Origin of the sequence: Vibrio sp. CK2-1, assembly GCF_021726515.1 — a bacterium.
GTDB lineage: Bacteria > Pseudomonadota > Gammaproteobacteria > Enterobacterales > Vibrionaceae > Vibrio.
Genome location: NZ_JAKKCJ010000001.1, coordinates 807,400 through 865,070, shown reverse-complemented (window position 1 = coordinate 865,070; position 57,671 = coordinate 807,400). Strand labels below are relative to the sequence as shown.

Genomic DNA, 57,671 nt, shown 5'->3' with positions numbered 1-57,671 from the left:
AAAATCCAACGTATTAAAAACCAATAGGTTAGATCAAATATTAAGCAAGGAATTCTAGTGCAAACAGTTTACTTAACACTTTGTTAACTATTATTTATTTTGAATAAGTAAGAAATATTAATTTGCTATCCACTGAGTCTCAATCAGCAGTTGATCGTATTGCTTAATTCTTGCAGTGAAGATATCTCCTTCATGCACCACACCGACGCCGCTTGGGGTACCAGTCATGATCACATCGCCGTTATTTAGAGTGGTATAAGATTTCACTTCACTCAAAATATCATCTGGGGTATACATCATATTCATTACCCCACCCGCTTGTACTCGTAGTCCGTTGATCAAAAGTTCTAATGACAATCCTTGCCAATTACCGCTCTTTAACGAGACAAACTTACTTAACACAGCAGAACCATCGAATGCTTTCGCTCGCTCCCAAGGTAACTGCTTTGCTTTCAACTGAGATTGTAATTCGCGCTTAGTGAGATCAAGACCAAAACCAACCGCATGTATTTCACCATTTTTGATGCTAAAGCAAATCTCACCTTCGTAGTGCAATGGCTCTTGATGAAAGGAGTTTAATTGGTTAGTAATCGAAGTACTCGGCTTATTAAATACCACCATTTGGTCTGGCATTGCATTATTTAGCTCTTTGACGTGCTCAGCATAATTTCGGCCTACACACACTACCTTTGAGGGCTTCTGCTTTTTATTATCTACCAGTATTGTTGTCATTGTTGTCCCTTTTGATGTATTAGTCCGATCAAGCAGAAACACGGAAAGAAGAGTCTAATTCACTCATCCCAAGTCCGTTCCGTTTATGCACTTTAATTTGTACTGGAATACGCTCTTTCATGGCATCTATATGGCTGATCACACCAATCATTTTGCCGGATGCATTTAAGTTATCTAATGCGTTTAAAGCCATATCGAGCGTATCAGCATCCAATGTACCAAAACCTTCATCCAAGAATAAAGAATCAATACTGGTTTTGTGACTGACCAAATCCGACAATGCGAGCGCTAAAGCTAGACTCACTAAAAAGCTTTCACCACCAGACAAAGTCTTCGTATCTCTAACCGTATCGCCTTGCCAAGTGTCTATCACTGATAACGCCAATCCGTCCGTTGATACACTAGCAGTAGATACATCAGTATTCTGATCCATTGAAACACCAGAACGCTGCAATAAATAGCGACCATGTAGCCGTTCCAATTGTTTATTGGCTAAATACACCAGGTTGTCTAAAGTCAGTCCTTGAGCAAATTTTCGGAACTTATCACCGCTTTTAGACCCAATTAAGGCATGCAGATATTGCCAGTCATCATAATGGGATTGCTGTGATTCTATCTGTTTAAATAGCTCAACTTGCCCTTCTCGCCTACGTTTATCACTTAATAATTCGTGTTCAATTTGCCCAATGCGGTAGGTTTGGCTATCTAAGATTTCACTCACTTCTTGAAGGCTTTTCAACACCGTTTCGCAATCCGTCTTCATCCACTGAAGCGCCTTTTCATGCTGTTGAATGCTATCCCACTGTTTATTAGCATTTTCTACTAACGCCACTGCTCGTTCAGCTTGATTATTTATCTCTTGCTGCAACGTGATCAGTTTCTGTCTTTCATTGTCATCTAATAAGGCTGCTTCAAACATTGCTTGGTTTTCAAACGGACTTTTAGCAAGCGCTTGTTGCCAATCTTGCTGTGCCTTTTCATAAGTTTGAGTTTGTTGTTCAAACTGATTTTGGGTGCTGGTAATCTCACCAAATAATTTTTCTAACTGAACTTGCAGACTATGCCACTGTTGTTGAGCAGCTTGATAGGCTTGTTCGGTTTCATCTAATTGCTTTTGACTCGCTTGTTTTTCTTCTGCAATGTTTCGCTTACCAAATAATGCCAATCGTTCTTGTGTTTTCTGTGCGAGCAATTCAACTTGAGCCGCAAGAGCCTTATTCATTTCATCTGCAAGGTTCTGTTTTTCTTGCAGTGATTGATTCAAACGAACTTCATCTTGTTGTACTTGCGCCAGTTTGTGCGTCAGTTCGGTAGATTGCTGATTATATTGCTGCCATTGTTGCGATGCGTGACGCTTTTGCTCTAGCCAATGACTTAACGGCGAGACATCAGTTGGGCTGCCCTCTACCAATGAATAGTCAGGCAAGCTATAGCCTAAAGCCCGCCATTGCTCACTCAAGGTTTGATAGATTGTCGCTCTATCTTCTTGCAGGCTTTGTAATGATTGAAGCTTGGCATCATCTTGTTTTAGCAATGCTTGCTCTTGTTGCTTAAGCCCTTCAAGCGAAGCTTTGACTTTTTCTTGTTGAAAATTGCTTAATTGCAGCGCTTCTTTGCAAGTGTTCAATTGCTTTTCAGCCTGTTGAAGCTGAGATAACTTCATTTTAATGGCTTCGATTTGTCTAGGAACGTCAACCTCATACAGCTGCAGTTGCTTTGAATCTTCAATCGTAAACAGTGGTAGTGTTTGATTGCTAAAACTTTGCTGCCATTGTTGTTCAATGTCGCTCAACTCAGCTTTATATTGCTGCTGTTTTTGCGTTAATTCGGTTATATAGCGAGCGGTAGAATCTAGTTGCGAGCGAGCTTGCATACCTTGCGATTCAATCGTCTTTTTTTCCGTTTCGGCACGCTCTTTATCAAGACTGACTTGCGAGCGATTCAGTGTCGTCGAATGCTCTAAAGCCGGATGTTCCAATGAACCGCACAAAGGACACGCTTCACCCGCTTGTAACTTGGCACGATAATCGGCAAATTGCGTGTCTTGATCGATAAGTCTTATATAGCTTTGTATTTCAGCGTCTTTGGCTTTATAAGCCTGACGTAATGATGCGCAATTATCGGTGAGTTGTTGATGCTGTTTCTGTTGCTCAACTAATACCTGAGCTTCACGTAAAATGGTTTGCGATAACTTTGACCATTGATCATGCTTCATTCGTAGTTGATAAATAAATTGGCGATGTTGATCTTTTTCTTCTAACTCTTGAGACAATTGCTCCGCATTTTTTTGTTCATCAGTATTGAGAGATAACCAGGTTTGATTGGCGGCTTGAAATAGGGCCTCTTTACCATGAACATCCGCCTGGCATTGCTGAAAGTGTTTTTTTTCCGCTGCGATCGTATTAGCCAGCTTATCTTTTGCTTGTTGCTCAGCTTGAATAGTCTTATTTAGCTCGACTATTTCACGCCCCTTTTGGGCCATTTGTTCAACTTGCAACTGCCATGAATTTAGGTGTTGAGAGATCACCTCATCATTCGCATGCTTATCTAAATACTCTCGACAAGTCGTCTGCTGTTTTTGAGTTTGTTCTAAAGCAGACTTAACCTGGCTAAGTTCTTGTTGTACGGCATTAAGCTGCTTATTTTCATTTTGGTATTGGCTAGTTAAATCGGAAACTTTACTCTCTTTTTGCTGTATATCTTGATCCAGCGGTAGGACTTGTTCATCAATTAATTTGAATAGATCTCGTTGTGATTTTTTCTGCTGATCCAATGAAACCGCAGCCTGATCATGACTTTGTTGTTTCGATTGTTTCTGCTTTTCAAACTCTGAAAATTGTTGCTCCTTTTCATTTAATTGAGTGGTCACTGCATCAAGTTGTTGCTTAGCCTGTTGCCATTGTAGAAAGGGTTGTCTCAATTTTTCAGCCGGTTCGCTTTTCGCAAGTTTATCCAACTGCGGCTGCTCAGCTACTTTTTGCTGATTAACCTTATCTTGTAGCTGCTGCGCTTCTTGAACGGCTTGTTGAGCTGCCTGGTATTGTTGCCACCACTGGTGATGCTCATTCCAGGCTTGTAGTGTTTGCTTGTTTTTCTGTTGCTGTTGTTTAACGTCTTCAAGTTCATTATTCAGTACTGAAACTTGCTCTAAAGACAGAAGTTGAACGCCTTTTGCTTGCGATTCCAGTTCCGCTAACTTTTGCTTGGCATCGGTGAAGTACTCGTGCACTTTCTCTGAAATTTGGCCATAGATTTCTGTGCCCGTTAACTCTTCAAGTAGTTCTGCTCGCTCGGATTCTTTCGCGTTTAAAAAAGCGGCAAATTGTCCCTGAGACAACATCATTGATTTAGTAAAACGTGAAAAGTCGAGACCCGTAATGTCTTTTAATAAGATGTCTTTTCGTTTGATTTGAGTGGCAAGCATCTTACCGCTTACCACTTCCGCAAGTTCAACTACCGCAGATTGTAAATTTCCATCCACTTTGCCTCGAGAGCGACGCATGCTCCAAAATGCACGGTAAGATTTGCCTTTTACTTCAAACTCCACTTCCGCTAAACATTCTGCAGTACCACGAGTCATGATCTCATTGTTTGAAGTAGAGATAAGCCCCAAACGCGGTGTTTGGTGGTACAAAGCTAAACACATGGCATCGAGCAAGGTAGTTTTCCCAGCCCCTGTTGGCCCTGTGATTGCAAATAAGCCATTTTCAGCAAACGGAGATTGAGTGAAGTCGATTTTCCACTCGCCTTTTAAGGAATTTAAATTTTGAAAGCGAACCGTTAAAATTTTCATTATTTCACTTCCTTGTTACTGCTATCGCCATTGCCACTTTGTTGCTCTAAGACATCGGAAACGACTTGATCAAACTGCTGCATAATTCGTTGTTGTCTAACCTCTGCCTCTTCTCCTTCAAAGGATTCAAGGCTCATTCGCTTATGAAAAACATCTTGAGGCGTAAGCTCCGCCAGAGTTTCATTTTTCACTTGAGTAAGTGATTGAGCCTGTTGCGAGCGACTACGGCGCAGCTGCAATACTTCAACATTAAGATTTTCAGTCATAGCTTGGATTCTAGGCTGTAAATCTGACAAATAATCATCCACTTCCACATGGATACACAACCAGACCGTTTGCTCAATATCAACAAATTGCTGCAATTGTGACTCTATGCTTTCAAGCGATCCTTTCAATGTCATCATGGATTGAAAAAGCGGAATAGGAAGTGGTTCGATTCGTTTACCATCTTCGTTGAATTCGACTAACACCACTTGTTTATTCGATAACTTTGGCTGATTTTTTTCTGAGCTATCAGCTTCAATCGTTTTGGTTTTGATCTCATCGAAGCTTAACGGAATAGGCGATCCGCAATAGCGAATAGATTCAGATTTAGCAACAATTTGTGGCCTGTGTATGTGGCCAAGCGCAATATAATCAACCGGTGGAAAAGCTTTGGCATCAAAAGCTTCAAGTGAACCGATATAAATATCCCGCACAGATTCAGAAGTAGTAACACCTAACGCCGTTAAATGCCCCGTTGCGATGATTGGTAGCTTACGTTTGAGTTTCTGTTGTTGCTCACTTTGAATTTCTAACGCCTTGTCGTGCAAATCCTGGTAGTGCTGTTGAATGGCCTCACCCAGCGCTTGTTTCTTTTGAGTACTCGTTTCACCCGCGACACTTTGCAACACATCTCTCGGTCGGATAAAAGGAACCGCACACAAAATGGCACCTGCTTGCTTATGACGATCTTCCAGTAAGATTACTTGTTCACTAAGGTTTTCACTGGTATTCGCAATAACATGGGTATTTAAGCAAGCGAGCAGATCTTTAGATTCATTCAGCATTGAAACCGAATCATGGTTACCACCCAAAACGATTAATGTTGTACCTAGTTGACTCAATTTCACGACAAACCGATTGTACATTTCTCGAGCATAACTTGGTGGCGTACCAGTATCGAAGACATCTCCCGCGATAATAACTGCATCGACTTGCTGCGCTTTAACCAACTCAAGTAGCCAATCAATAAAAGCTTGATGTTCATTCTTGCGACTTTTTGTGAAGAAATTTTGACCAAGATGCCAATCTGAAGTGTGGATGATTTTCATAATAAATATTGAGCACGCCAACTTAAAAATATGAAAGAGATTGTGCCATAAACGATTGAATAAAAAAGGATGCGCGATAGGTTTTATTGCAAATAGTTACCGTAATAACTTTTTTGACAGACATAAAAAAAGCTCAGGAAATTTAACCTGAGCTTGTTACAAAAACCATCACAAAAGTAACGGCCAGCTATGCGTAACCACCAATGTGTGTTCTGGTGTTTAGCTGATCGGCGGCCAAACCAAAAGCTAAACGAACACCTGGTATGCGACTAATTTCGTCGCTTTACCAATACACTGCCTGTTAATAGTAGACAATCCATTAAGGATGCTTTTCTATACAACAAACAACATGTATTCAGTAAAAAGAACTAAACTGCTTATTTATCTATAGGTTATCGACTTTTCAGTGGCTTCGATAAAATTCCTTATCAAAAGTTTACAACCATTTCATGAGAAATTTGTGATGTAAAAACAACCACGAACTAAAAAAATCAATCTCTATATTTTAAACAGACCGCAATTCTAGCGTTTCTGCTGAAGTATGTCATCAAAAGTGTGAATCGCATCTCTAAAACTGTGAAATAAGTATTCATTGATACATTTTATCGTGACATAATTTTATTCAGTTTTAATATTCCTAAATATTATCAACAGATTAAGTCAATTTAATGACATATATACTCTGTAACTTCAGGGGACAGATTCCAGAGAGTTAAATAAGCTGTAGGCAATAAAAAATGCCCACCGAAGTGAGCATTTAAAAAGTGATCAGATTTTTAATTCTAACTAACAAGTTTTCACAATAGCCCCATTAAAGAACTTCAACCGTATCATCAACATAGCGTTGGAAAACTGGGTTCTTAAGCTCTTCTACACTGGCAGGATTCCATAAGTTATTTTTAATGCCTTTAACTACGGTATAGATAACCGCAGTATCAATAGCTGACATCAAAGCAATATTGACCGGTTCGTTATTGGTATAGCCCATCTCGACTTCCAATAGATCTTTATAGTCTATGTAACGAAATGCCCCAGCGCTCACTTCATAAGACAATATGGTTTTGGTCGTTGTGACACTAGATAAGATCTTACCCGTTCTAACATCAACAGATCGTAAGTTTACCGTGATTTGATCCGTTCGATATTCACCCGAGGCTCCAATACCTAAATAACGGGCACCTAGTCCACCAGTCTTAATGTTTGTATCATAAGCCACAATACCACCTTCAATTAATATGTTAGCTGATTGAAGCGAAGGTAGTTGATCTCCCTGATTAAAAGCTTCTCCTTTTGTCTGTGCTGCTCGGATAATTTTCCGCTCTGTCAGTAAGTTTTGTAGACCTTCCCTCTCAAGTGGAGCAAACCAACCAGAATCAATAAGAGACATGGTTAATAAAGATGTTGCACCTTGCGAGACAGCGGTTGAGAAATTACTGTTTGGTTGTGGTCGATACTGACCAGTTTGATCCCTAAAGTTGTACACCGAGACCATAATGATTCCTTGAGGTTTCGGCAAACTGATTAAATCTTTATAAGCCACACCGCGGTACATCAGTTGGGACTCTTCTTCAGCATCAGGAATGGTTATGGAGTTTGAACAAGCCGTTAGTACCATGACCATGGCAGCTACATAAATCTTTTTCATCATTTGATTCTCCATATTAATTACCTAAAGGGTCGCTAACTTGGATCACAGATGATTCTCCGCTCACTTTGTCATATATATTCAAAGTCAAGCCACCGTTGCCATCATCAATAACATTCAAAATAAAATCGTCGGTTTCCAATTGACCACCATCGGACTTACCTGAACTCACATCATCTAGCAAATTATTCAGAAGCCTGGATTGTAAAGTTGTTTGTAGCCGATCTGCCGCGGTTAAACCCAGCTCATCATCAGGCTTATATTGGTTGATAGCATTGGCGACATTTAACAAATGAGATCCGTTATAGGGATTTCCTCCAAAGCTCGGATTGGTTGGTTGATAAACTAGCTCTGTTGCTAAGGCATGAGAACCGGCCATGGCAGAGCTAATTAATATAAGAGTTTTGATCGTCCTTTTCATAGTTACACCTTAAAGCTCATCAGGAGCAAGATCGGTTTTATCTGAGAACTTCCTGTCTAATTTCCACCTTAATAAGTAGACGGAAATGTTATCAACGGCTTGTTCTGCCTTAGTTTCAGCTTGTTGTAAGCCTGGTGATAAGCTTGTTCTATATATGGGGGTGTTAAAGTGAAAGATGGTAATAATACTGCCCGACAATGCAGTTGGCCTTTCTTTAACACTCAGATTTATCGATAGGTTTTCATGTTTATCATTTAACTTTTGAGAGAAGTAAAAATAAAAATTTCGGCCAAGTACTGTCATCGTTTGATCAACAATCAAACCATTTATGCCACCTTCTGTATCAGGCAATATGTTGCTTTCTTCTACTCTCTTATTACTATCAATAGTGTCATTACCGTTAACTGTTTCGACTTCCGCATTAGCTGAAAAGGAAATAGAAATCAGTAAAGTACAAATAAATAAGACACTATTAATATTTTTCATACAGCCCCATTAAACTTGTATTTTTTTGCCCACATCAGTGCTTGCAATCTATTTCTTACTTTTATCTTCTTAAACACATGATGCAAATGTGTTTTTACTGTATTTTCGCTAACAAACAATTGTTCAGCAATCTGAATATTAGAAGCCCCTACTAATAGTAACTTTAATATTTCCTCTTCCCGGCAAGTTAAATCGGCAAATGCTCTCGATGAGAACAAATCATTTTCTCTATAATATTCAATTATTTTTTGAGATAATTCATTTGACAAACTAAATCGACCAGATAACACATCGGTCAACCCTTTAGTTATATTGTCCAGGCTGTCATCTTTAAAAAATACCGCCACCACATTAGGAAACTGCAAAACAAAAGACACACTAATGTCACGGTTATTATTGATTAGAATTTCTTTAGCTTTTCTTCCCTCTTCATGCATTTGATTCAAATAGACTTTAATCATATCACCTTGAATATATTCCATATCTAAAATGACATGCACAGGTTTTATATTGCATGTATCAATAAATTCAAGGAAATTATTAAATGTTACTGGTTCTATTTTCCTCTCTAGCTCTCGTTCTAGATTTTCCTTGAGCAAAGAAGACTGTAACGTCTTACTTGTTATCAAGTATAGTTTTTCATCCATGCTGCCCTCCATTCCCTTACCTACATAGACTTCCCTTTATATTCATACTAGACAAGTAACTTGAAACCTACTTCAACATCCACAACAAAAAAGGTCCCTTTTGATGAATTCTCATTTTTAAGAAAGCTATCGCAAAATGTGCAAATTTATTCAACAAAGGTTAGGGCAATGTCAAGCGAATGTAAACTTAGGTTCAATAAGTTTTTTATCTAAAAACTTTTGTTTTAGGTCGCCAATCAAAACACTAATACTTTAGTTTATTGATTATCTTTTATATTCAACAGTAAGTTTATAGCCACAACTAGAACTCAATACCATAATCCTTATTAAATAATACACAGGGATCGGGTATGAAAATCACAAATCTACATAGTTCATTTTTTTTATACTCCTCGAGTATCTTTCTTTATTTAGCATCTGGAAATATAGCTCTCGCTAATTTAGATCTTGCTAAGAGCGAACTATCCCCAAAAGATGAATTAATAACCGAAGCAACCCAAACAAAATATAACGTTTCTTATATAAACATTTCAGGCGAATCAAATATTGCCTATATAAAACAATCTAGCGATTTTGACGCTGGTAATACAGCATCAATAACTCAAAAAGGTAATGATAATAAATCATTTATAAATCAAGGAGGTGACGCCAATAGTGCAAGTATTGATCAATACGGAAATAGTAACTTAGCCATCATAATGCAGTCTGGATCTGGAAATACAGGTTCGATAATTCAGGATGGTAACGAAAATGAAGCCATCTTAAGCCAGTCTGGAGTTAGCCTAGAAGGCTCTATCTCTCAGTCAGGCAATGGCAACCTTGCTTACATCGTCGATAGAGGCAACGTAAGCATGTCTGGATACGATATCAATCAATCTGGGCAAAGCAGTTTAATAATAATTAATGGTATGAATAGAAATATCAACATGACACTAAAATAATAGAAGGAATTTATTATGAAAAAGTTAACAATTGCAATTTCAACCATTCTCGCTACCGGGTTTAGTTCTGTGGCCTTAGCAGCACAAGACAACACATCACAAGTTGTAGTCTCAGGTGTTTCTAGCACTTCAACTGTTCACCAAAACAGTTTAGGAGATTACTCTGGTAATAACGCTAACGTGAAAGTGGTAGATGGATTTCAGAACCATTCTTATGTAGTGCAAAATGGATCTGCCAGTGATGCCGATGTAGATATTTCAAACGGTGCGTTTAATGAAGCAAATGTCCATCAGACATCTATTTTTGCTAACAATAGTGCAAAAGTTAAAACTTCTGACTCGTTTGTGACCCAATCTAATATAAATCAATTTGGTCTGGTAAGCTCAAATGATGCCACAATTAAAACCTCAAACTCTGCTTTTGTAACTTCAACAATTAACCAAACAAGTGCTTTTGGGTTTGGTAATGCAAATGATGCAGTAATTAACGTTCAAGGTTCAGCTCTAGTTTCTTCAACAATTGACCAGTCAGGTGCATTAAACTCAGCTAAAATCATGGTTTCTGATTCGTTTATGGTTGGTTCAGATATTGATCAATTAGGATTAGATAATGACGCTACTATTAAGCTATCTAATGCTTATTTTTCAGAAGCTGATATTGAACAAAATGGCTATATGAACACGGCCAAAATCACAGGGTCTGGTTTAGGAAACTCAACACTCATTGACCAAGATGGTTCATTCAATACAGCTACATCTAAAACTGATGGATGGGCTAATACCTCTGTTACTTATCAAAATGGTGATATGAATACGGCGACAACGATAATGAGTGGTATTGGTAATTACTCATTAACTGTTCAAAATGGCTATGACGGTTCACATACTAATGTATCCGGTTGGAACAACTCATCAGTAGTTATCCAAAATTAATATGCGGATAGAATATCTATATATAGCGGCGCTCTGCGCCGCTCTTTTCTTACCAACAACTCTACTTCTAGCTGCTGAGAAAAGTATGCTTAAGCCGTTCCCCAATTCAGAACTTAGCTGTCAGTCAAGCACACAAGCTGCAAAGCTTGTATTAAAAACGACTAACGCCGATGTTATTCAAGTCAAGATATCGAGTAAAAGCGGGAACACAATGAGGTCGCAAGTCTCTGGTAGTTCATCCAATCAATTTCAATTTTCCACTTCAGATTTACCGCTCAATTTAGAGCTAACAAGTAATAGCACTACACTATCCTACCAAGTCGTCATGCCAGGCTCTGAATGCCATATCATCAAGCAGTAATAACTGCCCTTTTTTTCGTAGCATTCAAGTGTGGTTTATCGTGTTTAGTTGGACCCAAATAGAAAAACCCTCAATGTTAGACTAACTAATCACTGAGGGTTTAAAGAGTTTTTATAGATTTTGTCCGTTACGGCTACTTAGTCCAATCTAGTATCACTTTCCCAGAAAGCCCGCCACGCATAGTATCGAAGCCCTCTTGGAAGTCATCAACACTGAAATGGTGCGTGATAATTGGAGTAAGATCTAGACCTGATTGAATCAATGATGCCATCTTGTACCAAGTTTCGAACATTTCCCTTCCATAAATCCCTTTGATCACTAAGCCTTTGAAGATCACTTTAGTCCAGTCAATCGCCATGTCAGATGGTGGAATACCAAGAAGAGCCACACGGCCACCATGGTTCATGCCTTCTAGCATTGAGTTAAATGCAGCAGGGACACCTGACATCTCAAGACCCACATCAAAGCCTTCTGTCATGCCTAGCTCTGCCATTACGTCTTCAAGTTTTTCTTCAGCAACGTTAACCGCACGAGTTACGCCCATTTTACGCGCTAATTCTAAGCGGTATTCGTTCACATCAGTAATAACAACGTGACGAGCACCAACGTGTTTCGCAACCGCTGCCGCCATAATACCGATAGGGCCAGCGCCTGTGATTAGAACATCTTCACCCACTAAATCAAACGATAACGCTGTGTGAACGGCATTACCAAATGGATCAAAGATTGATGCCAAATCATCAGAAATTTCATCTGGAATTTTAAATGCGTTAAAAGCTGGGATCACTAAGTATTCAGAAAACGCACCGGTACGGTTTACACCAACGCCTGTAGTATTACGGCATAAGTGAGTACGACCGCCACGGCAGTTACGACAGTGACCACAAGTGATATGACCTTCACCTGAAACGCGGTCGCCAATTTCAAAGCCTTTTACTTCTTGGCCGATACCAACCACTTCACCCACGTATTCGTGACCAACAACCATTGGGTAAGGAATGGTATTTTGTGACCACTCATCCCAGTTATAGATATGGACGTCAGTTCCGCAAATAGCGGTTTTACGAATTTTGATTAAGATGTCGTTATGGCCCATTTCAGGCATATCAACTTCTGTCATCCAAATACCTTCTTCCGGCTTTAGCTTAGATAACGCTTTAATTTTACCCATTTTTTTAATATCACTAATAGATTGAACTGACATTTAGATGATCTCCATTTCTTTACCAACCGCGATGAATGCATCAATTGCGCGATCTAATTGCTCACGGCTATGTGCGGCTGACATTTGAGTACGGATACGCGCCTGGCCTTTTGGTACCACTGGGAATGAGAAGCCCACAACGTAAATGCCTTTCTCAAGTGCACGCTCTGCAAATTCAGCAGCCACTTTTGCATCACCTAACATAATAGGAATGATCGCGTGATCAGCACCGGCCATAGTAAAGCCTGCTGCTGTCATACGAGTACGGAAGTGATCGGCATTTTCCCAAAGCTTAGCACGTAGATCATTACTTTCCGCCAGTAGGTCAATTACGCGAATCGATGCAGAAACAATCGCAGGAGCTACTGAGTTTGAGAATAAGTAAGGACGAGAACGTTGACGCAACCAGTCAATCACTTCTTTTTTACCTGATGTGTAACCGCCTGAAGCGCCACCCATTGCTTTACCTAATGTGCCCGTGATCAAATCAATACGGCCCATTACATTATTGTATTCGTGAGTACCACGGCCATTTTCACCCATAAAACCAACTGCGTGAGAATCATCAACCATCACTAGCGCATTGTATTTATCCGCTAAATCACAGATAGCGGTTAAGTTTGCAACCACACCGTCCATTGAGAATACGCCGTCTGTCACAATCAGTTTATGACGTGCACCCGCTTCATCTGCTGCGATCAATTGTTGCTCTAGCTCAGCCATATTGTTATTGGCATAGCGGAAGCGTTTCGCTTTACATAAACGCACACCATCAATGATAGACGCGTGGTTTAGGGCATCAGAAATAATCGCATCTTCTGCGCCAAGAATGGTTTCGAATAAACCAGTGTTTGCATCAAAGCAAGATGTGTAAAGAATAGTATCTTCCATGCCTAAGAAATCAGACAACTTACGCTCAAGTTCTTTATGCGAATCTTGTGTACCACAAATAAAACGCACAGAAGCCATACCAAAACCGTGCTCATCCATGCCTTGCTTCGCCGCTTCAATCAGATCAGGATGATTGGCTAAACCTAGGTAGTTATTTGCACAGAAGTTCAATACTTCCTCGCCGGTTGAAATAGAAACCGCAGCAGCTTGCGCAGAAGTAATAATACGCTCAGATTTATACAAACCTTCAGACTTAACATCTTCAATTTGTTGGTTTATTTGGCTGTAGAATGCAGAAGACATGAAATTTCCTTTTTATATTTGTGATTTTTTCAATTAAAAACCTAACATCTATTCTAGTTTATGCCATAAAAGACTATTATCCCCTCGTATGGAAAAACATTAATGAACTGAATTCACAAATAGACTACTGCTTGGAGATAATGGCATGCTTAACTCTCGATTGATTGCTCTTTTGCCCGATTTAGCTAGCTTCATACTAGTCGTCAATAAAGGTAGTTTTACCGCGGCAGCAAAAGAATTAGGTGTCACGCCTTCTGCGTTAAGTAAGCTCATCACGCGGTTAGAAGCCTCGCTCTCGGTTAAGTTGTTTGACCGTACCACACGAACATTACAGATCACCCAATCAGGTCAAAAGATTTACCTACAATCGGTTGCCATGGTGAATGCAGCCCAGCAAGCTGTTGATATTTCCAATGCAGAGCATGAAGCGCCGGTCGGTACCATTACTATCGCAGCTCCTAAAGCCTTTTTGAGCATCGTATTGCAACCGATTGTGACGCCCTTTCTACAGCGCTATCCAGATATTGAACTCAAGCTTAAAGTGTCTGATGGGGATATCGATATGCTAGAGCAAGGTATCGACATCATGTTTCGCTTAACCGATCAGCCGTATGAGAATTTAATTTCACGGGAACTCGGCAAAGTGAATTTATCATTATGTGCCAGCCCCGATTATCTGGCTTTAAAAGGTATTCCCACTCACCCAACCGAACTTAAGTTTCATGACTGTCTATACCTGGGCGAAACTCGCACCGATCATATTTGGGATTTTGTAAAAGGTAATGAAACACATACGATCCCAGTGTCTGGTCGTTATGCCGTTAACCACTCACAAATGCGCTTAAATGGGGTAAAAGATGGGCTTGGAATTGGTATCTTCCCTGACTTTGTTATTCGAGAAGCATTGAGTAATGGAGAAGTCATTCAAGTGTTAGATGATTGGACGATCAAAGGAAACTATCACGGGGTAATTGCGATGCAATACGCGTCAAGCAAGTATATGCCGACGCGTTTGAAAGTGTTTATTGATTATGCAGTAAAACATTTGCCTATTTAATTTCATAGGCAGCAAAGATTAAACCCTAGGACTACAACTCCGCAAATTCCGCAATCGCTTGGCGGCCACGTTTGGCTAAGAATTCAAGAAACTGTTTCGGTGTGTGCGTGATCACCTGCTCTGCTGGCATTTCAATACGATCAAGTAATTCACTTACCTTTTCAAATTTACCGAGATCATGAGCAAAGTGAGCATCGGTACCTGTCGTGATATAACCCCCCGCTTCTTTTACTGCTAAGGCGATAGCTTCACAACGCTGTTCACTACCCGCGCGGCTACCGCCTTTTAATGATGAGTTATTCAACTCAATCGCCACATTGTATTGTTTAGCACACTCAGAAACCGCTTTAAAATCAAAATCGTATCTCGGATTTCCTAAGTGACCAAGCGCATCAATGCGACCACTTTTAATCACATTGATTAAGGTTGTGGTATGAACGTCTTTGGTAGAAGGCGCAAATACCGGCTCATGAAAACTCGCAATTACCCAATCTAAATGCTCATCGGTACTAGGGTGAATATCGACCTCACCAGATTCATTAATGATATTGCTCTCCATGCCGCGCAGAATCGCTACATCACTTAAAAATCGAGGAAGAATTCGCTGGTTATTGAAAAACCAGTAGTGTGGCGCGCCGGGCATAGTTGAAGCGTGATCAGTGGTGCAGAACATTTTCATACCGTGCTTATGAGCGCACTCAGCGTTCTCGATTAACGTACTATAAGCATGGCCACTCGCATAAGTGTGGGTATGAGTATCAACCTGTATCTGCATCATATTTCTCCTTCAACTGGGATATATACCATACCATTTTCATGTTGCGGCTGTATTAAAAAACAACTTAAGCCTCTAAAGAATTTCCACTGGATCAAAGCTCACCATTGTCTTAGGTAAGTTTAGTGTCAATTTTGCCATGTAAATTCAAATAATTAATACAAGGTAGCGAAAACAGGTGTAATTTATAATAATAAAGATTGTTTAATCTCTAGCCATTCAAATCGAAAAGGATATTCTTATGCTTAAGCTCAAACCTGCATCCTTGCTTACTATTGCCATTTTAGGTTTTTCACAGCTTGCCTTTGTACCAACCGCCTTAGCAAAAGAGAATCCAAGCCAGCAAACATCCGCTATTCAAGCCAGTCGTTATCAACAAGATGCCGAGCTTATTAAGCATACGTTTGAGGGCCAACTTTACACGTTGAATGCCAGCACTGCCGGACATTACGGACTAAGAATGTTCCGTCAAACGTTAGATCCTAAATACTCTGCGGCAGTTTGGTCAGATATGGCAAGAGTCGCTAGCACGCTTAATGAAATTGCTGCTGAAATACACACACCAAAACAAGCCAAAGCATACGGGCAGAAAAAATTACAGTACTACAAAACCAAAGGGACGGTTCGCACTCAAATGCGCTACCAGGTGACCAAAGATAAACCTGAATATCTATTCCTAGGTATCGACCTTCTTGGCGCTATGGCTCGAGCAGATGAATATGGCTTAAAGCATAAAGACGATAAGCACCTACATAACTTAATTCGTCAGTTTGATTTCAAACCTTATGCAACCGATCCTGAGATGATTAAAGCATGGGCGGCTCAATTAGCAAATCAAGTGTATTGGTTACGCCAGTTAGATGAGCAAGATGTGGTTGATGACTTTATTCTCGCTTTCCAAAAAAACTATCCAGATAGCCAAGATAAACAGCTTTCCGACCAACAATATGCGAATAAAATTTACGGCTTAACTCATATCATTTTTGCCGCTTCGGAATACTATCAGCAGCCTATCGACAACAAAGAGTTCGCATGGATTTATGATTACTTCGATAAAAACATTGAGCAAATCTTAACTCGAACTAAAGAAGATGTGGTGGCAGAAGTCGGTATCAGTTATCTACTTGCAGGGAAGTTAGACTCTCCTACTCTTGCCGATACACAAGCTACCATTGCTCATGCTATTGATATGAAAAAAGGGATGATTCCATCAACCGATGGTGATTTTGAATTAGGAAAAGGTGAACATAGAAACGTATTGGCGATCATGCTACTAAGCTGGCAAGGAACCAATACCGCGCCAACAATTTCAAAACAACCTGCGGTATTTAGCGATTTACCCTATGGCTTAGTGAAGAAGTAATACTAATATCATTTCGGCACCTCTTTACTTGCTTCCTTGCACGAGCATAAACTCAAGTAAAGAGGGGTTGCTATAGAACCCAAGCATTGAGAACAAAGAAGCAAAGCATACTTAAAACCGTTGTCGCAATAACATTCTTTGTTTTCCAAGCAATAAACGCCGCGAGAATAGCCGCAATCAAATATGGATTATGATAGGAAACAGATAAACGATCATCATGGACAAACACAATTGGTGCCCAAATAGCGGTTAACACTGCCGGACTAGAGTAACTGAGCAAACGCTGCGCATTACCATTTAACTTTAGTGGTAACTTAGGGGAAAGAAACAAATAGCGGCTTAAAAACACTACCGCGGTCATCGCCAAAATTGAAAGTAGAATCATGCCTCTCCCTCATCATTTTCCTGAGAATTAGCTTTATCTTTACCCTCAACCAAGTAACCCGCCACCATCGCCAGCAAACTGGAAATAATGAGACTACCTTCGACTTTCCAATAACTCAATAAAACGGATGCAACTAAGGCAACGATAACCGATGTTAAAACAGACCAAGTTTTAATCGTTGGGATGACAATAGCAATAAACGTCGCGGCGACTGCAAACTCAAGCCCCCACTGGTCTAAATTCGGAATCTGTTTCCCTGCCACAATGCCAATAAAGCTGGCAATATTCCAAGCTAGGTAGAAGCTAAAACCTGCGCCTAATGCATACCAACGATTAAACGCTTTTTGAGTTTGATGACCACAAACCGCGAATAATTCATCGGTAAGTAAAAAACCTAAGCCTAAACGCCATTTAAGCGGTAAAGGGCTGAGCTTTTCACGCATCGACATACTGTAAAGAAAGTGGCGAGAAGTGATAAACAGAGTCGTCAGCAACATTGTCCATAAGCCCACTTGAGCATCAAACATGCCTGTTGCCACGAGTTGAGCGGCTCCGGCAAATAAAATCGCCGATAAGGCTTGTGCTTCAAGTGGCGTTAAACCAATATCAATCGCATAAGAACCAGCCAACAAACCCCAAGGAATGACGGCTAAACTTAGAGGGGAAATCGCTAAAGTTCCCCGCCATATTTGTGATAAGCGGGAAACATCTGAAGAGGCGTTATTCATAAATATTAAGAATGCTCATTAGTATCAATAAGGGTTTCGAAACGAGGATTACCTCTTAGCATTTCAAAATCTGGCTCATCAGAGGCGAGTTCTCGAAGTGAAGCGCTCGATTCAATCGCTAGGACAAGATCATTAATCGCTTGCTCTTCCGCACCTAGTCGAGAGTAAGCACAAGCACGCTGGTATAAAGCATGCGCATTACTATCATCCACTTCGAGTACTCGATTACAAATGCTCAACGCCCAATGGTATTCATTGATTTCCATTGCTGAATCGGCTTTATGGGTTAATGCTTCTAGATCCCCCGGGCGAATTTTTAAAATCTCATCATAAGTTTCAATTTTTTGCTCTGGAGTCTGAGCACTCTGCGCACGAAGCCACAAGTTATGTACTTCATTGATAATTTCAATTTCGCGGTTGTTTTCTGTAATGATCCGCGTCTTACGTTTTAAGTCTCGCTCTAAGGCGCTAAACTTTTTCTCATAAGACATGGTGATTTCATTAAGGCGCTTATCGGCCATTTCTTTGGTGTTGTGCTTAATCTCTTTCAAAGACTGCCAACCGACTAGTGCCACCAAAGAAGCGACACCGGCGATGATGTAGAAAAAGTAAGTCACGGTAATATTGGAATAGTTGAGCGATTTATCTGCGACAGCCAATTCTCGGTCGGTAATTTGTACCGTCAAGCGACGCTCTAGATCTTGCTGCTCGGTCCGCAGTGATTTCAATTCATCGAGGATATAGCGTTCCATCAAAGGACGATCGAGCATCTCCGTTTCCGAGTATTTTTGCGGTTCATCTGCTAGCGTCTGAAATGACAATAACGATACCAGTACAATCCATAACCACTTCATAATTTCGTCCTATTATATTATCATTTTTCACCGTCAAACCTTAACATAATTACAACGAAATTATAGCTTTATCCCACACATAAATAAGGGATAGAGGCAAGATTCTAGTTATGAGCACTTTCTAAACACTGGTCGGCTATCAACTGTAGGAGAAAGGTTTCTCGTTCAATCGACATGCCTTTTTTATCACTTAATTCAATGGTTTTTAAGTTGTGCTCTATCGCTTGTTGAATGTTAATCCACACAGGCTTCATACCATTATTGATTTCATGTGATTCAAAACTGGTTTCACCTAACATTTCATCAACTTCGCAGGTATAACAATAAGACAGCATGTGCATCACATTGGCATCATCTTTGTACCATGGACGAAATTCTTCATAACAACCGAACGCTTCAATATTACGAATATTCTGCGCACCCGTTTCTTCTTGTAACTCGCGGATCATGCCCTCTACTTTGTCTTCACCAGAGTCCAATCCTCCACCAGGCAAGCTGTAGTCGTGGTAGCGCTCGGTATAAAGTAGAAGAATATTCTCACCTTTCATGGCAATCGCACGTGTTGCTAAGCGTTGAATAATCGATTTAGATTCTAACTTTTGCACATCTGGGTGCACGGTACTGCGTAGTAATTTCATTAACTCTTTATTCTCTTTAAAACGGTTATTCAATATTAAAATCGGCCACAGACTCAATACACAACGCATCATGACGCCAAAATTCAAACGCACAATCAAGCAATATTCCATCTTGGTTATAACGCATTTTTTCAACAAGCGTTGCTGGACTACCCGAAGTGGCACGTAAAGCCTGAGCAGTTTGCCCCATTAAAGAAGACGCGGTAATACGGTAGCGAATTGCTTGATACTCTTGATGGTAGTGCTGACGATATACATCAATAAGAGAAGCATTTAAGTCATGCTCAAGTAGATTAGGAAACAAATCAGGATGGGCATAAGTAGTCACAAAAGCCACAGGGCGATCATCTAAACAACGCACTCGATTAATGCAGTAAACATTGCTAAAAGGCTTAAGATCTAGTTGCTTCGAAGCTTGCTTGTTAGCCAGCATGGATTTCGCGGCAATCAGTTTTGTTTCCGGTTTACGTTGCTGGGCGAGTGCCATTTCAGTAAAGCCTGCCGATTGACTAGGGTCGTATATCAAGGGCTCTGGAGAGATAAACCAACCACGTCGGTCCTCTCGATACACTTTACCTTCTGACTCCAGTAAAGATAATGCCTCTCTTAATGTCACCCTAGTCGTATCAAAAGATTCGGCTAATTGGCGCTCTGATGGCAACTTTTGCTTGGGCATTAGTAAGCCAGATTCTATTTGCTCTACAACGGCATCTTTAATCTTCACATACTGCATCGACAACTCGGTATCCTAAATGGCATTTTTATTAACACAAATTCTATCATGTTCTGCTTAGATTGATGGAGAAAGGTTAATGGTGAAAGGTTGATAACGAAAACTAAAACGCCCCATACATAAGCATGAGGCGTTTGAATTACGACAAGAGAGTAAGTCTACTACTTAGTCACAAGCCATAAAGCGTGAATCATCGCAGGGAAGAAGAACAAGAAACACAATACTACGTTAATCAGTAGATCTTTACCTACACCACACTTTAAAAATACAGCTACAGGTGGAAGTAATACCGCTAAAATAATTGCAACTAATTTATTATCCATGACTCATCTCCAAAAAATCAATAAAGCATTATTATCAGATAGTTAAGTAAACTTATCTAGTAAAATCAACTAAATTAGAAAATTTTTACTGTTTCCAAACAAGGCTCTTAAATAAAAGCTCTTAAATAATTGACCAACTATGCGTCATCGTAACACCCGCCCCGAGCATTAAACAAACTGAACAATATTTCTCTAGCGATTCCGAAACGGCTTTTTCGACTAGTTCTTCATCTAATTGTTCACCGGTTAATTCAAAGTGAATGTTAATCTCGGTAAATACTTTCGGTGCAGTTTCTCGACGCTCGCCAGTTAACTTAGCAACACAGGTTTTAATATTTTGTCCTGCACTTTTTAGACTATCAACTACATCAACTGAGCTACAACCACCCGCCGCCATCAATACCATTTCCATTGGACTTGGTGCCGTTTTACCGCCATTACCATCCATCACAACAGAGTGACCAGACTGTGATTCACCAATAAACTGAAAACCATCAACCCATTTTACTTGTGCTTGCATATTGTTCTCTTTTAATAACTTTAGTATTTCTTAACGATCGTTTGGCCAATTGGTGCCAATGAAATAACCGCTAATTTGATGTGTTGAATACCAAACGGAATACCGATAATTGTTACGAAACAAGCTAATGCTGAAGCTAAGTGACCTAGTGCCAGCCAAATACCAGCAAAAACAAACCACACGACATTACCAAGCATTCCTAAAAAGCCAGTACCAATATCTTCTTTGAAGGTTAGTTCATTTCGCTTAACGGCTTCTTTACCAAATGGAAAGAAAGTAAAGGTTCCGATGATAAAGCACGATTTAGCCCAAGGAATGCAGATAATCGTTAAAATACAAATCAGGCCAGCTAACCACCAAAACAGACCCATGAATACGCCACCCAGTAGAAACCATAAAATATTACCAATCGTGCGCATGTAAACCTCGTTATTTATACGTTGAAGCGAGCATTCTATTGACTCGCTTTAACACATCATTTCAAATTAATTCCAAATCCTATAAGGAAGTGGTCTAAATATTCAATCCATTAGCCAGTAAGAACGTTATCTTCTGGATATTTCAATAAAGTTGGCTTCGGTTTCGCTAGCATATACGCCAAAGTCAAAGGGCCAATACGGCCAATAATCATGATCACTACCATGATATATTTGCCGGGCTCTGATAACTCGGCGGTTAATCCGGCCGAAACCCCTACCGTCGCAAATGCTGAAATAGTTTCAAACATCACTTTGTCAAAACTGGCTTTTTCCGTAAGCATTAACAGGAACATAGATCCCGTTAGTATAATGCCGCTGACTACGATGATCGCTAATGCGCGGGTCACTTTAGGCCAACTGACTGTTCTACGGAATAAAACCGCATGTTGCTTTTGCTTTAAAAACGCCCACGTCGCAACAATCGCCACCACGAACGTAGACACTTTAATACCACCACCAGTTGATGCTGAACCGGCACCAATCAGCATTAAAATAATCATGATAAGCAAAGCTGGCTCAGTTAACTGTGATATATCAATACTATTAAAGCCAGCAGTACGTGCGGTTGCCGATTGGAAAAAGGCGGCTAACCATTGGCCACCTTCTGTTAAATTCCCCATTGTTGCAAGGTTATTACGCTCCAACAGCCAAAACATAATGGTGCCAAATAGTAATAAAATAGGAGTAGCGGTTAACATGATTTTGGTATGTAGATTAAAACCACGAAACCCACGACGCCAATTGGCACTCACATCAGTAATAACGGTAAAACCAATACCACCAATGATAAATAAACCGGCAAGAGGAAAAGTGATCGCAGGGTCTGCTACGTAACCCATAATGCTGTCAGAAAATAGAGAGAAACCGGCATTATTAAAAGCTGAAACCGAATGGAACAAGGAATAATACAACCCTTTCCCCCAGCCCATCTCAGGTACCCAAGTAAAGGCTAGAATCACCATACCAATAAGTTCTGCAATACAAGCGAAGATAATAATCTTAGTGACCAACTTCTTCAGGTTAACATGTTTACTTTGACCTAAAGCTTCTTTCGCTACCGCTTGCTGTTTTAAGCTCAAACGAACACCAAAGATATAAAGAAGAACGGCCGATAACGTCATTTGACCGAGACCACCGATCTGCATCAGTAGCATCAATAATATTTGGCCTTCAATGGTAAAGTGCTGTCCGGTATCAACTACTCCAAGGCCTGTCACACTAATCGCAGACGTTGCCGTAAAGAGCGCATCGGTAAATGACAAACCAGACACAGAAAAAACAGGAAGAGTCAGTAATACTGCCGCAGGAATTAAGATAGAAAGAAAGCTACCTAATATTATTTTAGGTTCAGACCAACCTTTTTTCTCACCATCTTGTTTAATGGTAAAGACTGAACCTCTAGTTTCTAATAACTTCATGGTTAGCCTATTACATCGATTTCATTTTATGAGCCATGATATCTTGCGGCCCTACAATGAATAAAATATCGCCCATTTCAAGGGTGGTATCATATTCTGGTGAATCAATAATTTCAGGCCCGCGTTTAATCGCAAGCACCTTCATATCAGGGTCTTTGCATAAGGATAAATCACCCAATTTCTTACCCATATTTTTAAGCGCAATAACGATTTCACTGATAGCTAAGCCACTACCGATATCATGGAAATCAAACACACGGCGATCTAGCATTTTGCGAGCAACGCGGATCCCCATGTCTCTCTCAGGTAAAATCACATGATCAGCACCAATTTTCTGTAAGATTTTAGCGTGGAATTTATCGTTAGCTTTCACCCAGACATTTTTCGCACCTAATTCTTTAACCACTAGAGTCGTTAAGATACTGGCATTTACATCTGAACCAATCGCCACCATTACCATGTCATATTCTTCAAGCTTTAATTCTTGAGCGGTTTCTTCATTCGTACAGTTGGCCACAATCGCATTAGTCGCGATAGAGGAGACACCCTTCACTCTTTCTTCATTAACATCAATAGCAAGTACTTCCGCACCGGCACTACATAACTCTTCACATACTGAACGTCCAAAACGTCCTAATCCGATAACTGCAAACTGTTTAATTGAAGATTTCATACTCTGATATAGCCTTTCAAATCACTGAACGTTCTGTACAGTAGAGAAATAATGAAAAAGATCGACAAACCCTACCAACTATTTCTTTAAACACCAACTTATTATTAATCAAAAATCAAAACCTTGCTGCATCTTAACGGCTTTTTTAACTCTCCATCACTAAAATGTTTATAATTTGATCTAATTACTCAAACTAGCATAAACCAAGCATCATCATTCAAGAAAATCCATACGATAGCTTAATGATAAGAGTAGGAATAAACTGGGATTTTTGGTAGCGTAAGCATAGTGAAACACACTCGTTTGGCAGGGAATCCGTTTGAAAGCATTTTATGAACATTTTAATACCTTTCTAGCTAACCACTCATACAATTGGGCAACCGATCTACTGACTATTGCCGTTTTTAGCTTTTTTGTGTGGTTAATCTGGCGCTTTATCTACGCGCGCTTAATGAAAATAGCCGAAAAGACTTCCCTACAATGGGACGATGTCCTTATTCACTCTGTTCAAGCACCAATCAGTACGCTTATTTGGTGCTGGCCAATGTTAATGGGCATCAGTGTTTTACTTGAAGACCTATTTGATCGTTCTATTTCTTGGCTTTACACCATACAAGGGCTACTCGGAATCAGTTTAGTAGTCTGGACGCTATTCCGTCTCGTCCGCTATTCCGAAGATGTCATTTTAGAAAGCAACAAACGTGATGAAACGACGGTTCAAGCCTTATCCAAAGTAGTTCGTATTATCATCTTCATTATTGGTGCGATGACGATATTGCAAACCTTAGGCTTAAGTCTTTCTGGTTTGCTTACCTTTGGTGGTGTCGGTGGTTTAATCGCAGGTCTTGCTGCTAAAGATTTACTCTCTAATTTCTTTGGCGGCATGATGATCTACCTAGATAGACCATTCAAAGTTAATGATTGGATCCGTTCTCCAGACAGAAGTATTGAAGGCACGGTTGAAAAGATTGGTTGGAGAATGACAGTAATTCGCACTTTCGACCGACGTCCGCTTTATGTTCCTAATGCTATTTTTAGCAATATCGTGGTTGAAAACCCTTCTCGCATGCTCAATCGACAAATCTACGAAACGATTGGGTTACGTTACCAGGATGCCAATAAGGTAAATGAAATTATTGAAGAAGTTCGTGAGATGGTCACCAATCACCCTGGCATTGATGAACGCCAAACTGTCATTGTGAATTTTGATACTTTTGGAGATTCCTCACTCAACTTCTTTATCTACGCGCTAACCAAAACGGTTGCTTGGGTACGCTTCCATGAAGTGAAACAAGATGTGCTCTTAAAAGCTTTAGATATTGTCCATAAACACGGTGCTGATGTTGCTCTTCCTGCACAAGCGCTGCATATGCAAACTCATTTAAACTACCCTAGCCCAGAAGAGTCACAAAACAGCACAGAAAGTACTAATCATCCTGATCAAGAAAAACCTAAATTTTCGATTAAGATGAAGTAAGTTCTTGCCCACACATATAAAAATGAAAAAATAAAAGCATTTCTTCCCACACCCATTTATCCACATAACAAATGGGTGGAAAGAAATGCTTTATTTTCAACTGCGTTTTATCAATCTAGCCGCTCGGCACTAGTACCAAAGTTTCTGTTTAACCAGATTCTCCATCACCTGATTAACCGCTTGCTCAGTAATATCCACCATCTGGTCAATATCACTCTTGGTTGCTACTAGAGGGGGCGCAAACCCTAGGATATCCCCATGTGGCATGGCACGAGCAATTAAGCCTCTTTCCAAGCAAGCTGCCGCAACTTGTGGCCCGACTTTTAAGCTAGGATCAAATTGGGTGCGATGGTACTTATCTGACGAGAACTCAAGCCCATGTAACAAGCCTACTCCACGGGCATCACCAACCATAGGATGATCGACAAATTTCGCGTGCATTTGCTGTTGTAAGTATTGCCCGACGACTCGGCTATTTTCCACCAGCCCTTCACGTTCGATAATATCAAGATTACATAACGCAGCCGCCGCTCCCATCGGATGTCCAGAGTAGGTATAACCATGGCCAATCGCGCCCCATTGATCGGTACCGTCTTCTAATACAGACCACACTTTATCACCAATGATCACACCTGATAGAGGCAAATACGCAGAAGTTAACCCTTTCGCGACCGTCATAAGATCCGGCTTCATTTGATACAAATCTGAACCAAAGTTCACACCTAGTCGACCAAAGCCGCACACCACTTCATCAGCAATCAGTAAGATGTCGTATTTATCCAGCACCTTACGAATTGCCGGCCAATAACCGCTTGGTGGTGGCACAATGCCGCCCGTTCCGAGTACTGGTTCTGCAATCATTGCCGCGACGGTATCGGGATCTTCTTTTAAAATCTGCGCTTCCAGTTGATCGGCACAGAGTTGAGAGAATTCTTCTTCACTCATATTATCCACTTCACGGCGATAATAATAAGGCGACATTGTGTGCTTAATCCGTTCAAGTGGTAGATCAAAATGCGCATGGAAAATCGGCAAACCTGTCATGGAGCCAGACGCAATACTAGAGCCATGATAGCCACGCTCACGAGAGATGACTTTTTTCTTCTCAGGCTTTCCTCGAGCATTGTTGTAATACCACACCAGTTTGAGTTGAGTTTCATTGGCATCACTACCTGATAGACCGTAGTAAACTTTACTCATGCCATCTGGAGCCCATTTTAAAATTCGGTCAGAAAGCTCAATTAATGCCTCATTGGTATGGCCCACATAGGTATGGTAGTACGCTAGTTTCTTCGCTTGCTCATAAATAGCATCGGCCATTTCTTCACGCCCATAGCCAATGTTGACGCAATATAATCCGGCAAAGCCATCAAGGAGTTCAATGCCTTCCGAATCGGTAATTTTCAACCCTTTCGCGCCAGTAATAATACGGCCTGGCAACTCACCTGCGGCGTACTGCTTCAAATGAGTAGAAGAGTGAAAAATGCTCTCGCGGTCAGTTTTTAAAAGTTGCTCTGTTGATTTAGTCATATCTTTTCTCCTTTTAATTCACTCATCAATTCACTTTATTTACTCAAGATCCGCTCGCCGTTGGTAGTTGCCCTAAGCAGCAGTATTTAATCTCACTGAATTCATCAAAGCCATGGCAACTTCCCTCTCGCCCAAGACCCGACTGTTTAACGCCGCCAAATGGTATTGGCCCACCGGTCATCTTGACCGAATTGACACTCACCATGCCAAACTCTAACCCTCGCATGCAGCGCCAAATATCATGGATATTGTGACCATAGACATAAGCCGCTAAGCCATATTCAGTATCGTTACTCATTGCAATCACTTGCTCTAGATCGTCATAAGGGATCACACCTGCAACGGGGCAAAAGTTTTCTTCCCGATACACCGCCATATCCGGCGTGACATCTGCAAGTAAAGTAGGAGGGAAAAAGTTCGCTCCCGATAAATGGCCTTGATACTGAGAAATTAACCGCGCCCCTTTATCGATGGCATCACTGACTAAACGTGCCGCATTTTTGGCAGCATTCGCCGAAATAAGCGGCCCAAGTGTGACTTTCGGATCAAGCCCATTACCCACCACAATGTCATTCATTGACTTGGCAAACTTATCTAAGAACTTTTCATAGTGACGACGCGGTACAAAGATACGATTGGCCGCTAAACAATCTTGTCCTGATGTTTGAAACTTTGCATCGATAGCAGCATGAACCGCTTGTTCAATATCCATATCATCCAGCACAATAAATGGCGCATTACCGCCTAACTCCATGCTGCATTTTTTAACCGTATCTGCCGCTTGTTTTAGCAATAATTTGCCTACTGGTGTTGAACCAGTAAAAGACAGTGCTTTAACCACGGGAGAAGCACACAAGGTTTTTGAAATCATTGCCGCATCCCCCGTCACGACGTTAAAGACGCCAGCAGGAAAACCACAGCGATCGGCCAGTTCTGCTAAGGCAAGCGCTGAAAATGGCGTATCACTAGCAGGCTTAATCACCACGGTGCAACCAATGGCTAATGCCGCGGCCGCTTTCCGTGTGATCATCGCATTAGGGAAATTCCAAGGGGTAATTAAAGCCGCCACTCCAATAGGCTCACGCAACGTAGAAAGTTGCGCATTGTTGATGTGACTGGGAATGGTATGACCATAACTGCGACGCGCTTCTTCTGAAAACCAACGAATAAAGGACGCGCCATATTCCACTTCACCTATTGCTTCAGCGAGTGTTTTTCCTTGCTCAACCACCATTAAATAGGCCAAATCTTGCTTGGCTTCTAAAATGGCGTAATACCAATTCATTAGAAGATCTGCACGCTGATCGGCACTTAATTTTCGCCAAGGATGAAAAGCGTTATCTGCCGATTCGATGGCTTCTTCAATTTGTTGTTCTTTTAACATGCTGATGTAGCCAATAGTCTGGTTATTGGCTGGGTTTTCAACCGCATGAAAACTATCACCGCATTGCCACTTCCCATTGATATAAGCGTGATTTCTCACCAGACGAACATCATCCAGCAACGTCATCATTTCATGCGAAGCTTTATGCTCATTGTTATTAGCATAATGAACAGCGTGGTGGTTATTTGACTTATTGGTGGAATAAATATCTCGTTCAGCAAATCCCATGATGACCTCCCGTCCTATCAAAGTATGAGTAGAAGAATTAGCTCATAGTTAAAGGATAAAAAAAGCCGAGTGAGAATGTTTTTGAAGAAAGGAGGTTGAGGTAAGTTTTTTTCTGTTGAGTCACCAGAATTCAGAGGTTTTTTCTGGTGACCTTAACTGACTAGTACCATTTTAATAATGGCTTTCCACTGAAGTGGCATTTTGCTTGATGGTTTTGGTTACGATGTAAGTGAAATAGCGTTCAATCCCAAGGTCGGAATCAAGCCATAAGTCCATTAACCGTTGGTATTGATCAATATCTTGCGCCTGTACCTTGATGATGTAATCCACCCCACCGCCAGTAGCATAGCAATCTGTGACTTCTGGGGTTTCACACATTAATGATTCAAACCTTTTAAACGCTCTCGAATGATGTTCTTTTAAAGAAACTTCTACCAAAACCGAGGTGCGTTTTAATATCTGATTGATGTTTACACGGGCACCATAACCTTCAATAATGCCGGCTTTTTCCAGCTTTTTAACTCGCTCCCAACATGGGCTAACGGATAAATGAATTTCATCCGCTAATTGCGATTTAGTAATGCGCCCATTCTCCTGCAAAATTTGCAGTATTTTCATATCATATTGATCAAGCTGCATCACACCTCCAGCCTATTAAATACTTTCATTCCTAGTGCTCGATAAATTCTAGTGCTTAATAAATTCTAGTGCTTGATAAATAAGTGACGCGGATAGTCACACAAAGCTTGAGCACCAAATGATGTAATCACAATACTTTCGGTGGTTTCCAATCCCCAGCTATCAAACCAAAGGCCGGGCATCAAATGGAACGTCATGCCTTCTTGCAATACCGTGTCATCACCACTGCGTAAGCTCATGGTTCTCTCCCCCCAATCCGGCGGATAACTCAAGCCAATCGGATAACCACAACGAGCCCCCGCTCGATCAAATCCTGCTTTATCTAAAATGGTTTGCAGTACATTAGCCACATCGGCGCAAGTATTCCCGGGTTTCGCAACATCCATCGCTGCCTCTAACGCAATAGTTAATGCTTCATCGGCACGCTTAAATTCATCGTCTGGCTCACCTAAAAATATTGTTCGAGATAATGGGCAATGATAACGGCGATGTACTCCAGCCATCTCAATAAAGGTTCCTTCACCCTTATTAAAAGGTTGATCATCCCACGTTAAGTGTGGCGCGGAAGCATCTGCACCAGAAGGAAGCATAGGCACAATCGAAGCGTAGTCACCAAAGTGCCCTTCATAGCCCAGTACCGCCTGACGATTAATCTCTGCCACTAAATGATGCTTAGGCAAACCCGGTTCTATCATTTCAAAGGCCACTCGGTGCATATTCTCCACGATTCTCGCTGCGTGATACATATACAATAGCTCTTGCTCCGATTTCACCGCCCTGCACCAATTTACTAGACCTGTCGCATCTAATAACTGCGCGTTCGGTAAGCTATCTCTTAACCATTCGAATGCGGTTGCGCTGAAATAGTAATTATCTTTTTCGACGCCAATACGCCCACGATCCCATAATTTAGGCGCAAGAACGGCTTTAACCAGATATTCCATCGGGTGTAAATGAGGGTTCATTACATAGTAATCAGGATAATAAAAGACGTTTTCGGCTGCCATATAGACAGTACGAAATGCTCCGTTGGCATCTAAATAGCGACCAAACCAAATGGGCTCACCGCTGGTCGATATCACAACACACTGAGGCACATAGAAAGACCAACCATCATAGCCGGTTAACCATGCCATATTGGAAGGATCATGAATGATTAATAAATCCAGCTCATTCTCTTCCATTGACTGACGGACTTTAAGTAAGCGTTGCTGATATTCTTCCAACGAAAACTTAAATACAACTCGTTGCATATCCATTCCTCTTTGATAAAAGCAGCGTCTGATTTGCAATTAAAAAACCGCAATCCCATCATTTAACATCAGAGATCGATTACATTAGTACCAATCCAAATAAGTAGTTATTCGAAACTTACACAGTGAGAGTTAAGCAACTATCGAGCCATTTTTTTAAACTGATATAAAAGCGATTACTGATGGCTAGTAGTCTAACTTTAGATTTTGAAATTAAGCCTGATTACCACTTATTTCGATTGGCCTATCCCTGCCTGATGCAGATTAAAAAAGGTGAATAATAAAACCGTCATAATTTCAGTATGGTTCAGAGAATGGGATTTGCCTAAAAAATGTATTTCAAAAAAAAACAGACACGCGATGTGTCTGTTTTTAGGTAGTTTTCTATCAATTTTTATAATGCTGAAATTTAAAAATTAGTACTTAACTTGATAACTCAGCATATAAGTACGGCCTTGGCCTTTGTAATCAAATACTGATGCCGGTGCCGAGTTACCATAATAGATTTGAGCTCTCTGCCCCCAAACCGTAGTGTAATCTTCATTGAGTAAGTTCTGAATACCAAATCCTAAGCTACCTACTGGTAATTTAACTGACGTGGTTAAATCAACCGTCGTGTAGCCATCAAGCTCATTATCAGAATCATCACTTAAATCAAACATGGTGTTGCTTTGTAGACGCAAAGCGTAAATATCATCATACCAGCCGACCCAAGCTCCCATTTTTGATGCACTCGATGTCGTGACCGCAGATTTTACCCAATCACCATTGGCATCTTTTTCTTCACTACGGACAACATGACCTAGACCACCTATTTGTAGATTAGAAGTTAACCAATAATTAAGCTCCGTTTCTAAGCCATATACGCGTTTATCGAAATCGGAAACTAATACCGCAAGGGTACTTTTATCGTAAGAGGTCACCTTGTCTGATAGTGATATATAAGCAGCTGTTTGGATGCTTAGTTCACCCACTTGGTTTCGCATACCTACTTCGAAACTGTTAGTTTTCATTCCCTCTAACTTACTTTCAGACACATTAACACTATCGATTAGGCTCATGTGGCCATTTGCATCAGTTTGATAGTTACCATTTCCGTAATATTTAGCAGGGTCAGCTAAATCAAAGCCTTGGGAAAAGTTAGCCCATACTTGATTACGGTTATTAATGTGGTAAAGAGTACCTAGATTAAATAACCCTACCGCGTAGTCTGTGCTACCACCCTCAATACTATCTGCAGAGGTTGCACCACCTAAAGCAATCGTAGATTGAGCGTTGGCGCTAACAAAATCATCAATTTTATTATTTATATATTGATAACGATAGCCACCCTGCACTGTCCAATCATCGGTAATATTGTACTCACCCTGTATAAAACCTGCGATAGAAGAAACTTCAGTCCCTGGGTATCTGCCAATGGTGGCGTAGGTTTTATTAACTAAGCCGCCTGTTGCATAACTTGTTGCTCGGTCAAAAATATCCTGACTACTGTCTAAAGTATCGATGTAGCCATCTAGCCCATAGGTAAGATTAAAGCGACCAAAGTCTTTTAATAATGCCATACGCAGACTAACCACTTCGGTGTCCTGCTCTGACGCAGCCATATATGTACCGTAAATAAAAGGAATAAATGACAAACTTTCTTTACGATAAGAGGCTTGGATCATTAGCTGTTGGCTTAGAAAATCTGAATTTAAGTAATTCACATTCACCATGTAACGCTCTGTTCCACCTTGGCGATCTGATTCATAGCCTTTACTACGAACATTCAGTTGACTTTCATCTCTTAAGCCAGCAAAGTTTTGCCCAAAATCGATGCCATAAGGGCTATCTTGCTGGCTATCATAGTATTGCGCAAGAATGGATAAACTTTGACTATCAGTTAAGTTCAACTCACCGGTTGCCATTAAATCTAAAACTGTGTTGTATTGTAAAGACCCTTGCGTAATATCTGGCACAATGATGTCGCCATTGGCATCGTATTTAGCGCCAGTTTCATGGTAAACAGCAGAAAGTCGACCACGAGCCTTTTCATTACCGCCACTGATCGATTGAGCTATTTTTCCATCATAATCTTCACCGTTATTAAAACCGCTACCACCACCAACATAGGTTTCAGCGTGTAAGCCTTCATCGCGAGCTTTTTTGGTGACAATATTAATTACGCCACCGGTTGCCCCTGCGCCATAGACAGAGGTTGCACCTGAAAGCACTTCAATTCGTTCAATATTAAATGGGTCGATAGAATCAAATTGACGACTAATCGAACGAGATGAATTTAGTGATACACCATCAATCATTACCAAGGCAGAGCGACCACGTAGGTTTTGTGAAGTATTAGTTCTTCCTTGGCTACCAATATCTAATGAGGGGATAGTTGCGGCTAAAATATCCCCTAAACTTTTACCACTGCGCGCTTCTTCCTCGATACGCTCTTGGTCTACATACCAAACCGTACCCGGAATATCACTAATACTTTTTGGCGCAGTACTTGCCACAACTACCACGGTATCCAATGATGTGCTTTTCTCTTCGGCCTGAACGGAAAAGCTTGAAACACCTGCTACCGCTAATGCCAAGCTGACTGGTGCTAATTTTTTTGGTGGCAAGTTGAGTCCTTTTAACGTGTTGATTTCCATTTAACTTCGTCTCTCTATACTGTTTTTATTAATAAATGCCCATTCATTCTTCTTAGCGATTAACGCTATTGATTCTCCATTACCGTAATAAAAAGCCACCATTGATAATCGAAATATCAATAATAAGCATTCCTATGTTGAGTAATGAAAATCCCGCTATATTGACTCTATGGCCAACTTCATACGGTGTTGTAGCTATCCATTATTCAAGCTACAGATTTTGGTTGAATCTAAATGCTCAACCTTATTATTCCTACGATCTAATTCTGTTTTCTTAACAAGTAGATAAAGTAGCCACCACCAATCAATGATGCCAGCAACCCCGCGGGTACTTGCCAAGGAAACCAAATATTTCGCCCTAACCAATCCGCTAATAACATGATGTTACTGCCTATTACACAGGACAAGAGCATTTGATGTCGTGCGCTATATTGCCCCATGGATTTAGCCATATGCGGTGCCAATAAACCGACAAAACTCAGCGGCCCCACCACAATCACAGCCAACGCAGTAAGCATCGATGCAAACAACATCAAACATTGTCGAACTCGATAGGTATTCAGCCCTAAAGCACTCGCGGTAATGTTGCCTAGCGCCATCAAATCTAACCAGCGGTGACAAGCAAATAATCCAGCCGCTAACAACACAGTGCCAACGATCAAAAGTAAGGAATCTGACCACGCTACTAAATAAGTCGAGCCGGATAACCAAGCTAATAAGGCTTTCACTTGCTCGTTACCAGAGGCCAATGAGATTCGAATCAATGAATCTAATAAGGCGCTTAATGCCACACCCGTCAATAACATTTTCACTGGCGAAAGTTGGCTCTTACGGCTAAACCACCACACCATAAACATAATGAATAATGCCCCGCCACTACCAAGTAATAACTGTTCAAAACGCGTCACCGAACCAAACAACAACACGCCCAGCACTAAAGCAAAAGCAGCACCAGAACTGATACCAATCACTTCCGGGCTCGACATCGGATTGCCAGTAATTCGTTGAATAATACTACCTGCTAATGCCAATGCAGAACCGGCAAAAATCGCCACCAGTACTCTTGGCATTCTTAAATCTAAAACACTATGTGCAAAGCTCAGTTGCCAGCCGAATTGACTTTGTCCTAAAAACAAAGACATCAAAGTAAACGCCACTAACACCAATAGTGAAATCACAAATACTGGTAGAAATGTTTGTTCAGAAAATTGTGGGTCAGAATCTGGCTGAAACTTTTGCGAACTCGACCAGGTTTGTTTATTCAATAGCCACAGTAAACACGGCGCGCCAATCAAAGCTGTCACTGCGCCTGTTGGTAATAACTCCCCTGAAACGCCCGCAAAAGGCATGACTAACAGATCAGTTAATAGCAATAAAACCGCGCCCACTAACGTACTGAGCAATAATTGAGAAATCAGTCGTCTGGCCCCTAATAATTTGGCAAGACTTGGGGCAACCAAACCAATAAAGCTGATAATGCCCACTTCACTGACAATACTTGAAGTGACAAACACCGCGATCACCAAAGCTGCGATCCGCAATAAACCCACTTTGACGCCAATCGATGAAGCAACATCTTCACCTAGCTGCAAAATAGACAATGGACGCTGAATCACTAACAAGACTAGTAACGCAATCGCAACTTGTGGCAATAAATGCGCTACACCACTCCAATCATTTTGGTCTAATGCTCCGGCTCCCCAAATAAACAAGCCTGTTAATTGCTGTTCGTTAAATAGGATCAACACCATGTTGAGTGATCCTAAGAATAATGTGACAACCATACCGGCTAACACCATTTGTAGTGGTGCAAAGCCTTTGTGGGCGGTCAGTAAAAACACTAAACCTGTCGCCATTAATCCACCGATAAAAGCGAGCGTTTTCGGTGTCAGCCAAAACAGACCACTCAGCTCGGAATGCCATGCCGATAGAGGAAGTAATAATGCTATCGCAACCCCTAATTGAGCCCCCGAAGCCACACCCAGCGTGGTTGGTGAAGCCAATGGGTTTCTTAATACGGTTTGCATGACAGAGCCAGCAAGCGCCAATCCTGCACCACATAACAACGCCATCATCAATCTTGGAAAATAACTGTAATGCAAGATAACTTGCTGATAGCTTTCTTGATCAGGTGAGAATAAAGCTTGAACAAACTGATCAATAGGCAATGAATACGGCATACTAGCCTTAATCAATAAACTCAATAGCCCAATGATCAGCGCAACGAAGACACCATATTTAAGTACAGCAAATTTAAAAGAGATCGGGAGCGCAGCGTCCATCTACTTTGCCTTAACCTGTGATTCTATAGTTTTGGTTTTCGTTACTATTCGGGTGACTTCATCACTGAATTTTTGCGCAGCTAATAGTCCGCCAAATGTCCATACCGGTGGTAGTTCATGGGCTCGCTGTTCACGTACAAACTTCATGACTTTCCAAATAGGGTTACTATTGAGCAGTTTTCTTTCATCATCGGTTAATGGCCCATAATAGAAAACTTCAGAGCCTTGAAGTGGCGCTAATTGTTGAACAGTTGCAGAACTAAATCCCCAATTATTGCCTTGCTGTTGCCAAGCATTGGTTAATCCCATCAACTGAGCCGTTTCTCCAGATAAAGAAGAATTACCATGAATGCGGATATGTTTCTCACCGATAAAACGGATCAATAACAAAGGAGGAATGGTTGTTTGTGAGGTTTTTTCGAACTGTTCAATGTTCAGTTTATTGGCCTGGATCTTTTCATCAAAATCAGCAATCACTTGCTCTGCTTGCTCACTACGATGTAACACTTTGCCGAGATTACGAACTTGAGATTTGGCATTTTCTATTGGTTGATGTGAATCGGTATAAATACTTAACACCATGGTTGGCGCAATGGCATTCAACTTTTGATAAGCCGGACTCATTGCATCACTCATCAAAATAAGATCCGGTTTCATTTGTGCGAGAAGCTCTAGGTTTGGCTCTCTTCTTGAACCGACATTGACAACACTTTCGGGTAATTGTGGCGAGACAACCCAAGCTTGGTAGCCCTTAACATCCGCGATACCTGCTGGAGTCACACCGAGAGCGAGCAAATGTTCCGTCAACACCCAATCCAATGCCACTACCTTTTGCGGCACAGAATCCAATGACACTTCCCCCATCTCATGCTTAAAGCTTTCAGCGTGAGAACTAAACGATGTCCACAATAATAAGAATGAGACTAACCAGCTTTTCATACAAACTTCCTTTTAAATACAACTAACGGATATAGCTGATCGCATGACCAGATTCAGGATGAACAAATAAATCAAGTGGAATGCCGTAGATTTGATGCAGAACATCTTGCTGCATTAACTCATTAGGAGAGCCACTGGCTAACACTTTTCCTGAATGTAACGCCACCATATGATCGCTAAACCTTGCCGCCATATTGATGTCATGCAGCACCATGATCACGGTTAGCCCTAATTCCTGGTTTAACTCTCTCACTAAGGCTAATAATTCATATTGATGGGCAACATCTAATGCCGAGGTAGGTTCATCCAATAAAATACATTCACTTTTTTGCGCTAATAGCATTGCCATCCAAGCACGCTGTCTTTCGCCGCCAGACAATGTAGCCACAAAACGGTCTTGCATATGGGTGAGCCCCACTTGCTCAATGGCCTGATCGATATATTCTTCATCTTGGGAGGTATAGCGGCCAAACAATCCTTTCCATGGATAGCGACCAAAACGCACCAATTCGCGAACTTTTACGCCATCGGTTAATGGGGGGTGTTGTGGTAAATAGGCAACTTTAAGCGCAAATTCCTTGGACGATAATTCAGATAATGGCTGTTCATCCAATAAAATATTACCTTGGCTGGCTTGCTGCTGCCTTGCTAACATCTTAATCAGCGTAGATTTCCCACTACCATTATGACCAAGCAAACTGGTGACCTTGCCCTTTTCAAAGCTTAAAGACGTCGGACTTAAAATGGTTTTATTTTGAGTCTCAAACGTAACATCCTGTAATCGAAACATATCCTCAAGCTCACTAAGCAAATCAAACTGCGCAAATAGTAATGATTATCATAACCAGTATCAATACCGTTTTGAATTTATATGCATTTCAATGGCACTTTTGTGATGTTTTTCCGAATCATCACTTATCCTTTTTTATGAAGTAAGTAGCTAGATAAGTAGAGGGTTGGCGATAGGTTCAGCTAATTCTGGTAATGGCCTTTCACTGCTATCTCCTAATCCAATTTTAAAACGCACTTTATTAAGACAAATCTTATCTATATGGGTAGTTAATAGATCTAAAGCTTTAAAGCGTTCGCTCAATTCCGGATGTTGTACTTGGTAGTCTTGCAAAGTACTTTTTAGTAATCGATAAAACTCCAGCTCACTCACCCCGCTAGCTTCAAGCATTGGAGAAACAAAACGCAACACCGTCACAAAATGTCCGGTGAGTAAATCATGGATAAGATAATGAGCCGGCAAACGAACAAGATTAGCTTGAATATCATGATCAAGTGCTGAAAGCTCAGGATAATCTTGGTCGATTAATCGCAAGTCGCCGTGAAAATCTTTAATCAAGCAGCCAACTGGGAAGTGGTTTTCTAAAATTAAAGTGACGTTTTGTCCATGCGCTACGATTCCCACACCATATTTCGCCATTAAGTGATAAATAGGCACCACGACATGGGTAAACATCGCTTTCAACCAATCTTGCGGGGTTCGATTTGATATGTGAATTAACGCTTCAATGCACGGCACACCAGTTAAATCTTTTTGCATTAGGGTCGCCATTGAAAATGGTCTTTGGTGTTCACTCAGTAAGCTTTCAGCACGTTCTCGCCAAATACAACCCAGCATTTCTTGATAACGATATGGCCCGTCGATTTTAGATTGATAAGGATGAGGACAATATACGCCACCAATTTCTTGTTGAACTCGCAGGCCAAGCTCATTTAAAACCACATCTTGTTTTGCAATATCCGCCAACCAAGCTGAAATACGTGCGCCATGAGCAATATATTTGCCAGGGATCCCTCGATAACAAGAGGTATTTAAGATCGTTAATGCGGTTTTGACGTCTACATCTACACTCGGCATTTCTGCCGTTAATGTTCTGATTGATTGCTGGGCCAACCACTTCACTGTCGTTGTACCGAGATCGATCAATTTATTTTCAACGAAATACTGTAAAAATTGGCTTTGAAGATAACGCTGCAACTGCCAAGGATGCACAAGAATAATATCAAACTGATCTAGCCCACCTGCCGGCAATTTATCGAGTAGAGAATGCCATTCCTGCTCGGTGACAAAAGAAGCAAGTAAATCCTGAATATCTAAGCCAACTTTAAACCCAGACACAGAAATCGATTTATCCACCGCCAAGAAATGTAGTGCAAATGCTTGACCTGATTCAGGAGAATAACGCTCAAGATCGTGCTCCCCCCATCCTAAACGACCTTTATTGGCGATTAATTTAGGATGAGCATTTAAATATTTTTGTCTCGTGATTTCATCACACTGAACAATATCAAAAGCGGTAAACCCTTGTTGAACTTCCAAGCTACGCAACTCACTTCTTAGCGTCTGTTGAACTTCTTCAAAAAAGCCAGCTAAATTCATATCGGAAATATTGAGTACAGGTTGTAAATCGATCAATAAGTCATTTAATAAAGGGGCTTCACCATGGCTAGATTGAATTGAAGCATTATCAATGTTGAGCATTCCCCATACCGTTTCTTGTGCTTCAAATCTCCATTGATGATCCCCACAATCGAGTACATAGTTTTCCTTGCTCGATGTTTGAGTATTAGATGCTTGAGTGCTCAATGATGCATATTCAATTAACTGCTCAAAATGAATTTCACTTAATGTTTTACCAATCAAATTACGGTTTGCTTGTTCCCAAAATTTATACGACACGCAGCCTCCTACCACCCAATAACCACAAATAAGTCATTGATACTTATTCGTATAACAAATTTATGTAGCACGAAATAATCACCAAAAATCCCCCTTAATGTATTGACATCCACACCAAAGATCAACAATCATAATGATAATTATTTGCATTATCGTTTAGGTTTGTATTTTATGTGGTTATTTGGGTCACTATTTACTTTAGGAATTAATCAGACATTACTGATCGCACTCCTACCACAAATAGCCGTGCTTTTTAACGTCGATGCACAAAGCCATCAATTAGGACTGATCGCAATGGCGATTAATGTCAATTTAATCAGTTATTGGATTGGTTCAGGGTTATGGGGAAAGTACCTTAATCGTATAAGTTTGACACAAGCCTACTGGCTCGCAGGGATTGGATATATTACGTGTCACATTCTTTTCATTGCCGCCCTGTTCCACTTATCAGGTCCGCAACTTTGGTTAGCCGCATTAAGTCGGTTTGGCCTTGGTTTATTCAGCAGTGCATTTATGCCAATAGGACAAACCTATCTCACTCACAAGCACCCTGCCGAATTAAATAACATATCAAAACTCAGTGGTGTCGCCACCCTCGGTCGATTACTCGGCCCGACTCTGGTTTTTTTACCTATAGGGTTATCAAATATTCTGTTACTCACACTACTCCCCATCGGCGTGAGTTTATTGTTCATAAAATGGTTAGCTAAAAACAGTTTAAACCTGAATTTCATCCCCCATCAGACCAAAGCGGTTTCTTCAATAAAGCTAGCTCAGACCTATAAATTGACCTTTTTGACTGCATGTTTAACTACCATGCTGGTCGCTGTATACCAATTAATGCTAGTGCCTTATTTAAGTAAGTTAGGATTAAACTCCGAACAAATATCCAACTACCTTGCGGGTATTATGTTGGCAATTAGCAGTTTAATGGCCATCAATCAAATGTGGCTCACCCCTAAGTTATTAGCTCGACCAAAGCTGATTTGGCACTTCATCAGTTGGCCTCTTGCTTTTTGTGGCTACATTCTCGCCGCTTTTGAGCATAGCTTGATAACGTTAATCATATTTAGCACCGCACTGACCATTGCGTTATCCAATCTACCAGCCTGGTATTCCAAGCAGCTTTTATCTGTTAATCGAGATTCTTTCCATACCAGTCAACTCAGCGGCCTATTAGCGCAATCTCATTCTAGTGGTCACCTGATTGGCACCGCATTGGCCTCATTAGCGGTCTACTTAAGTATCAACGCTGAATACCTACTGATCATGTTTATTTCAATATTATTTCTGAGTGCAGTGTTGCTTAAACGTCAACACCTCACCCAACCCTCAATCGTCAATTAACCCGTCCAATTTATGGACCGTCACTGCTTCATATAAAGGAAAAAATATGTCTATCGACCCATTAGCTATTCCAGATAGCGCAGTACAACACACCTCAAATTTAGGATTACAAAGCTTTTTCAATAGCTTTTTGATGGAAACAAAAGGTTGTCGAGTCGCTCAGCAACACCTTTATATTCCACTGGGTGAACAACAATTAGTCTTACCATTGAGTTATATATCGACCCTCGGCCGTCATCGTTATCAAGGCGATATCTACTTAATTAATCATGCAGAAACTCACGACGATCACCAAGTAGATTCGAATATAAATAATGCGAATAAAATCGATTTTTCACATGCCGTATCGTTATTAGTCTCTCACTACTACCCCCATATCGATGCTAAAACGCATGATCGTTTCTTTAACCGAGTCGGAGAGTCAACTCGCTATATCAATCGTGCAGGGTTAGCACTAGAACAACGCTCTCAACTCGATGTTTCGGTAGATAGTTTTATTCAATCGGAACAATCTTTAGTTGGTGGACATAGCATGCACCCAGCACCGAAAAGCAGCGAGCCTTTAACCGAAGAACAGCAACATGAGTACCTTCCTGAATACGCTCAAAGTTTTGCCATTGAATGGTTCGCTATCCACCCTAATTACATCGCCTCGCAAACAGAAATATCGCAACTTCTCCATACTTTTAAAGCACTATTGCAAAGCAATTTATCTTTGGATGGAAAGACGACCAATCATATACCAAGGCTAATTCAGCAAGGTTGGCTTGCACTACCCATGCATCCATTACAAGCCAAAGCGTGGCGAGAAAACATTGAAAAGCACGGCCTGTCTGAATATGTTGTCGATTGCCAATTGAGTACACATGGTTGGACTGCCACCTCATCCACTAGAGCAATTTATCATCCTCAATTGGCTTGGATGCTCAAAGTATCTCTGCCAGTTAAGTTAACCAATTCTTTGCGCCTACTCAGTGAAAAAGAAGCCAAACGAGGTGTTCAATTTAGTCAAATATTACAGACTGCTGCTGGTCAAGAGATGCAGCAAAGAATGCCTAACACTGAATTTATCCAAGAGCCAATTTGGGCTTCAGTAAAAGGCTCAAACGGTCTGTGCCTAGACTTACCTTTAGTTTGCTTAAGAGAAAATGTCTTTTACCACTTTCAAGATCCTCTCACCGCTCAGCCACAACCTAATACTCATCTTCTTGCCACTGCGAATCAAAATATCAATGGTGAAAGTCAAATAGGACAATGGGTCAAAAGCTACGCACAAGAAAATCAACTGTCATTAGCGATAGCAGCGCGTCAGTGGCTAAATCAATTCATGAATAATGTTATCCATCCTCTGTGTATCGCACGCAGTGATTACGGCATTATTTTTCTAGCACACCAACAAAACATCTTATTAAGTATTGAAAATAATCTGCCAGTAGGTATGAAATATCGAGACTGCCAGGGTATTGGGTTAACGGATGTTGCCCTTCAACAGTTTTCCGATCTTTTCGATACTCAAGAGCCCGAGTATTTTGTGTCGCAAGATAAAGTCGACCCTTACCTTTCTTATTATTTGGTTGGCAATACATTGCTCAATACCATTGCAGCGATCGGTGCAGATACGCAAATTGAGGAGCATGAACTATGGTCTGTTTGCCAACATGCATTCACTCAATGGCGTCAAGCTCGACCGAAAGACTCAGGCTTCTATGATTACTTACTCAACTCGCCAACATTCAGATGGAAGCGTAATTTCTTCTGTTTCTTATCTGACTTTAACGAAGCAACCTTACCGGATCCTAGTCAGATTTATTGCGAAATTGGAAATCCATTTTATGACACTCAACCAAAGGCCAGACTATATAAACCTTTACCTTCCAATGGCCAACAGCCTCGACGCATTTGTATTGAGTCGTTACAGGTTCTGACAGAAAACGATCATTCTCATCAACGATTCGCAATATATGAGTTGGGATTATTACAAGGAGAATTCGATTTAATCTTGTCTCAAGATGAGATCTATATTGATACTGAATTAACCGAACCGATGTTGTGGTGGAGCGCAGCAGAGCACGCATTTTATACCAGTGATAAAACTGAGCTACATTGTGGGCATTGGCCTGACTTTGTACTCCCTCACCTAACGGATGGAAAGCTATTACATAAAACCTTTCTGCAAGTGGCTCCAATATGGCACCAACCAGCACAAATCCCAGAGTCAAAACAAAGACAAACAGCGGCCAACGGCATTTCACATCCTACCCGCCCGTCCAAACCCGTGGGCACCGTCTTTCAACGCTATTGTTACCACCTAAAGCGTACAGTGTCGTTTCGAATGATCGAGATCAACCGTGATCTAGACATTTTCCACCGTTGGCATAATCACCCATTAACGTCACCGATTTGGGAACTAGAAGGCAGCTTAGAGATGCATTCTCAATACTTGCAAAAATTAGAACAAGACCCACATCAATTCGCCATTATCGGAGAATTTGATGGTGTCGCCTTTGGATATTTTGAAGTGTATTGGGCAGCAGAAGATCGATTAGGTCCTCATTATGAATGCCAAGACCATGATCGAGGCGTACATATCTTAGTCGGGAATTTAGACTACCGTGGCGGCACCTTCTTTGATGCTTGGGGGAGATCAATATTGCATTACTGTTTTTTAGTCGAGCCACAAACTAACAGCATTGTCGGTGAACCAAATGCTAAAAATCATCGAGTCGTCAAAATCACCGAACGGATTGGCATGAAAAAACAATTCGAATTTGATTTTCCGCATAAACGTGCCGCATTGCTGCAATGTCAACGTCAGGATTTTTTTGAAAACGTCATTTTTTAATTTCGACAGTGTCAGTGATGGTATCACCATCATCACTGGCATTGCTTAAACCTGTAGGGAAAACATCATGAATAATCCACAAGATTTTGATTGCCTTGGAATTGGACTTGGCCCATTTAATTTAAGCATTGCAGCGTTAATTGAAGAGTCAAAAACGCAGTTGCGAACGCGATTCTTAGAAAGAAAGCCTTCATTCAGTTGGCATCCAGGCTTATTACTCAGCGATGCAAAAATGCAGACTTCGTTTTTAAAAGACTTAGTCAGTGCCGTCGACCCCACAAGCCCATACAGCTTCTTAAATTATTTGGTAAAACAGCGCAAATTCTATCCATTTTGTGCCTCTGGTCAGTCGGTCATTTCACGATTAGAGTTCTCGGACTACCTCGCTTGGACTGCGCATCAATTACCCAACACCCAGTTTGACTGTAACATTCAACACGTCGATTACGTCGACGATCAATTTATTGTTCATTCGGAAACAGAGCGTTACACCAGCAAAGATTTAATCATAGGAACAGGAATGCAACCGCATATACCTGAATGTATCCGTGAGTTGGTATCCGATCATTGTTTTCATGCAAGTGAGTTGGCTTTACGATCACCAGACTTAACAGGAAAACGAATTGCAATAATAGGTGGAGGACAAACTGGCGCAGATATATTTCAGCACACCTTCGATCAGCAGTTCGGCAAACCTGAGCATATTGAGTGGATTTCTCGACGCCCGAATATCGAACAATTAGATGAAGGTTGCTTTACTGATCAATATTTCATGCCCGATTACGTCAATCAGTTTTACCACCTAGACCAAAAGAATAAGCATCGTGAAGTTTCCCACCAGAAACTAGCAAGTGACGGCGTCACGTCAGATTGCCTGAATGGATTATATCAACGCCTCTATCACGACAAATATGTATTACGAAATCCAAAATGGTGGTCAATTAAGCCTCATCAAAGCTTAATATCAAGTCAATATAGAAATGGAGAATATCAATTAGACATTCATCATGGTCTGACCCAGCAAATTGAAGTGGTAAAAGCAGATGTTGTCATTCTCTGTACTGGTTTTACCCATAATCTACCAGCATGTTTAGAGCATTTAAAACCACTTATGATCACCGACCAACACAACCGACTGGTGCTCAGTCCTGATTATTGTTTGCAGTGGAAGGGAATGCAGAGCAATCGTATTTACATTGTAAATTCCGGTACCCATAACCATGGTATTGCCGAGCCTCAACTAAGTTTAGCAGCATGGCGAGCCGCTAAAATTGTCAATAGCTTAAGCCAGAAAACTATTTATGAGCTAACCGAGGAGCAAAATATTCTCGATTGGGGATTGGATATTGAACCGCAGCATAATTTTGCCAGTGTAATCTCTATGTAATTGAAATAAATAAAGATCTAGTCTGAGGCTAGATCTTTATTTTTGAATTATTAATTTAATCAAAACCATTTCCTTACCCTCTTCAACTAGCTGAACTAAATCTTGCTGATATTAGAGTCTGTTAATCTTTGGATACAAAGCAGAAACAAATCTTTTTAAATATCATATTTAAGGACGCGCCGATCTTCTATCAAAGCATTTTGTTTTAAACGCAATTTTTACAATCTCCTCCAAAGCTATACTCCTCAAGCATCAAACGTTCATAAATCAACCTATTTAAGAGCCTTTTTATGATTACCTCCACACTTTATAGATCCACAGTGTGACGGTGCTAACAACTCCTACCTATAACATAATTTTAGTATTTGTCTTACAATATACTAAGCATAGTGAATCAAGGAGAGAGTCTATGTTAGATGCAAAATCTATTGTTAAAGATGCAATAGACGTCGTAACCCCATCTATTGAAAAGCTTTTCGAAAGAACCAATCGAAAAGAGCTTCATATCGTAGTAATGAATCCTGAGCTAAAGCCTTGGGAAAGTTCATTTGAAGATGCCATTTTGTATGAGAAGTCATTAGGTGAACCAGAGGCTTGGACAATTCCTTTTGATCAACTTGCCCGCCAAAAAGCCAAACAAGCATGGCGAGATTCTGTGGCAAATATTAATACTCAAACTCAACACCCTGCTTCAATTAGAGAAGGCGACATCTTGTTCTACGGCTCATTTGTTTACGGCAATATTGTTGTGGCATGTAGTGGCGTAGAGCAATGGTATGACATGTTAATTAGTGGTTGGATTGCCGTGGCAATTGAACAGATCACTATGAGTGAATATCAGAACAATAAAATTTCTAACCCTACACAACCTGTAAGATAAGGAAAGGACTGCCATGAATAACTTATTAAAAAAATTGCTTGTAACCGCTGGAATTATTTTTTCAACAACGGCGATAGCTGCTGACTATCCAAGTAAAAATATTCGTCTTATTGTTCCATTTGGTGCCGGGGGTGGTACGGATGCAGTAGGTCGAACACTGGCTAACTCTGCGAAAGATGTTTTAGGACAAAACATTACCGTAATGAACCGTACTGGTGGTGCCGGCGCGGTTGGTATGAGCTTTGGTGCGCAACAACGCCCAGACGGCTATACCCTCACCGTAGTAACTCGTGAGATTGCCTCTCTACCTCAAATGGGGTTAATGCAACACGACGCGGGTGATTTTAAATTAATTCGCATGGTAAACCTTGATCCAGCAGTTGTGCTTGTATCAAAAGATAGTCCATACAACACCATTAATGACCTTATTGCAGAAGCGAAAAAAGAGCCAGGATCACTAAAATTTGCGTCAACTGCCGCTCCAAACTTTTACCTAATGGCGCTTGAGAAGAAAGAAGGCATCAAACTGAATGCGATTCCTTACAACGGTGCTTCAGAAGCGATTCCTGCGGTACTAGGTAAGCACACTGATGTGACTATGGTAACGCCAGGTGAAGCGATTGCTCAATTACGTTCAGGCCAACTAAAAGCATTAGGCGTAATGTCTGCAGAGCGTATCGATTACCTTCCTGAAGTACCTACTCTAAAAGAGCAAGGTGTCGATGTAGTAACAGGTACATGGCGTGGTATCGGTGCACCGAAAGGCACACCTGATGAAGTAATTGAAACTCTAGGTAAAGCGTTTGACCAAGCGATGGCGAGCGATGAGTTCAAAGGCTTCATGGAAAAAGGTGCAATGACTATTCATAACCTAAATGCTGAAGAATTCACTCAGTTTGTTGCTGAAGATACTAAAGCACTAGGCGCACTCATTAACGACAAATAGTAACAACAAAAAATATGGGGCCTGCGGGCTCCATTTTTGATCAATTAACTAATTAAGTTGTAGAGTTTATTATGAAAGATCGAAACCTTATCTTCCCCTTTTTAATGATCTTGATGAGTATTGGCGCATTAATCGTGATCAGCCAATTTGATAAGCCAATGTTCCAAGACGCTAGCGTTGATGCCAAATTTTTCCCTAGCGTCATTTCTATCGGAATTATCATTCTCTCTTCTGTGCTGATTATTCAAAGCATTATGAAGAAAAGTAATGAGGCTTTACCGCCAATCTTTTCCAAATTGTCTTTATTTGGAATTGGGTTTCTCGCGATATATACCGCTCTCATTTATTTCATCGGTTATTTAGCTGCGTCTTTCATTGCCTTTACTGGCTACTTAATTGTCTTAAAAATCAAAAAGCCAATGTATTACGTTTTTTCGACCATTTTTGTCTTCTTTGTTTATTACCTATTCAGCGAAATCTTTTTTATCTCTTTGCCTCAAGGCGTACTATTTTAGGAGGCAGTTATGTTAGAGCACTTATTTAACGGCTTAGCAGTTACATTCAGTTTTGAAGTTCTTCCGGTTCTTATTTTTGGCGTTTTAGGTGGCATTATCTTAGGCGCACTACCGGGATTAACCGCCACCATGGGGGTTGCGATTCTTCTACCTTTTACTTTCGGTATGGAACCTACCGCAGCATTAGTGATGCTCATTGGGGTGTATATCGGTGGTATTTATGGCGGTTCGATTGCGGCTATTTTACTTAAAACACCGGGAACGCCAGCTTCCGCAGCCAGTGTACTTGATGGCTATACCATGTCTTCTAATGGACAGGCGGCGCGAGCATTAAGTATCTCGGCGGTGGCTTCATTTACTGGCGGGTTAATTAGTACCATCGTACTGATCGCCATCTCCCCTCTTTTAGCTACATTTGCTTTAAAATTTAATGCCCCTGAGTACTTTGCTCTGGCGTTATTTGGTTTAACGATTATTGCCAGCGTGTCTTCGCAAAACATCCTAAAAGGCTTATTGGCAGGCGCGATTGGTTTATTAATCTCGACTATCGGCTTAGATCCTATTAGTAGCGTGCCTCGCTTTACATTTGGCATGATGGATTTATACAGTGGCGTGAATGTAATTCCAGTTCTGATTGGTTTATTTGCGCTATCTGAAGCACTAAATCAAATCGAGAAGATCTTGTCTGAAAAACAAATCAAACCACCTAAGTTTGATCGTAAGTTGCTCAGCAAGAAAGACTTAAAAGAAATGATGCCGACGGCAATTAAAAGCGGATTAATGGGAACGACCATAGGTTCAGTGCCGGGTGCCGGTGCGGATATTTCAGCTTTTGTTTGTTACAACGAAGCAAAACGGTCGTCAAAGAATCCTGAAGAGTTTGGTAAAGGGTCGGTTAAAGGCTTAGCGGCGGCAGAAGCAGGTAACAATGGCGTAACTGGCGGTTCATTAGTGCCACTACTTACTCTAGGTGTGCCTGGGGATGCGGTAGCAGCTGTACTACTTGGTGCATTAATCATTCAAGGTTTAACACCAGGACCATTACTCTTCGCTCAAAGCCCAGAAGTGGTTTACGGCGTGTTCAGTTCTATGCTGGTTGCCAACGTAGTGATGTTGATTGTCGGCCTACTGGGTATTCGCTTCTTCTGCCGAATTATTGAAGTTCCTAAGATTTTAATGATCCCGATTATTATCTTCTTATCGATTGTCGGCGCATATGCCATCAACAACTCAATGTTTGATATTGGTATCGCAATTGGTTTCGGTGTTTTAGGCTTTATTCTCGGTAAATTAGATATTCCATCTTCACCGATATTACTGGCCATCATCTTAGGACCAATGGCAGAAACCAATTTGCGTAAATCATTGTTAATGTATGATAGCTCTTGGTCTTTCTTATACGATAGACCGATTGCCCTAGCCTTTATTGTGCTGGCTGTTTTATCGGTTTACTCTACGATGAAGATAAAAAAACGCGCCAATAAAGACGCTTAATTTCATCAACTTAAATCATAAGTAAAACAAAAAGTGCCGAAATCTTAATCAAGGTTTCGGCACTTTTCTTTGAATAACGATCACCAGTCTTTTGGCTCTACCTGCCCATCACCTTTTTATGCACAAGCCCAGCGATTAAACCCCAAAGTGTCGCTCCGATACCGAACAAGGTAATGCCCGACAAAGTCACTAAAAAAGTATATAAAGAGGATTCACGTAAGCTTTCATCTGAAAACGCGCTTTGCATGCACATTAACAGCGTTCCAAGTAAGGCAAGACCAGCCAGAATATTTGAAACCTCTTTTGGTAGAGCAAGGAAAATCGTGACCACTGCGGTCGCCCATAAGCCGGCAATTACATAAAACACGCCCGCCCACATCGCTGAACGGTAACGTTGAGTTTTATCTTCATCCACTTCTTCATTCATACAAATCGCGGCTGAAATCGCAGCGAGGTTTAAACTAAAACCACCAAACGGAGCGAGGAGCATATTCAGAATGCCAGTGCCAATAAATACAGGCTTAGCTGGAACTTGATATTGATAACTGCGCATCATGGCAAAGCCGGGTAAGTTTTGCGACAGCATGGTAATAATGTAAAGCGGTACGCTCAGGTTAAGCATCGCCATCAAATTAAACTCAGGCGTTACCCACACGGGTTTCGCGATATCTAACGAAATACTTTGCCCATCAAATGCACCAGAGAAAATGGCAATCGCCACACCAACAATAAGCAACAGCATCATGGCATAACGAGGTAGATAACGTTTCGCCACAAAAAAGGTCACCACCATTAATCCAAATGTCGCAGGGCTACTCATCACAGGAGTAAACGCTTTAAGGCAAAATGGAATTAAAATAGCTGCCAGCATAGCGGTTGCGAGTTGAGATGGGATCTTTTCAATCAGGCGACTAAGGGGATAAATTAAGCCAGTAAGCACAATCAACAAACCTGAAATGATGAAAGCGCCAATCACTTCAGATAAAGCGTATTGCCCAACGACTGCCACCAGCATTGCCGCGCCAGGAGTTGACCAAGACATCAGTACCGGCATCTTGTAATACCAAGAATAAGCAATCGAACTTATTCCAACCATTAACCCTAATACCAATAACCAACTGGCTATTTGTAAAGGGCTTGCTCCAGCTGCGGTGGCGGCTTGAATGATGATAACAATCGAACTGGTGTAGCCAATTAACACTGCGGTAAAGCCTGCGGAAATATGGCTAATATTTCCCCACGACTTTAAGTGATCTAACTTTGCATAATCCATCATGTGCGCCGACTCTTCCTTGTCATCCGTGACTCAATTCAAGCCATCATATCCAAATCTATCTAATCAAGTAACTTTATATAGTAACTCTACCTAACCAAGCAACTAAGCAAGCCAAACGTTAAAGCTGAATACTTTTAAGCTGAGCAATCAATTCTTGAGTAGCCTTACCCTGTGGATGCTGAGTTGACCAAATAAGATCAATTCCTTGCTTCCATGGCTGAGATTCAAAAGACAACTCTAGTCGTTTCAATTGGTTCGAAGAAACAAAATCGTTGACGACTTGAGCCGGTAATGAAGCCCAACCTAGTCCTTGTTGTAACATAGGAATTGTCGAATGTGCACTTTCCGTCCGCCATACTTGATCGGACACTCGCCATCTTGGTGTATCTTGATTGTATCGACCAGTGATCAAAAACTGACGATAACTTTCTAGCATTTGCCATGTCACTTTTTCTTCCTTGGCCAGAGGATGCTCAACACCGGTCACACACCAAAACTCCAAAGAGCCTAATCCATAGACTTCAATTTCTCCGGGGTACATCAATTCTAACTGCTGTAAAACGGCCAATTGTGCTCGACCATCACGAATGAATTCCAGCACCTCACTTTCATTCACATGCAGAATTTCTATTTCGACTAATGGGTATTGCTGTTCAAAATGAAACAGCGCCTCAGCCACCGCTTGTGTCATCGCCATTGATTCCACCACTAGTGTGATTTTTTCTTCAACACCCATTTGATAAGCATCGGCGGCCGATAAAAATACCCCACACTCATTCAATATTCGCTTAGCGCGTAGTAATAATGCTTCTCCGTGTGACGTCAATTTTGGCGAGCGAGTTGAGCGATCAAACAAACTTAAATTCAAATCATCTTCAAGATTGGCAATTGCGGTGCTGACTACCGATTGCGCTTTACCTAAATGCCGTGCGGCGGCTGAAAACGATCCTTGCTCCGCAGCAACAACGAACGCTTGTAATTGGTCTATTGAAAAACGCATCTATCATTCCCATTCAATCTATTTATTCAGACCTCAACCTATCCAAAAAAGCGATAGTTATTAACTATAATATATCTTATTTTACATTAATAATAGCAACCGTTTCATTGTTAGATTAACAATTGAGTTGAGGAAAAAATGCGTACAACGTTTGACAGATTAAGACACACCATCTGCTTTGAATTAATTGGTCTGGTGATTTTGACCCTAGGTGTGGCAAAACTGATTAATATGGATATGACCAAGATAGGTATTTTGGCGGTTGCGTTCTCAATCATCGCAACGGTATGGAATTACTTCTACAACATCTTATTTGATAAAGCGATGCTAAAGCGTACCGGACAACTGAATAAAACGGTCGCAATACGAGTATTTCACGCAGGGTTATTTGAATTAGGATTACTGGTGATCACACTACCTATTATGGCGTGGTGGTTAGAAATAGGCTTAGTAGAGGCATTAATTTTAGATCTAGGAATGGCGTTATTTTATCTTATCTACGCTTTCATCTATAACTTGGCTTACGACCGAATTTTCCCGATTCCGCAAACCAAGCAAGTAAGCTCTAACGCTTAAGCAGTAAAAAAGCTCCAAATAAGGTTTAACGCAATAAAGGTTAATGCAAATTTCAGCACAACATGGAAGTGCTGATTTGATACCTTATCCAGTACCTTTTTACCTACAAACGTACCGAAAAAGCCAACTAGGATCATCAGCCCTATCACGCCAATCCATTGCTGATAGGCAAAACCCAACATTCCAAAAATAACTGCCTTGATAATATGTTGAATCGACATAAAACAAGACATAGTTGCGCCGAGTTCACGACGATCAGGCAAAATATTCTTAACCGTGGCAATCAAAAATGGCCCCGTTGCGCCAACAAACATAGTCAAGAAGGCGGTAAACGCTCCAATGCCAAGTAGTCCTTTTTTTCCTTGCAAACTCAACTTGATAGGCACCCAACTGCTGATCAATATGAATACCGCCAAAATGAGTTCTAAATACTTGGTAGGCAGGTTTAAAGCAAGGTTACCGCCAATCACAGCCCCGACGACACTACCAACAAAAAACCAACCTAAATATTGCTTTTGAATATGGCGACGCATCAACACCGCACGCCCCGCATTCGAACCGAGTTGCACGATGGCGTGAACCGGAATCACCGCTGCCGCTGGCATCATAGTGATCATAAATGCAATTAACGTCGCCCCACCGCCTACTCCAATAATGACATTGAGCATAGACGTCATACCGCTTAAACCAATTAAGGAAAAAAACTGGATTGTGCTGAGATCATCGGGTTTTAAATGAAGGACTAAATCAGTAAGAGCTTGCATAAAATCGATTCGGGAAAAGGAACAAGCCGCGATTATATACCTAAGTCGTCATTAAATGCGATTTGGATGTGGGTGTTAATTTTTCAGTTTTGTAGAATAAACAACAACTGAAGCATCTTGCAGCATTTGTAGCGAGTTACTACAATAAACCAATATATAAACCAAATAAGGAAACACCACATGGCGACTACAAGCGTACGTATTGACCAAGAACTTTTCGATAAAGCGGCCATCATGGCTAAAGCGCTAAACCGCACCACACCAAAGCAAATTGAGCATTGGGCTAAAATTGGTGAAATGATGGAAGATAACCCTGACTTACCTTACGAATTTGTAAAACAAGCCATTATTGCAAAAGCAGAGAAAGAAGCGGGTAAGTTAGAGGCTTATACTTTTGACTAAAATCACCAACATTCTTCAAACTCCAGCGTTTAAAAAAGCGGTCAAAAAACTACATAAAAACCAAAAAGTGGACTTAGATAATGCCATTCGTGAGCTTCTTAAAGATCCATATTTAGGCGAACAGAAAAAAGGTGACCTATCATTCCTGCGAGTATATAAATTCAAGATGGTTAAACAACTAACTTTACTCGGTTATAGCTATGAAGATGGAACGGTAACTCTTGAACTCATGGCACTAGGGGCTCATGAAAACTTTTATCGCGATGTCAAAAAGGGTTATTAATAAGAGTATATCCTCAAGTGACCTCAAGATGCAGGATCCAGAACTATCACTAAATCCTTTAGACAAGGAAGATTATTTAGTAAACCTGGATGATAGCTTTTTATAGACCGCATCCTTATCTCGCTTACCAATCGCTAAAACATAAACAACGATTTCATCATCAATGACTTCATAAGCTAAACGGTAGCCTGCTGTACGTAATTTGATCTTATAAACATAATCATAACCTCGTAGTTTAGCAGAAGGAACATGTGGATTTTCCAAGCGTTCTTTTAACTTTTTTTTGAATTGAGCTTGGATCGGTGCAGCAAGCTTTTTCCACTCTTTTTGGGCGACAGGTAAAAACTTTAACTTATAAGTCATCAATATCGACTTCCACTGCCTCTGATAAATCACCTCGGCGACTTTCAACTAATTTCGATAGTTCATAGTCATCAAGCATATCCATTAAAAACTCATACGTTTCTGCAGGGACAAGATAAGCAGTAGGCTTATTATGATTTAAAATAGCAATAGCAGAGCCGTCCGCTTCGTTCAGCAATGCAGTGGGATTTTTCTTTAGTTCAGAAATACTTGCCGAACAATCAGCTAAAACCTGTCTCATACACACTCCAATTTAGCACTTAAATAAGTATTAATTTTAGAGCTTATTTTAGGCTATTACTAGTTGTATTTTTTGATTCCTATAAGTTATAGAAAGTACGAGGCATGCCTAAATTACAAGCAGCAACCCTTCCCTTAGCTGTCAGCTCTTCTATCACGTAGGTATCACAGGTAAAGGGAAGGAGCTGTTTTTACGGAGGTAATTAGATAAACGACAACCTCACCTAATCTGAACTAACTCATCCCCACATAACCTTCCATGCTCGCGATAGCATCAATCCAACGCTCGATATTTGGGTAACTGGCTAACTCAAAACCACCTTCATGAGCGACATGGGTGTATGCATACAAAGCAATATCGGCGATCGAGATGCTGTTCCCAACCAAGAAAGAAGATTGAGATAATTGCTGTTCCATAATTTGTAGGGCTTTGTGACCACCAGATTGCAATGATTGATATTCTTCAAGCCTGTGCTCTGGCATGCCTTGGTACTTTTGAATAAACCGTGCAACAGCGATATAAGGTTCATGTGAATATTGTTCAAAGAAAAGCCACTCATAAACTTTGGCTTTCTGGTATCTATCGGTTGGTAAGTACGGTGTTCCTTCAGAAAAATAGCTTAATATGGCGTTAGACTCACACAACACCTGGCCATTATCAAAAACGACGGTTGGAATTTTTCCATTTGGATTGAGTGACAAAAACTCACTTGTTTGAGTCTCTTTATTGAGGATATTAATATGCTGCCAATCGTGTTGAATATTTAAAAATGACAGTAATAGTTTTACTTTCAAGCAGTTTCCCGACTGCAAATCGCCATATACGAGCATTCCATTCTCCGAATTTATTAAAATTTAAACCAACGGCTTTTCCATATAGAAAAACCGATCGTCTTCTTTTACCACAACAAAGCCACTACGCCGATATAAATGAAACGCAGGGCTCACCTTAAACACTCTCAATTTCACTTTTTGAATATCAGATTGCAGCGTTAATCGTTCTACTTCTTTCAAAACCGCTGAACCTACCCCTTTATTTTGGTAGGAAGAACTGACTTGTAGATCTCTTAAATAACAACTATCTGCTTCAAAAGCTAAGCGAAATGTTCCAATAATTTTACCTTCTGCGACTATGTCCCAATTATCTAAACTTTTAACTTGCTCAACTATCTGCTGTTGCTGCCATTCAACGCCATACTTCTCGTAATACGGCAACATATTTTGATAAGTGATCTCGGCTGAGAAGGCTAAATCGTCCGTTGGTTGAAATAAAATATTCATCATAATCCCTACCCTAATTACCACATCGAGCGCTTCAAGCCACTCAATTCCAATAAACGTGTCGAGATTTCTTCGACCGATAAGGTAGTGGTATTGAGATAAGGAATAGCTTCACGGCGAAATAAAGATTCCACACGTTTCAATTCTTTTTCACATTGCTGCTGACTGGCGTAATCACTATTGGCGTAGCGTTCGTGGCGAATTGCCATTAGGCGTTCAGTATCAATTGTTAGTCCAAAAGTTTTGAAGCGATAAGGTTCGATTTCTTTGGGTAATTTAATTGAAGCCATGTCATCTTCAATAAACGGATAATTGACCGCACGAATGCCAAATTGCATCGCCAGGTACAAGCTGGTCGGGGTTTTTCCGCAGCGAGAAACGCCTAATAAAATGATATCTGCTTGATCGAGGTTATTCAGCGATACGCCATCATCATGCGCCAACGTGTATTCCACGGCAGCAATGCGGTTTTGATAGCTGGCTGCATCTTTTTCAATACTGTGAGAACGGTGTAATTGTGGACTAGGCTCTAAACCTAAATCTTGCTTTAACGGCTCGACTAAGACGCTTAGCACATCATAAAAATGCGCATTCGCTTGTTCGATAATCGCTTTCACTTCAGGAATGACAATTGAGAAGAACACCAAAGGCTTTTGCCCCGTTGCTTGATATTTTTCTTCAATCAAGCCTTTTACGTATTCAGCACGCTCAATAGTTTCCACAAAAGGTAAGGTAGTCTGTGAAATTTGCAGTGGGAACTGCCCTAATACTGCATGCCCTAAAGTTTCGGATGTGATCGCAGTCCCATCTGAAACATAAAAAACATATCTGAAATCTGCTTCATTATCCATAACCAATTGATTCCTAAGTTTAAGTTTTTACGTTACTTGCAAAATTAAGTTTTTGTGAATTTTTACAACTACAATTACACAAAATATTTTCATAAGGTATAGCAAAGCAAGGTTCATTGTGAAGTGGTCTCTCCATTTACGCTTAACTTAGGTTCAAAACTGAGAGATGAGTAATCATTCGTAGTGACATGCACAATATGCTGAACGATAAAAATAACAGGCATAAGAGTAACTTTTTCCAGTCAAGGTAAGTTACCAACATAGCTTACTGAGACTGTTTTATAACAATCCAAAACAAACAGTCTAGGAGATACGCCGTGGGTCAAAACGTGGTTTGGTACGATGCTTTATCAATGAATGATGTTGATAAAGTCGGGGGTAAAAATGCATCTCTAGGTGAGATGGTAGCCAACTTGTCTAATGCTGGGGTAAAAGTGCCGAATGGATTTGCCACTACCTCTTTTGCTTTTAATCAATTTCTAGAAACCAACCAACTCAATGATCGAATCTATCAACTGTTAGATGCTCTCGATGTTGAAGATGTCAATGCCCTTAAATTGGCCGGTGAAACCATCCGCAACTGGGTACTTGAAGCGCCACTTCCCCCTCAACTTGAAAACGATATTCGTGACTACTACCAAGAGCTCAGTAATGGCGATGACATGCTTTCTGTCGCAGTACGCTCTTCCGCCACCGCCGAAGATTTACCTGATGCCTCTTTTGCTGGCCAACAAGAAACATTCTTAAACGTTCGTGGCATTGAGGCGATTATCGAAGCCACCAAACATGTTTTTGCTTCCCTATTTAATGACCGGGCTATCTCCTATCGTGTACACCAAGGCTTTGACCATAAAGGCGTTGCACTATCAGCAGGTATTCAACGCATGGTGCGTTCAGATAAAGCGGCCTCTGGCGTCATGTTTACCCTAGATACAGAATCGGGCTTTGATCAGGTAGTCTTCATTACTTCATCTTGGGGCTTAGGTGAAATGGTCGTACAAGGCGCGGTTAACCCTGACGAATTCTACGTTCACAAACCCACTCTACAAGCAGGCAACCCTGCCGTTGTACGTCGTACGATTGGTTCAAAACTGATCAAGATGATTTACGCCGAAGGTAAAGAGCTCGGCACCCAAGTTGAAATCATTGATACCGATGCAGCAGAGCGCAGCCAATACTCATTAACCGATGATGAAATTCAAGAGCTGGCCAAACAAGCCTTAATCATTGAAAAACACTACGGTCGCCCGATGGATATCGAGTGGGCGAAAGATGGCATTACCGGTGAGTTATTGATCGTTCAAGCACGCCCTGAAACGGTTCGATCTCGTGATAATCAACAAGTCATGGAGCGTTTTCAATTAAACGAAAATAGCCAAAACTTGATTGAAGGTCGTGCAATTGGGCAACGCATTGGCGCAGGTGTCGTACGCGTAGTGCAAAGCCTAGATCAAATGGATCAAGTACAAACTGGCGATGTATTAGTGGCCGATATGACCGATCCTGATTGGGAGCCGGTGATGAAGAAAGCGTCTGCCATTGTCACTAACCGTGGCGGTCGAACTTGTCATGCGGCGATCATTGCACGTGAACTCGGTATTCCTGCGGTTGTCGGTTGTGGGGATGCCACCAGCAAACTAAAAGATGGTCAGACGGTAACCGTTTCATGTGCCCAAGGTGAAACTGGTTATGTGTTTGAAGGCGAACTCGATTACGAAATCAAACGTTCTTCAGTGAGTGACCTACCCGACCTACCACTCAAAGTAATGATGAACGTCGGTAACCCAGATCGCGCCTTCGATTTTGCGTGTATTCCAAACGAAGGGGTTGGCCTTGCTCGACTCGAATTCATCATTAATAAAATGATCGGTATTCACCCGAAAGCACTACTGAATTACGATGAGCAATCGGCGGAACTTAAAGCTGAAATTAACCAACGTATTATTGGTTACGCCAACCCTGTTGAGTTTTACATTGAGAAGCTCACCGAAGGTATTTCTACCCTCGCCGCCGCATTCTGGCCTAAGCGCGTGATTGTGCGTATGTCCGATTTCAAATCCAATGAATATCGTAACCTAGTGGGCGGCATTAACTTTGAACCGACCGAAGAAAACCCAATGCTTGGTTTCCGTGGCGCTTCTCGTTATATCTCACCGAAATTCCAAGACTGCTTTGCTTTGGAATGTGAGGCGATTAAACGAGTTCGCAATAAAATGGGACTCAAGAACGTCGAAATCATGATCCCATTTGTGCGCACGACCAACGAAGCGGCCTCGGTGATTGATTTACTGGCTAAGTTCGATCTACGTCGTGGTGAAGATGGCTTAAAAGTCATCATGATGTGTGAGCTTCCATCCAATGCAATTTTAGCGGAAGACTTCCTAAAATACTTTGATGGATTTTCCATTGGTTCGAACGACATGACCCAATTGACACTAGGGTTAGACAGAGATTCTGGCGAAATCGCTCACATGTTTGATGAGCGAAATGCCGCAGTAAAAGCCATGTTATCAATGGCGATTAAAGCGGCCAATAAGGCAGGAAAATA

General features: G+C 41.0%; 53 protein-coding genes (1 of these 53 running past the window's edge). 16 read left to right on the top strand and 37 right to left on the bottom strand.

Annotated elements, in window-relative coordinates; genetic code table 11:
* Nucleotides 1-117: 117 nt before the first annotated feature.
* The 7 genes from L3V25_RS03770 to L3V25_RS03740 form a co-directional block, all read right to left on the bottom strand.
* The gene (locus L3V25_RS03770) at nucleotides 118-732 is read right to left on the bottom strand and encodes a fumarylacetoacetate hydrolase family protein (protein WP_237294135.1); all 615 of its coding nucleotides are present in this window, start codon (nucleotides 730-732) and stop codon (nucleotides 118-120) included.
* A 28-nt stretch (nucleotides 733-760) separates the two neighbouring features.
* Complete coding sequence (locus L3V25_RS03765; protein WP_237294134.1) at nucleotides 761-4,525, bottom strand: AAA family ATPase; 3,765 nt, start codon at nucleotides 4,523-4,525, stop codon at nucleotides 761-763.
* Nucleotides 4,525-5,838: an exonuclease subunit SbcD gene (gene sbcD / locus L3V25_RS03760; protein ID WP_237294133.1), complete on the bottom strand. Its 1,314-nt coding sequence runs from the start codon at nucleotides 5,836-5,838 to the stop codon at nucleotides 4,525-4,527. The genes L3V25_RS03765 and sbcD overlap by 1 nt, the downstream gene beginning before the upstream one ends.
* An 811-nt stretch (nucleotides 5,839-6,649) precedes the next feature.
* A complete protein-coding gene (locus L3V25_RS03755) occupies nucleotides 6,650-7,483 on the bottom strand; it encodes a CsgG/HfaB family protein (protein ID WP_237294357.1) in 834 nt (277 codons plus the stop codon).
* Between the two features lie 16 nt (nucleotides 7,484-7,499).
* Nucleotides 7,500-7,904: a curli assembly protein CsgF gene (locus L3V25_RS03750; protein WP_237294132.1), complete on the bottom strand. Its 405-nt coding sequence runs from the start codon at nucleotides 7,902-7,904 to the stop codon at nucleotides 7,500-7,502.
* Nucleotides 7,905-7,913: 9 nt separating this feature from the next.
* Complete coding sequence (locus L3V25_RS03745) at nucleotides 7,914-8,390, bottom strand: curli production assembly/transport protein CsgE (RefSeq protein WP_237294131.1); 477 nt, start codon at nucleotides 8,388-8,390, stop codon at nucleotides 7,914-7,916.
* Nucleotides 8,387-9,037, bottom strand: a complete 651-nt coding sequence (locus tag L3V25_RS03740) for a LuxR C-terminal-related transcriptional regulator (RefSeq protein ID WP_237294130.1) — start codon at nucleotides 9,035-9,037, stop codon at nucleotides 8,387-8,389. Before L3V25_RS03740 ends, L3V25_RS03745 begins: the two co-directional genes overlap by 4 nt.
* 350 nt (nucleotides 9,038-9,387) lie before the next feature.
* Between L3V25_RS03740 and L3V25_RS03735 the strand changes: the two genes are divergently transcribed.
* Together L3V25_RS03735 and L3V25_RS03730 are read left to right on the top strand one after the other, a co-directional pair.
* Complete coding sequence (locus L3V25_RS03735; RefSeq protein ID WP_237294129.1) at nucleotides 9,388-9,978, top strand: hypothetical protein; 591 nt, start codon at nucleotides 9,388-9,390, stop codon at nucleotides 9,976-9,978.
* A 15-nt stretch (nucleotides 9,979-9,993) separates the two neighbouring features.
* Nucleotides 9,994-10,911 (top strand): hypothetical protein, encoded by a 918-nt coding sequence (locus tag L3V25_RS03730; protein ID WP_237294128.1) that lies wholly within the window; start codon nucleotides 9,994-9,996, stop codon nucleotides 10,909-10,911.
* A 494-nt stretch (nucleotides 10,912-11,405) separates the two neighbouring features.
* Here L3V25_RS03730 and tdh read toward each other — a convergent pair whose 3' ends face one another.
* A complete protein-coding gene (tdh, locus tag L3V25_RS03725) occupies nucleotides 11,406-12,443 on the bottom strand; it encodes an L-threonine 3-dehydrogenase (protein ID WP_237294356.1) in 1,038 nt (345 codons plus the stop codon).
* Between the two features lie 33 nt (nucleotides 12,444-12,476).
* A complete protein-coding gene (locus L3V25_RS03720) occupies nucleotides 12,477-13,670 on the bottom strand; it encodes a glycine C-acetyltransferase (protein WP_237294127.1) in 1,194 nt (397 codons plus the stop codon).
* Between the two features lie 145 nt (nucleotides 13,671-13,815).
* Here L3V25_RS03720 and L3V25_RS03715 point away from each other — a divergent pair, with 145 nt between their 5' ends.
* Nucleotides 13,816-14,727, top strand: coding sequence for a LysR family transcriptional regulator (locus L3V25_RS03715; protein ID WP_237294126.1), 912 nt, complete (start codon nucleotides 13,816-13,818; stop codon nucleotides 14,725-14,727).
* A gap of 31 nt (nucleotides 14,728-14,758) precedes the next feature.
* Here L3V25_RS03715 and L3V25_RS03710 read toward each other — a convergent pair whose 3' ends face one another.
* The gene (locus L3V25_RS03710) at nucleotides 14,759-15,502 is read right to left on the bottom strand and encodes a phosphatase (protein ID WP_237294355.1); all 744 of its coding nucleotides are present in this window, start codon (nucleotides 15,500-15,502) and stop codon (nucleotides 14,759-14,761) included.
* 241 nt (nucleotides 15,503-15,743) lie between these two features.
* On the opposite strand from L3V25_RS03710, the gene L3V25_RS03705 reads away from it, so the two are divergent.
* Nucleotides 15,744-16,865, top strand: coding sequence for a DUF3541 domain-containing protein (locus tag L3V25_RS03705; protein WP_237294125.1), 1,122 nt, complete (start codon nucleotides 15,744-15,746; stop codon nucleotides 16,863-16,865).
* Nucleotides 16,866-16,935: 70 nt separating this feature from the next.
* Here the strand turns inward: L3V25_RS03705 and L3V25_RS03700 are convergent, their stop codons facing one another.
* From L3V25_RS03700 to L3V25_RS03655, 10 genes are all read right to left on the bottom strand, one after another.
* Nucleotides 16,936-17,250 (bottom strand): AzlD domain-containing protein, encoded by a 315-nt coding sequence (locus tag L3V25_RS03700; RefSeq protein WP_237294124.1) that lies wholly within the window; start codon nucleotides 17,248-17,250, stop codon nucleotides 16,936-16,938.
* Nucleotides 17,247-17,978, bottom strand: a complete 732-nt coding sequence (locus L3V25_RS03695; protein ID WP_237294123.1) for an AzlC family ABC transporter permease — start codon at nucleotides 17,976-17,978, stop codon at nucleotides 17,247-17,249. Before L3V25_RS03695 ends, L3V25_RS03700 begins: the two co-directional genes overlap by 4 nt.
* Before the next feature lie 5 nt (nucleotides 17,979-17,983).
* A complete protein-coding gene (locus L3V25_RS03690) occupies nucleotides 17,984-18,835 on the bottom strand; it encodes an alkyl sulfatase dimerization domain-containing protein (RefSeq protein ID WP_237294354.1) in 852 nt (283 codons plus the stop codon).
* A 101-nt stretch (nucleotides 18,836-18,936) separates the two neighbouring features.
* Nucleotides 18,937-19,470, bottom strand: coding sequence for an NUDIX hydrolase (locus tag L3V25_RS03685; protein WP_237294122.1), 534 nt, complete (start codon nucleotides 19,468-19,470; stop codon nucleotides 18,937-18,939).
* A gap of 25 nt (nucleotides 19,471-19,495) precedes the next feature.
* Nucleotides 19,496-20,203 carry a phosphonate utilization transcriptional regulator PhnR gene (phnR, locus tag L3V25_RS03680; RefSeq protein ID WP_237294121.1) on the bottom strand — a complete coding sequence of 236 codons (708 nt, stop codon included), beginning with the start codon at nucleotides 20,201-20,203 and terminating at the stop codon, nucleotides 19,496-19,498.
* A 161-nt stretch (nucleotides 20,204-20,364) separates the two neighbouring features.
* Nucleotides 20,365-20,526, bottom strand: a complete 162-nt coding sequence (locus L3V25_RS03675) for a YqaE/Pmp3 family membrane protein (protein ID WP_089124228.1) — start codon at nucleotides 20,524-20,526, stop codon at nucleotides 20,365-20,367.
* Nucleotides 20,527-20,647: 121 nt separating this feature from the next.
* Complete coding sequence (locus L3V25_RS03670) at nucleotides 20,648-21,046, bottom strand: OsmC family protein (protein WP_193000932.1); 399 nt, start codon at nucleotides 21,044-21,046, stop codon at nucleotides 20,648-20,650.
* A gap of 20 nt (nucleotides 21,047-21,066) precedes the next feature.
* Nucleotides 21,067-21,465: a YccF domain-containing protein gene (locus L3V25_RS03665; RefSeq protein ID WP_193000934.1), complete on the bottom strand. Its 399-nt coding sequence runs from the start codon at nucleotides 21,463-21,465 to the stop codon at nucleotides 21,067-21,069.
* 110 nt (nucleotides 21,466-21,575) lie between these two features.
* A complete protein-coding gene (locus L3V25_RS03660) occupies nucleotides 21,576-22,943 on the bottom strand; it encodes a TrkH family potassium uptake protein (RefSeq protein WP_237294120.1) in 1,368 nt (455 codons plus the stop codon).
* 10 nt (nucleotides 22,944-22,953) lie between these two features.
* Nucleotides 22,954-23,616 carry a TrkA family potassium uptake protein gene (locus tag L3V25_RS03655; RefSeq protein ID WP_193000938.1) on the bottom strand — a complete coding sequence of 221 codons (663 nt, stop codon included), beginning with the start codon at nucleotides 23,614-23,616 and terminating at the stop codon, nucleotides 22,954-22,956.
* 319 nt (nucleotides 23,617-23,935) lie between these two features.
* Here L3V25_RS03655 and L3V25_RS03650 point away from each other — a divergent pair, with 319 nt between their 5' ends.
* Nucleotides 23,936-25,093 (top strand): mechanosensitive ion channel family protein, encoded by a 1,158-nt coding sequence (locus L3V25_RS03650; RefSeq protein ID WP_237294119.1) that lies wholly within the window; start codon nucleotides 23,936-23,938, stop codon nucleotides 25,091-25,093.
* Nucleotides 25,094-25,222: 129 nt separating this feature from the next.
* Here L3V25_RS03650 and L3V25_RS03645 read toward each other — a convergent pair whose 3' ends face one another.
* The 9 genes from L3V25_RS03645 to L3V25_RS03605 form a co-directional block, all read right to left on the bottom strand.
* Nucleotides 25,223-26,623, bottom strand: coding sequence for an aspartate aminotransferase family protein (locus tag L3V25_RS03645; protein WP_237294118.1), 1,401 nt, complete (start codon nucleotides 26,621-26,623; stop codon nucleotides 25,223-25,225).
* Nucleotides 26,624-26,666: 43 nt separating this feature from the next.
* Nucleotides 26,667-28,136 carry an NAD-dependent succinate-semialdehyde dehydrogenase gene (locus L3V25_RS03640; protein WP_237294353.1) on the bottom strand — a complete coding sequence of 490 codons (1,470 nt, stop codon included), beginning with the start codon at nucleotides 28,134-28,136 and terminating at the stop codon, nucleotides 26,667-26,669.
* Between the two features lie 270 nt (nucleotides 28,137-28,406).
* Nucleotides 28,407-28,874, bottom strand: coding sequence for an Lrp/AsnC family transcriptional regulator (locus tag L3V25_RS03635; RefSeq protein WP_144387906.1), 468 nt, complete (start codon nucleotides 28,872-28,874; stop codon nucleotides 28,407-28,409).
* A 65-nt stretch (nucleotides 28,875-28,939) separates the two neighbouring features.
* The gene (locus tag L3V25_RS03630) at nucleotides 28,940-30,127 is read right to left on the bottom strand and encodes a M24 family metallopeptidase (RefSeq protein WP_237294117.1); all 1,188 of its coding nucleotides are present in this window, start codon (nucleotides 30,125-30,127) and stop codon (nucleotides 28,940-28,942) included.
* Nucleotides 30,128-30,543: 416 nt separating this feature from the next.
* Entirely contained in the window at nucleotides 30,544-32,766 is a 2,223-nt protein-coding gene (locus tag L3V25_RS03625) for a TonB-dependent receptor (protein WP_237294116.1), read from the bottom strand.
* Between the two features lie 260 nt (nucleotides 32,767-33,026).
* The gene (fhuB, locus tag L3V25_RS03620; RefSeq protein ID WP_237294115.1) at nucleotides 33,027-35,048 is read right to left on the bottom strand and encodes a Fe(3+)-hydroxamate ABC transporter permease FhuB; all 2,022 of its coding nucleotides are present in this window, start codon (nucleotides 35,046-35,048) and stop codon (nucleotides 33,027-33,029) included.
* Complete coding sequence (locus L3V25_RS03615) at nucleotides 35,049-35,987, bottom strand: ABC transporter substrate-binding protein (RefSeq protein ID WP_237294114.1); 939 nt, start codon at nucleotides 35,985-35,987, stop codon at nucleotides 35,049-35,051.
* A gap of 22 nt (nucleotides 35,988-36,009) precedes the next feature.
* A complete protein-coding gene (locus tag L3V25_RS03610) occupies nucleotides 36,010-36,777 on the bottom strand; it encodes an ATP-binding cassette domain-containing protein (RefSeq protein WP_237294113.1) in 768 nt (255 codons plus the stop codon).
* A gap of 150 nt (nucleotides 36,778-36,927) precedes the next feature.
* Complete coding sequence (locus L3V25_RS03605) at nucleotides 36,928-38,676, bottom strand: IucA/IucC family protein (protein WP_237294112.1); 1,749 nt, start codon at nucleotides 38,674-38,676, stop codon at nucleotides 36,928-36,930.
* A gap of 171 nt (nucleotides 38,677-38,847) precedes the next feature.
* Between L3V25_RS03605 and L3V25_RS03600 the strand changes: the two genes are divergently transcribed.
* From L3V25_RS03600 to L3V25_RS03570, 7 genes are all read left to right on the top strand, one after another.
* Nucleotides 38,848-40,023 (top strand): MFS transporter, encoded by a 1,176-nt coding sequence (locus tag L3V25_RS03600; protein ID WP_237294111.1) that lies wholly within the window; start codon nucleotides 38,848-38,850, stop codon nucleotides 40,021-40,023.
* 46 nt (nucleotides 40,024-40,069) lie between these two features.
* The gene (locus L3V25_RS03595; RefSeq protein WP_237294110.1) at nucleotides 40,070-42,865 is read left to right on the top strand and encodes a GNAT family N-acetyltransferase; all 2,796 of its coding nucleotides are present in this window, start codon (nucleotides 40,070-40,072) and stop codon (nucleotides 42,863-42,865) included.
* 67 nt (nucleotides 42,866-42,932) lie between these two features.
* Nucleotides 42,933-44,252: a SidA/IucD/PvdA family monooxygenase gene (locus L3V25_RS03590; protein ID WP_237294109.1), complete on the top strand. Its 1,320-nt coding sequence runs from the start codon at nucleotides 42,933-42,935 to the stop codon at nucleotides 44,250-44,252.
* A 409-nt stretch (nucleotides 44,253-44,661) separates the two neighbouring features.
* Nucleotides 44,662-45,132, top strand: coding sequence for a hypothetical protein (locus L3V25_RS03585; protein ID WP_237294108.1), 471 nt, complete (start codon nucleotides 44,662-44,664; stop codon nucleotides 45,130-45,132).
* 13 nt (nucleotides 45,133-45,145) lie between these two features.
* Nucleotides 45,146-46,078: a tripartite tricarboxylate transporter substrate binding protein gene (locus L3V25_RS03580; RefSeq protein WP_237294107.1), complete on the top strand. Its 933-nt coding sequence runs from the start codon at nucleotides 45,146-45,148 to the stop codon at nucleotides 46,076-46,078.
* A gap of 71 nt (nucleotides 46,079-46,149) precedes the next feature.
* Complete coding sequence (locus L3V25_RS03575; RefSeq protein WP_237294106.1) at nucleotides 46,150-46,593, top strand: tripartite tricarboxylate transporter TctB family protein; 444 nt, start codon at nucleotides 46,150-46,152, stop codon at nucleotides 46,591-46,593.
* 9 nt (nucleotides 46,594-46,602) lie between these two features.
* Nucleotides 46,603-48,087, top strand: a complete 1,485-nt coding sequence (locus L3V25_RS03570; RefSeq protein WP_237294105.1) for a tripartite tricarboxylate transporter permease — start codon at nucleotides 46,603-46,605, stop codon at nucleotides 48,085-48,087.
* A 97-nt stretch (nucleotides 48,088-48,184) separates the two neighbouring features.
* On the opposite strand, the gene L3V25_RS03565 is transcribed toward L3V25_RS03570, so the two are convergent.
* A complete protein-coding gene (locus L3V25_RS03565) occupies nucleotides 48,185-49,360 on the bottom strand; it encodes a benzoate/H(+) symporter BenE family transporter (protein ID WP_237294352.1) in 1,176 nt (391 codons plus the stop codon).
* A gap of 121 nt (nucleotides 49,361-49,481) precedes the next feature.
* On the bottom strand, nucleotides 49,482-50,363 hold the full coding sequence (locus L3V25_RS03560; RefSeq protein WP_237294104.1) for a LysR family transcriptional regulator: 882 nt from the start codon (nucleotides 50,361-50,363) through the stop codon (nucleotides 49,482-49,484).
* Between the two features lie 138 nt (nucleotides 50,364-50,501).
* Between L3V25_RS03560 and L3V25_RS03555 the strand changes: the two genes are divergently transcribed.
* Nucleotides 50,502-50,939: a PACE efflux transporter gene (locus L3V25_RS03555; protein ID WP_237294103.1), complete on the top strand. Its 438-nt coding sequence runs from the start codon at nucleotides 50,502-50,504 to the stop codon at nucleotides 50,937-50,939.
* Here the strand turns inward: L3V25_RS03555 and L3V25_RS03550 are convergent.
* Nucleotides 50,936-51,703 carry a sulfite exporter TauE/SafE family protein gene (locus L3V25_RS03550; RefSeq protein ID WP_237294102.1) on the bottom strand — a complete coding sequence of 256 codons (768 nt, stop codon included), beginning with the start codon at nucleotides 51,701-51,703 and terminating at the stop codon, nucleotides 50,936-50,938. The genes L3V25_RS03555 and L3V25_RS03550 overlap by 4 nt on opposite strands.
* Nucleotides 51,704-51,883: 180 nt before the next feature.
* Between L3V25_RS03550 and L3V25_RS03545 the strand changes: the two genes are divergently transcribed.
* Nucleotides 51,884-52,105, top strand: coding sequence for a ParD-like family protein (locus L3V25_RS03545; RefSeq protein ID WP_237294101.1), 222 nt, complete (start codon nucleotides 51,884-51,886; stop codon nucleotides 52,103-52,105).
* The gene (locus tag L3V25_RS03540) at nucleotides 52,098-52,388 is read left to right on the top strand and encodes a type II toxin-antitoxin system RelE/ParE family toxin (protein ID WP_237294100.1); all 291 of its coding nucleotides are present in this window, start codon (nucleotides 52,098-52,100) and stop codon (nucleotides 52,386-52,388) included. Before L3V25_RS03545 ends, L3V25_RS03540 begins: the two co-directional genes overlap by 8 nt.
* 72 nt (nucleotides 52,389-52,460) lie before the next feature.
* Here L3V25_RS03540 and L3V25_RS03535 read toward each other — a convergent pair whose 3' ends face one another.
* The 5 genes from L3V25_RS03535 to L3V25_RS03515 form a co-directional block, all read right to left on the bottom strand.
* Nucleotides 52,461-52,751 carry a type II toxin-antitoxin system RelE/ParE family toxin gene (locus L3V25_RS03535; protein WP_237294099.1) on the bottom strand — a complete coding sequence of 97 codons (291 nt, stop codon included), beginning with the start codon at nucleotides 52,749-52,751 and terminating at the stop codon, nucleotides 52,461-52,463.
* Nucleotides 52,741-52,992, bottom strand: coding sequence for a type II toxin-antitoxin system Phd/YefM family antitoxin (locus tag L3V25_RS03530; RefSeq protein WP_237294098.1), 252 nt, complete (start codon nucleotides 52,990-52,992; stop codon nucleotides 52,741-52,743). The genes L3V25_RS03535 and L3V25_RS03530 overlap by 11 nt, the downstream gene beginning before the upstream one ends.
* Nucleotides 52,993-53,225: 233 nt before the next feature.
* A complete protein-coding gene (locus tag L3V25_RS03525) occupies nucleotides 53,226-53,822 on the bottom strand; it encodes a glutathione S-transferase family protein (protein WP_237294097.1) in 597 nt (198 codons plus the stop codon).
* 24 nt (nucleotides 53,823-53,846) lie between these two features.
* Nucleotides 53,847-54,275 (bottom strand): GNAT family N-acetyltransferase, encoded by a 429-nt coding sequence (locus tag L3V25_RS03520; protein ID WP_237294096.1) that lies wholly within the window; start codon nucleotides 54,273-54,275, stop codon nucleotides 53,847-53,849.
* Between the two features lie 14 nt (nucleotides 54,276-54,289).
* Nucleotides 54,290-55,123, bottom strand: a complete 834-nt coding sequence (locus tag L3V25_RS03515) for a pyruvate, water dikinase regulatory protein (RefSeq protein ID WP_237294095.1) — start codon at nucleotides 55,121-55,123, stop codon at nucleotides 54,290-54,292.
* Nucleotides 55,124-55,440: 317 nt separating this feature from the next.
* On the opposite strand from L3V25_RS03515, the gene ppsA reads away from it, so the two are divergent.
* A protein-coding gene (ppsA, locus tag L3V25_RS03510) for a phosphoenolpyruvate synthase (protein ID WP_237294094.1) crosses the window boundary here: on the top strand, nucleotides 55,441-57,671 show its 5' portion. Its footprint extends 145 nt past the window's final position; only the first 2,231 of its 2,376 coding nucleotides appear in the window; its start codon is at nucleotides 55,441-55,443; the stop codon falls past the right edge of the window.

Coding starts and splice junctions, on each gene's coding strand:
- L3V25_RS03770 (WP_237294135.1), bottom strand. CDS start 732: ATGACAACAATACTGGTAGATAATAAAAAGCAGAAGCCCTCAAAGGTA.
- L3V25_RS03765 (WP_237294134.1), bottom strand. CDS start 4,525: ATGAAAATTTTAACGGTTCGCTTTCAAAATTTAAATTCCTTAAAAGGC.
- sbcD (WP_237294133.1), bottom strand. CDS start 5,838: ATGAAAATCATCCACACTTCAGATTGGCATCTTGGTCAAAATTTCTTC.
- L3V25_RS03755 (WP_237294357.1), bottom strand. CDS start 7,483: ATGAAAAAGATTTATGTAGCTGCCATGGTCATGGTACTAACGGCTTGT.
- L3V25_RS03750 (WP_237294132.1), bottom strand. CDS start 7,904: ATGAAAAGGACGATCAAAACTCTTATATTAATTAGCTCTGCCATGGCC.
- L3V25_RS03745 (WP_237294131.1), bottom strand. CDS start 8,390: ATGAAAAATATTAATAGTGTCTTATTTATTTGTACTTTACTGATTTCT.
- L3V25_RS03740 (WP_237294130.1), bottom strand. CDS start 9,037: ATGGATGAAAAACTATACTTGATAACAAGTAAGACGTTACAGTCTTCT.
- L3V25_RS03735 (WP_237294129.1), top strand. CDS start 9,388: ATGAAAATCACAAATCTACATAGTTCATTTTTTTTATACTCCTCGAGT.
- L3V25_RS03730 (WP_237294128.1), top strand. CDS start 9,994: ATGAAAAAGTTAACAATTGCAATTTCAACCATTCTCGCTACCGGGTTT.
- tdh (WP_237294356.1), bottom strand. CDS start 12,443: ATGGGTAAAATTAAAGCGTTATCTAAGCTAAAGCCGGAAGAAGGTATT.
- L3V25_RS03720 (WP_237294127.1), bottom strand. CDS start 13,670: ATGTCTTCTGCATTCTACAGCCAAATAAACCAACAAATTGAAGATGTT.
- L3V25_RS03715 (WP_237294126.1), top strand. CDS start 13,816: ATGCTTAACTCTCGATTGATTGCTCTTTTGCCCGATTTAGCTAGCTTC.
- L3V25_RS03710 (WP_237294355.1), bottom strand. CDS start 15,502: ATGCAGATACAGGTTGATACTCATACCCACACTTATGCGAGTGGCCAT.
- L3V25_RS03705 (WP_237294125.1), top strand. CDS start 15,744: ATGCTTAAGCTCAAACCTGCATCCTTGCTTACTATTGCCATTTTAGGT.
- L3V25_RS03700 (WP_237294124.1), bottom strand. CDS start 17,250: ATGATTCTACTTTCAATTTTGGCGATGACCGCGGTAGTGTTTTTAAGC.
- L3V25_RS03695 (WP_237294123.1), bottom strand. CDS start 17,978: ATGAATAACGCCTCTTCAGATGTTTCCCGCTTATCACAAATATGGCGG.
- L3V25_RS03685 (WP_237294122.1), bottom strand. CDS start 19,470: ATGAAATTACTACGCAGTACCGTGCACCCAGATGTGCAAAAGTTAGAA.
- phnR (WP_237294121.1), bottom strand. CDS start 20,203: ATGCAGTATGTGAAGATTAAAGATGCCGTTGTAGAGCAAATAGAATCT.
- L3V25_RS03675 (WP_089124228.1), bottom strand. CDS start 20,526: ATGGATAATAAATTAGTTGCAATTATTTTAGCGGTATTACTTCCACCT.
- L3V25_RS03670 (WP_193000932.1), bottom strand. CDS start 21,046: ATGCAAGCACAAGTAAAATGGGTTGATGGTTTTCAGTTTATTGGTGAA.
- L3V25_RS03665 (WP_193000934.1), bottom strand. CDS start 21,465: ATGCGCACGATTGGTAATATTTTATGGTTTCTACTGGGTGGCGTATTC.
- L3V25_RS03660 (WP_237294120.1), bottom strand. CDS start 22,943: ATGAAGTTATTAGAAACTAGAGGTTCAGTCTTTACCATTAAACAAGAT.
- L3V25_RS03655 (WP_193000938.1), bottom strand. CDS start 23,616: ATGAAATCTTCAATTAAACAGTTTGCAGTTATCGGATTAGGACGTTTT.
- L3V25_RS03645 (WP_237294118.1), bottom strand. CDS start 26,623: ATGACTAAATCAACAGAGCAACTTTTAAAAACTGACCGCGAGAGCATT.
- L3V25_RS03640 (WP_237294353.1), bottom strand. CDS start 28,136: ATGATGACGTTGCTGGATGATGTTCGTCTGGTGAGAAATCACGCTTAT.
- L3V25_RS03635 (WP_144387906.1), bottom strand. CDS start 28,874: ATGCAGCTTGATCAATATGATATGAAAATACTGCAAATTTTGCAGGAG.
- L3V25_RS03630 (WP_237294117.1), bottom strand. CDS start 30,127: ATGCAACGAGTTGTATTTAAGTTTTCGTTGGAAGAATATCAGCAACGC.
- L3V25_RS03625 (WP_237294116.1), bottom strand. CDS start 32,766: ATGGAAATCAACACGTTAAAAGGACTCAACTTGCCACCAAAAAAATTA.
- fhuB (WP_237294115.1), bottom strand. CDS start 35,048: ATGGACGCTGCGCTCCCGATCTCTTTTAAATTTGCTGTACTTAAATAT.
- L3V25_RS03615 (WP_237294114.1), bottom strand. CDS start 35,987: ATGAAAAGCTGGTTAGTCTCATTCTTATTATTGTGGACATCGTTTAGT.
- L3V25_RS03610 (WP_237294113.1), bottom strand. CDS start 36,777: ATGTTTCGATTACAGGATGTTACGTTTGAGACTCAAAATAAAACCATT.
- L3V25_RS03600 (WP_237294111.1), top strand. CDS start 38,848: ATGTGGTTATTTGGGTCACTATTTACTTTAGGAATTAATCAGACATTA.
- L3V25_RS03595 (WP_237294110.1), top strand. CDS start 40,070: ATGTCTATCGACCCATTAGCTATTCCAGATAGCGCAGTACAACACACC.
- L3V25_RS03590 (WP_237294109.1), top strand. CDS start 42,933: ATGAATAATCCACAAGATTTTGATTGCCTTGGAATTGGACTTGGCCCA.
- L3V25_RS03585 (WP_237294108.1), top strand. CDS start 44,662: ATGTTAGATGCAAAATCTATTGTTAAAGATGCAATAGACGTCGTAACC.
- L3V25_RS03580 (WP_237294107.1), top strand. CDS start 45,146: ATGAATAACTTATTAAAAAAATTGCTTGTAACCGCTGGAATTATTTTT.
- L3V25_RS03575 (WP_237294106.1), top strand. CDS start 46,150: ATGAAAGATCGAAACCTTATCTTCCCCTTTTTAATGATCTTGATGAGT.
- L3V25_RS03570 (WP_237294105.1), top strand. CDS start 46,603: ATGTTAGAGCACTTATTTAACGGCTTAGCAGTTACATTCAGTTTTGAA.
- L3V25_RS03565 (WP_237294352.1), bottom strand. CDS start 49,360: ATGGATTATGCAAAGTTAGATCACTTAAAGTCGTGGGGAAATATTAGC.
- L3V25_RS03560 (WP_237294104.1), bottom strand. CDS start 50,363: ATGCGTTTTTCAATAGACCAATTACAAGCGTTCGTTGTTGCTGCGGAG.
- L3V25_RS03555 (WP_237294103.1), top strand. CDS start 50,502: ATGCGTACAACGTTTGACAGATTAAGACACACCATCTGCTTTGAATTA.
- L3V25_RS03550 (WP_237294102.1), bottom strand. CDS start 51,703: ATGCAAGCTCTTACTGATTTAGTCCTTCATTTAAAACCCGATGATCTC.
- L3V25_RS03545 (WP_237294101.1), top strand. CDS start 51,884: ATGGCGACTACAAGCGTACGTATTGACCAAGAACTTTTCGATAAAGCG.
- L3V25_RS03535 (WP_237294099.1), bottom strand. CDS start 52,751: ATGACTTATAAGTTAAAGTTTTTACCTGTCGCCCAAAAAGAGTGGAAA.
- L3V25_RS03530 (WP_237294098.1), bottom strand. CDS start 52,992: ATGAGACAGGTTTTAGCTGATTGTTCGGCAAGTATTTCTGAACTAAAG.
- L3V25_RS03525 (WP_237294097.1), bottom strand. CDS start 53,822: ATGCTCGTATATGGCGATTTGCAGTCGGGAAACTGCTTGAAAGTAAAA.
- L3V25_RS03520 (WP_237294096.1), bottom strand. CDS start 54,275: ATGATGAATATTTTATTTCAACCAACGGACGATTTAGCCTTCTCAGCC.
- L3V25_RS03515 (WP_237294095.1), bottom strand. CDS start 55,123: ATGGATAATGAAGCAGATTTCAGATATGTTTTTTATGTTTCAGATGGG.